We start from the raw sequence: 56200 nt of genomic DNA on the forward strand, positions 1-56200 counted from the left end.
TTCTTCAATTACAAAAGAAATATGGTGACTCCATTTATCAAGATATTGAGCCATATATTGTTGAGAAGCCAAAAGCACAAGCGATTAAATGGGATAACTAGGAGCACACATGGAAAAAGAAAAAATGACTTTTCCAGAACTGCAAAGAGAAATGCAAATTGGGAAAAATAAATCAGTTAAAAATCACAGTGGGCAGACGAACTACTATTACCGAAATGCAGAGCAAATTTACGAGCATTTTAAATCATTGAATAGCGATTGGACGCTAATTGTTAGTGATAAACTATATGAAATTTTAGGACGTCTATTTGTAGAATCAACAGCAATAGTTTCAAATGGAACCGAAAGCTATACTGCCTTAGGATATTCTGAACACGATCAAGTTCCTATTTTTGAAAAGTCAGGGGAACAGCAAATGCAAAAACCGCAATGGACTGGCGCTGTAAGTTCCTACGCTAGAAAATATGCATTACAAGGCTTATTTGCAATTGGTGAGAATGATATAGATGATTTACAAAATACCAATAATAACGAGACTCCTATTTCAAAATCTGACGGGAATAGAAAAGAAGAAAAAGCAAACGAACAACTTGAGCGAGCATTAAAAAAAGCTAATGAATTAAACGCTCCAATGGAAAAAATATTGGAGTGGAATAAACTTGCAAAAATAGAAGCGATTAAACAAATCGCCGCATGGATTGAGGAGAAAAAATGAGCATAATCACAGTAACTACAGAATTAAACGAAAAAAATACCAGAACAATCAATACTAAAAATGGGGAAAAGCAAGTCGTTAGCGTTCCTATTGTAAAAGACTCCACTGGGAAATGAGTATACGCTTCAGCATTTATTAATTTCGCTGTAAAGGTTGGTGACACATTAACCATAAGTGGTCGAGTTGAACAAAAGCAAGATGGGAACTATTTAAATAACAGTTTTGTATTTCCAACAGTTGAACGAATGTATAAACCAGGTGGCAAACCTCAAGCTAAATCTGCACCAATTTCAGGAACAGAGGTAGAAATTGATGATGCTGATCTACCATTCTAAAAAGGAGAGTGGTCATGGCAAGAACTACATTAGTTTGTGTTTATCGTGATGAAGAATTTATCACTTGCGGAACTCCTCGAGAGGTGGCAAACGAGTTTAAAATTTCTATCAACTGTGTTTACAGTAAAATATCACACTTTAAGCAAAGACGAGAAGATGGTATGACACAAAGGAAGAATGCATATCAATGGTATTCATTCTTAGAATAAAAGAAAGGAGCTAAATTGGCAGAAATAAGTTGGATTAAATTGAATGTCAACATCTTTGATGATGAAAAGATGAAGCTTATTGATAAGCTCCCTGAGAATGATGCAATCTTTAGAATTTGGGTTTATCTGTTGAGCCTAGCAGGCAAAACAAATGACTCAGGATTGGTTTATCTTAGCAATCACATTCCATATACAGATGAGATGATAGCAGCTTTATGCAACAGACCTATTAGCATTGTTAGATTGGCTCTGATGACATTTAAAAACTATGGAATGATTGATGTCTATGACAATTCATATATCGCTATCAATAACTGGGAAAAGCACCAAAATATTGATGGAATGGATAAAATCCGTGAGCAAAATCGCTTAAGAAAGCAAAAGCAACGAGAGAAAATTCAAGCGTTAGATAGTCACGTGACGTCACGTGACAGTCACGCAACAGATAAGATAAGAATAGATAAGAATAGAAAAGAAGAAGAAAAGAATACTACTATGTCGGGCAAGCCCAACGATGTTGTTCCTTATACTGAAATTATTGATTATCTGAATGAAAAAACTGGTAAGAAGTTTAGCAATAAAGCAACAGCTAACAAAAAGCTGATTAAAGCTAGATGGAACGAAGGCTATAGAGTAGATGAGTTTAAGAAAGTGATTGATAATATGTGCAAGGAATGGCAAGGGATAGTTTTCAGTAACGGTAAGTCAGCTGAAGCTTACCTAAAGCCAGACACACTATTTGGAAGTAAGTTTGATAAGTATTTGAATACTGAGCCATCAACTAACAAGCCAACAAGTAACAAGCTTGTTAAGCCAGCTCCTGAATGGTCAAATACCAACGAAACAGAGTCAACTGAACTATCAGAAGAACGAAAGAAAGAATTGAAGGTCAAATATGGCATCGAGTGGGATTGATTGGATTATGTCAGAAGATGCAGGAAATGAGTTTATCAAATTCTGTGAGGGTTTTGCAAAGCCAACATTAGATCAATATTTCAGATATGCTAAGTGGTCAATGAAAGAGTACGGTGGAGTTAATCCAGGACACTTTCTTTCAACGCTACTGGGTATTCAGACAAGTGACATCACTGAACTACAAGATGGGAGTGAAACGGTAGAGGGATTGAAGCAGAGGGCATTAAATGAAGTTTAGCTTTGAATTAGATAAAATGCCCACAACGCAACAACAAAAAGGGATTAGCTGGCGGAATGGCAAGCCGATATTCTACAACCGTAAGGGAACGGACAACACAGAACTGCTTCAAAAGTTGGTAGATAACAAGCCTGGTACATCGTTTCTAAAACCAGTACCAATCAAGCTGTCTGTGACCTTTCACTTTGCGATTAAACAAAAGAAAAAGTGGTGGCAATGGAAAACAACACGGCCTGACTTAGACAACCTCATGAAGAATTTACAGGACTTCATGACAAAGCTAAACTACTACGAAGATGACAGCCAAATTGCTTGTTTAGAAGCTAAGAAGTTTCATAGCGAAAAGAATGTGATCACGATTGAAATTGAAGAACTAAAGGAGACGGAATGAAAGAGCTAAATGAAGCTGTCAAATCATTCATCAAGCAACATGGAGACAGTTCAGTAGTAACGATAGACGACAGGCTAATATTTCGCCGTCTAAGAGAGTTAGACGAGATGGACGATAGAATGTTTAAAGAAATCATGAACGAGCTTACGTTTGATTTCTGTAGCGTAGAGAATGGGTATGAGGTGTGGAATTAAATGTTTGAACGATTCGATAACTATTGCATTGTCAGAAACGTTTCACAAGTCAAAAAAACAATGCTCACACGCTTTGAATGTGAAACAGGTAAAGTTATACCGAACGAAGGCAAAACGGCTCTAATGAGCTTAAATCACGTTCAGTTATTTAGAACACTGGCTGAATGGATGGGAGAGTAAATGGCATATTACGATAGACGAAATGAAGCAAGACGGATAAGTATTCTTGCAAGTAGCAATGCACCAAAAGAAATCAAAATGAAAGAACTTGAAAAAGCGAGTGAAAGTCAATTTAATCGAGAATTTCAAGCTGATTTTCATAAGAGAATTACAGAGTTAGGAGCGAAGAAATGACGGCCGAAACAATCGTGCAGGACTATCAAACTCATTTGCTAAAAATCATATTCAAAGAAACTGAAAATCTGATCCTGAAGAAAGAAAAAGCGGATAACAAAGCACATGAGTTAGCTAGCAACGGCCACTCAGTAAAGACATCAGCTCACTGGAAGTCGGTAGGCAATGCAGAATTCTATATCAGTGAAATGTACCGTAGATTAGACACACTCGCTGAAATGGATAGACTGTTTCATTGGTCAAGTAGATTGCACCAGGACGGATTGAGCTTTGTGGATAAGTACCCTAGGACAATGAAGAAGTATGGATTAAGAGGGAAAGTTGAGGACACTGGTGCTAGGCAATAACGTATTAAAAAGTGTAAGCAACAAATGGCTTACGACTAGACTAATTGAAGAAGTTGAAAAACGTGAGAGCGTTGAGAGTATTCGTCAACTAGAAAACGAAATACTTGTACGAATGGAAATGGAGATTAGATGAGCAAACTAATATTTAAATGCTCCAACTGTTCGGACATCAGAACGATTGATGATGAACACATTGGTGAGCGCATGGCCGTGCCACGGAATGTGTTGTGTGATGAGTGCAAGGAGAAGGTGAATGGTTGAGACGGTACTATGGATAGTCGCAGGCATTGCTATTATAGTACTGAATATCGTTATCTATATTGACAGCAGGGAGGACAAGAAGTGAGACGAAGAAACAAGGAGTTAAAGGGTTACTTAAATAATTTTATTGTTTTTATGTTTTTAGGAATGGGGATATATGTTGTTATGGATAAGTTTTTTGAAAATGCGACACCTTCGGAGTGGATAGTTACCATTGCATTGTCAGTATGGTTCGCTTATACATCGAATATTACGGAGGATAAGAAGTGAACGCAATGAAATTTGCATTGGCGATTATATCAGTTGTAATTGCATTCTTATTTATGTGCTTACTACTTGCATTGCCATTATGGATATCTGCTTTGATTGTAGGGATAACTTTAATTTATGTGGTATCGAAAAGGAAGACATGAAAAAAAGCCCACGGCAATGGGCTTCTCCTTAAGTATTCGTTAATACTATTATAACATAAGGAGAGCAGTATTTGTGGGTAAGATTGATAAGTTAGATAGTCTGATACGTGATTATGTTAATGGCAATATGGATAAACAAATCATGTCTATTAAAAACAAACTAAAGTATAATGCTATGGCTTATGGCTTAGATGTTGACAAGTTAATTGCTGAGGATAGAACACTAGCTGAACTCACATTCTACAGGCAACAGATTGATGTTTGGTACTGCGCTTATCCAGAAGCAAAACAGATATGTGAATTGAGGTGGGGCGAGAACATGCAACAATGGGAAATAGAACAGGAAGTCCTATTGAGTAAAGCAACCATCTATCGTAGGTACAGTGAATTCAAAGCAACCATTGCTGAATGGTCAGGTATTAGATGAGGAGTTACGATTGTAGCTCTTTTTGTTTTGACCGAAAACTTGATTGATAGATGAGACATTAATGATTGAAAGATGAGACGTCAGCCCTTGCGATACTTGAGATAATTAATACATGAACACAAGCAGACAAACATTGGTGATTAGTGCTTTGGAGTTCGGCAGCAAGTCTGGTTATTACACATGATTAAGGTTAAGGTTCGATTCCTTAGCTTGCTATATGGAGGTGTTAAATGGAAGTATTCATTTTAGTCTTGGCTTGCGCTGGCGCTTGCTATTTAATGATGTCAATTTTAAAGCTTTCTTTTTGGTTAACTGATTTATATTTTGAACATCAATCGTTAAAGAATACAAATGCTAGCAATCATATAGCAAAGCAAGAAATTTTCCTATTAAAAAAAGAAATAGAAGAATTAAAGAATAAAAAATAATTTCAAAAATTTTTTTAACCCCCCCTATTTTATATTTCAAGAGGGGTATTTAGGCGGTAGGGTGTCCTTCGTAAAAACCTCCCAAAAATACAAAAAGAAGTTTTTGAGACTTTGCATAATCAGTTAGGAATAGCTAAACAATTTCAAACTATGATTAAAAATATCCTTAAAAAAGAGAAAGTTTAGAAAAGGAGGTGATTCAGTTAGCTAGAGAGTCGAAATTAGAAATATTAAATAGCCCTGAGACGACTGAAGAAATCCTCGAACTCGTTTCTGAAGGATATTATGACAAAGACATTTATAAAGAGCTTAAAATATCGAATGCGACTTTCAAAAAGTGGAAAGATGAGCATGCTTTGGATTATAAGAAAGCTAAAGCTAAAAGTGTTGGTGTCGCTCTTAAAAGTGCAGAGAATGGGCTGATGAAGAAACTTCAAGGAGGAGTAAACAGGGAAGAAATCTTTAACTACAATTACGATGAAGATGGAAATGAAACTTTAATCAGTAAGCAAGTTAAAACAAAAGAATTCCCACCAGATACACTCGCTGTGATGTTCACATTGAAAGCTGGTAATCCTGAAAAATGGAACTATGCAGAATTCAAGCGTTTGGAACTTGATAATCAAGGCAACGATGAACTGAAAGATATTGCATTAAGTCTTAAGCAGTATCGACCAGAGAATTTCCAAGGAGGTGGCGATGAAATACCTCAATGAGATGCTTGAATGGGTCAAAAGTGAAGACAAAAAGTTGAACAAATATATTTTAAGAGAGATTGAAAAACAAAATCGAATTCACTCAAAATATATTTATCGTTTGGATCGTATCGAACAGTACATCGCTTTCACAGAAGACAATTTTTATTTAACCAAAGGTGATTTACGAAAAATAACATTGTTGCCGCCTCAAAAATGGTGGGCCGAGTTGATGATTGGCTATGACATGATTGACGAACAAGGCGACCAAGTGCAGCTTACGAATGAGTTCTTTCTTAACATGGGTCGTGGGAGTGGTAAAAGTTCATATATTGCAACTAGACCAACGCATTGGCTATTATGGGGCGGAGTTTATGGCGGTGAAGCCCAAATTATTGCTTACGACAACAAACAAGCGAGACAGGTTTATGACCAGGTTAGAATACAATCGCAAGCAAGCCCCCTATTTCATGCTTTAAATAACGTCAAGCAGTTTAAAAGTACAAAGATTGGCTTAGAATATGCACCAACTCAGGCGAAGTTCTTCAAGCAGACAAATGATGTGAATAGGGCGCAAGGTGGAGATACTAGTTTAAATGTCTTTGATGAAGTTCACACTTATAAAGATGACATCACAGAAGCTGTCAACAAAGGCTCGCGTGCCAAGCAAAAAAATTGGCAGTCCGTTTACATCACTTCAGGTGGAATGACTCGTAATGGCCTGTATGACAAGATGATTGACCGCTTTACTAGTGATGAAGAATTTAACAATGATCGTAGTTTTGGTTTGCTCTATAAGTTAGAGAATATTGAGCAAGTGAAAGACAAAAGCAACTGGAGTATGGCGTTACCACTGCTTGGGCATTTGCCGTTGCTGTCAAACGTTGAGGCTGAATACAATCTAAGCATGGGAGACCCTGCCTTACAAACCAAGTTCTTGGCCTACAACATGGGCATTCAAATGAATGATGTTACACATTATTTCTCTAATGATGAAGCGATTAGAACTCAATTTGATGAAGTGGTGTTTGATAATGCACCAGTATATGTTGGCATTGACCTTTCATTGGTTGGAGACTTGACAGCTGTCGCATTCATGACAGAAAAAGACGGAGTGAGATACTCAAAAACGTTTGCCTTTATGGTCAAGCGCCAATATGAAAACTTGGACAATGACACGAAAGAATTGTACGAGACCTTTATAGACGAAGGCAGTTTGAAAGTATTAGACAGCGAATATATCGATGTGAACGATTTAATACCAGTTATCCAAGACTTTAAGAATAAGCATTCTTGTTACTTCCAAAAAATAGCTTATGACCCAGCACGTTACGAGATGTTGAAGCACTTGATTGATATTTTCTTCTTTGATAAAGATGGAGATAATCAAAAGGCGATTCGTCAAGGTTTCGCAATGTCTGACTATATCAAGTTATTCAAAATGAATATTGATAGTAAGACCCTGGTTCATAATCAAAAGCTCATGGAATGGTCTTTGATGAATGTTGCTGTGAAAATCGGTATTTCAAAGGATATCATGTACACCAAACTATTGGACAAAGAAAAGATTGACCCTGTTGTGGCTCTTACAATGGCATTGGAGGTGTTTGTATTAGATGAACAGGAACGCTGAAACAGTTCGTGAAAGTGGCTTTTACAGTTCTAAGAAATGGTTGAGTTTACGAAATGCTATTCGAGAACGTGACATGATGACTTGCCAAAAATGTGGAGATTATCAAGCTGAACGCTATGAAGTTGACCATATCACGGAGTTAAATTGGCAAAATGTGGACGATTGGGAAGTAGCTTATAATCCTGACAATTTACAGTTACTGTGTCATGAATGCCACGTTAGAAAAACAAGGGAGTACCGAAAAAATGGAAAACGGTTGTTCTATTAGAGGAGACACATGGGAATTTATCAAAACATTGTAAAGATATTTAGAGGTCGAATTGACAAAAAAACACAACGTGTATCATGGCAAAATGCAACTACAAATTTCACATCTAACTTCATTTTAAATATTCAACATCGGATAGCCAATGAGATTTCAAAAAGCTATTTCAATCACGTTGAATACACAGTTAATTCAAATGGATATGACTTTAGCAGAATTTTGACAGGAACTGATATTGATGAAGTTTTGAATTGGGCGCCAAAAGAACATTACAATACGACTGAATTTTGGAATGATGTCGTTGTGAAAATGTTGAATAACAAATACGTTCACTTGAAACCAATTTTTGACACGAAAGGTTCATTTATTAGCCTAATTATTGTCGGAGATGAAGAATACAAGCTAGATGAAACAGTAAATTTGGTTAGTCCTTTCTATAGTGACAATGGCACAAGCTTATTGGATAACATCTTGACCAGTGTTTATGAAAAACTTGCGACCAATAAAACACGTGCATTCTTGAAAATAAACGGTTCATTCGACCAAGGCAAAGAAGCTTTTAAACAAAAGGTAAATCAAACCCTAGAAACTTTTCAAGAAGTTGGAGAATTCAATGGGATTGGCGTTTTAGATGCTAAAACAGATATTTTTGAGCTTAATAACTCTTATAGCGTGATTACCCAAGAAGAAATGGATTTTATCAAGTCTGAAATTCTTTCAGGATATGGTATCAGCGAGAAAGTTTTACTTGGTACAGCTACAGAAGAAGAAAACACAGCCTTTCGTGCGAATACAATAGCAGTCCTTTTAGAGCAGTTGGAACGAGAGCTGACATATAAGCTTATCAGCTCTTATAAGCGCATTAGGCGAGAAGGCAAGCAGACATACCAACGTATTGTAGTCAATACGAATGTCATGAAGTTTGCTAGCTTAGATCAGCTTATTAAATTCTCGCAAGCCAATACCAATACACCAATTGCTCAACAAAATGAGGAACGTGGTTTCTATGGCCTTGCACCTATCGAAGGTGGAGATGAATTCTTTGTTAATTTGAATTCAACCACTGCAAAAAATGTCACAAAAACAGAGGAGACAGATGGAGAAAGTAACTAATACTGCTAAAATTGTCGTCAATTCAAAAAACGATGAAGATATTGGTGAGGTAAAGAATACTTACCATGCGGTTATTGCTCATATAAATGAAGTAAATAGCAACGGATACAACTTAAAAGGCAATGTCATTGAATTTAAACGTGAAGTTTATCCCTTATTGTATCAACACAATGACCAATCTATTGACGGTTTAATTGGTTGGGCAAAGCCTTATTTCAATTCAGAAGAAGAAATTTATGAAGCCGATTTTGGATTTTATAAAGGGGCTGAAAAATTGGAACAGGCCATTGCGGACGGAGCTTTCAAAGAAGTTTCTGTCTCATACTACGTAGATAAAGGCGATTTCAATGACACATTCGTGTTAGATATCGAACAAGCAACATTTGCGGAGCTTTCAATTGTTTCTGTTGGAGCCGATGCAAATACTAGCATCACAAAAAATGGCTTATCTGATGAATTGCAAAACAAAAAAGAAGAAGCGATTAAAAACGCTAGAAAGCTAAAGGAGCTAAAAGAAAAATATGAATGCATTTGATAAAAAAATCAATAATGAAGTACTTGAACTAGCTAAATTGAAGCAAGAAAAAATTGCAGAAATGGCAAAAACAAATAATGCTAAGGCTGGCGAAGAACTTGACAAAGAAATCGAAGAAATCAACAGTAAAATTCAAAAAATCGCTGATGATCTTGGCGTAGATATTTCAGAAGTTGCTGGCAAACTCGATCATTTGGATGAAGACGAAGACGAAGGAAAAGGACAAAACGCAATGAAACAAACTCCATACTTGAACACTAAAAAATCTGAAACTGACTTTTTCAACTTACTCAGAAATTCAAATAAATCGGAAATCGCAAAGAACTGGAAGGATAATCTCGTTAAAAATGGCGTGACAATCGTTGATGAAACGCTCCAACTTCCAAAGAAAATTGTTGAAGATATTCAAACAAATCTCCTCAATACGAATGATGTATTCCCTCTTTTTCGTGTGACTAGCATGGGGGCTCTAATTGTATCTAGCACTTTTGAATCGAATGACGAAGCACAAGTCCATGTCGAAGGGACAGTGAAAGAAGTGCAAGTTGCAACTGTAACAACATCAACTATCGACCCACAACTTATTTATATGGCATCTCAAGTTTCAGAAAAAGCGAAACGATTGACAAATGATTATGCTCAACTCCATGATTTAGTAGTTAAAGAACTCACTCAAATGATTGTGAATAAAGTTGTTGATTTGGCATTAATTGAAGGTAATGGGTCTAATGGATTTAAGGCTATCGCAACAGATGATCGTGAAGGATTTGTAAAACATATTTCCAGTGCAACAACTCTTGTTGACGGGATCGAAGATGCAGCAGATTTTGTTCGAAAACAAGCAGGAGTAAAAAATCTCATTGTTACAACTGAGCAACGGAAAGCTATTCTTAAAGAACTCCGTGCCTTGCCAGGAAACGAGCATACAAGAATTAAGAATGATGATGCTGAGATTGCAAGTGAAGTCGGTGTTGACAAACTCATTATTTACACAGGAACTAAAGCAATTAAACCAACAGTTCTCGTAACTAATGCATACCACGTTGATATGGAAAGCCTCAGTCGTGTTGAAGCGTTTGAATGGAAAACAAATGAAAATGCCATTCTAATTGAGTCACTTTCTGCAGGGCACATCGAAAAAATGTACGGTGCTGCAGATATTACAGTTGCTACAGCTTAAGGAGCAATAAATGGAACTAGATTACATTAAAACTTTTTGTCAAATTCCGCAAGAAGTAACTATTTATAACGAAAATCTGGAACTTTTACGGTCGCAAGCCCTCGGAGTTTTAACAGTTGCTGGTGTTTCTACAGACGAGACTAATAGCACTGTTAAGGGCTTTATATCGACCTATTGCAGACTTTACTACTTACCTGAACCAACGAAAAACTTCACTGAAATCGAACAAAAACGGCTTCAAGTGTTTATCAATTTACTAACTTACGGAGGTACTGACGATGTACAGGGCTAAACAAACATATATTAACGAAAATGGTGCTTACGTGATTGCTGGCACCAAAGTAAATTCGGTGGCTGGCAATCAATTGAAGTTTTATGAAAAAGTAGGAGAGGAAGCGAATGAGGACCACACAACTAAAACTCGTAAACCTCGTGCTAGAAAAACAGCCAAACAAGACTGAAAAAGAAATTGAAAAAACGTATGTATTTGCTGCTAAAAAAGAGCGTGTCTCACAAAGCCGATTAGACAATTTCAGTATGCAAGGCCTATCACGAACATACCGATATACGATTTACAACTTGGGAGAGTTAGCTGATCTTAATTTTACCTATTTCTATGATGAAAAAGGAAAAAAATATCTAGTCCAATCACTTCAAGAAAGCCTAAATCGTAACGAATGGACGATAGAAGGAGTGTTAGCAAATGGAATTTAACGATTATGCCCACTTTTTGAAATTCATTGATACTTTACCCATTAAAGATATTGTCTTTGGTGTAAAACCTACTATTGAAAAAGATACGCTTTATCTTTCACTTCAAAGGACTAAAAATGTTGGAAGTGATGACTTTTCTATGACCGTTGGTTACTGGATCAATCTCGTTCTTTCAGTTGATGCAGTGGATAGCATTGCAGTCAAAAAGTTGTCTGTTGAATTACAAAACGGAATGAATTATCAAAACTGGGACGAGACTACAAAGCTATATGTTTACAGTGGCTTGGTTTATATTCCAGTTGGTGGAGATGTTGACCTATGGACGGAATGAATATTTCAGCTATCACAAAGGAATATAGTGACGAAATCGAAAAGCAAATGTCAGAGTTTATTTACAATGATCTAAAAGCTAATGCGCAAGTCGCATCAGGTCGTGCTAGGAAGGTTCGTATTCGTTCAGGTAAGGTATATCGATACAGAAATACGGGCCAACTCGCTAGAATGATAGCTATCAAAAAAGAAGGTGACCATACAACAGTCGATGCTGGAACACGTGGGAGCTACGGTGGTAAATCATATCACGGTATGTATTTCTTAGTTGAAAAGGCTGGTATCAAAGCGGTAGATCAAACGTTAAAACGTGCGAAAATGTACGTTAATCAAATCAAGATATAGGAGAAAAAATGGGATTAAATGTAAAATACGGCGAACGTTCGATTACATGGGGGAATGAGGCACTAGTAGTTGCTAAATTCAATGAATCAGGACAAGTTGACACTGAATCTATTAAAGTGCTAACTGGATTAGTTTCAGTTGGTGCAATGGAAGACCAAGCAGAAGTACAAAATTATCCAGCTGATGATGTTGCAGACCACGCAACAAAAAAAGGTGCAACACTCTTAAATGGCGAACTTGTGTTTTTACAAACAGATGAGGCACTTAAAGAAGAACTGCTTGGGCAAGTTGAAGCTTCTAATGGTCTTGGTTACGTGCAAACTGGGCAATATCCAAATCGTATCATTCAATATGTGCAACGTACGCAAACGAAAAAAGCAGACGGGACTATTGAAAAGGGTTATAAAATTCAAGTCTTACCAAACGTTCAAGCAACTGCAGAATTAAGTTTTGAAAGTGAAACGGATAGCTCTGACGGTGTAGACCCAATTCAATATACGCTCGCTATTCAAGCAACAGCAACTGATAACTACACAGACAAAGGCTATAAACCAGCACAACAAGAATTTACAATCAATGGCGATAATGTAGACCTATTTGAAAAAAAATTCTCTACAACTCCATTCGTATTCATGCCTGACACGGTATTGACTGCTGGAACCACAGAATAATTAGAAGGTGGGTATTATGAAACAACTATCAACTGCACAGCGTTTTAAACTAGTTACTGGCGTGGATATTTATAAAAAATTTAATGAACTAAAGAAAGCATCAGAAGGCGACTTTGACGGCATGACTGAATTGCAAGATTTTCTTCATTACGGTTTGTATTTGACCTACGAAGAAAAAGATTTGCAAAAAGCACGTTCTTTGTTTGCTGATTTTGATAAATCAAAAGAATTTAACACAGATGGGCAAACTTTGGAAGAACTTATGACACGTTTTGCACCAAATAATGCCTAAGATTAGAAAGCGAGGGCAGTAAGTTCTCGTTTTTTTGGAGGTATTATGAAATTAAGACAGGCAATTCGATATTATGAGCTTACTGGTGCTGACTATTTAACCGACTTGAAAAAGTTTGCCGAATATCAACGTGCTATGTTTGAGTTCAATCATGTGTATGACGATTATACGGAAGTCCTAGCAACGTTTGCGACTCGATTAGGTCAATTATATGTTGATGAAAGTAATGAACTTAAAACTGACGATATGGACTTTGACGATGTTCATTTTTTGATAAAAAAATATACGCAATCAGTGCCAAAAGAAGAAAAGGAAGATAATTCTGTTTTAGAACTTTCAGACAACCATTTAAGAAAAAAAGTTAAAGGCGAAAACATGACACTTAATTTAGTATCGTCAATTATTGGTAGTGATATTGATTTAACTCAATTTCTGGACATGAATATTGAAGTTGTTTCCGAAATATTAGAGCTTTCTAATGAGAAAAAAGAAAAAGCAAGAAAGAAAAATAAAAAGAAAGGACTTTAATATAAATGGCTGATGCTAAATTTAAAATTGATATATATGGTGATACGGCTAAGTTTGAGAACAGCTTAAAGGGTATCAATAGTGCGATGTCCGCTTTAAAAGGCGAAGCAAGTCAGTTGCGTAAAGACTTAAAGTTTGATCCAAGTAACGTGTCTAAAATGACACAGTTGCAAAAGAATTACACGCAACAGTTAGAACAAACAAAAGCCAAGTTAAGTACGCTCAAGAAAGAACTTTCTGGAGTCGATAAGACGACACCTGATGGGCAGAAGAAGTTTATCAAGCTTTCAAAAGATATCCAGGATGCACAACTGAAAGCTGGTTATCTTGAAAAAGATATTCAAAGTGTTGACGGTGCGATTAAAAGTGGCAACTTTAATGTAAAACTACAAACATCGGACTCTGAAAGTAAGTTAAAAAGTTTAAGAAACAATTTCAGCGCTTTGCGTGAAGTTGCGGTCGGTGTGTTCCGTCAAATTGGTTCAAACATAACTAATTCAATCGGAAATGCTTTTAGTGGTTGGATAAGTGATACAAAAGCAACTCAAAAAGCAATGATTTCACTACAAAATGTAATGAAATTCAAGGGAAATGAGAAAGATTTCACTTCGCTTTCTAAACAAATGCAAACTTTGGCTACCGATACGAATGCAAACACTGAAGATACTTTAAAACTAGCTTCAACATTCATTGGATTGGGAAATAATGCAGAAACTGCAAGTGCTAAAGTAAGCAATATCGTTAAGGCAAACCAAGCTTTCGGTGGTACTTCTGAAGACTTAACAGGAGTAGTACAAGCTTATAGTCAAATGAGTGCAGCAGGTAAGGTTACAGCTGAAAATATCAATCAACTGACTGATAACAATACGGCTTTAGGTTCTGCATTGAAATCGACTGTTATGGAAATGAATCCAGCACTTGCTAAGTATGGTTCTTTTGCTGGGGCAAGCGAAAAGGGAGCTATTTCTGTTGATATGCTTGACAAAGCTCTTGCAAAAATGGGGCAATCAAGCGGTGGTGGTGTTGAAACGATTGATGATGCAATGGCTAGCTTGAATGAAACAATTTCAATCGCATTACTTCCTTCACTCGATAAAATAACACCTCTTGTTACAAAAATAATCAATCAAGTCGCTAGTAATTTGCCTAAAATTCTTGATAACATCACAAAAGTGACTGATTTTATTGTCAAAAATGCGGATGCGATAATCGCATTAGTGGCTGCGGTTGTTGCGGTGGTCGCTGCTTTTAAAACATTTAGTATAGTAATGTCAGCATTGACCGCTATAACTGCAGTATTCGGTGTAACGTTCGGTGTAGCTTTTGCGTGGTTAATTGCTATTATCGCAATTATCGCTGCGGTCGTTGCAGTCGGTGTACTATTGTACAAAAATTGGGATAAAGTGACGGCCTTTGCAATTAGTGCATGGGGGAATGTAAAGAAGTTCTTTGCTGGACTCGGCACATGGTTTGGACAGTTATGGGACAACATTGTAAAATCTTGTACAGACGCTTGGACAGCTATTGTCGATAGTGTAAGTGGAGTAGTCGAAAATATCAAATCGTTTTTCAGTGGTATTGGCACTTGGTTTGGTGAACTTTGGGCGAGTATCGTTGAAATGTTTACAAACGCATGGACGTCGGTAACTGAAACTGTTCAAAATGTCGTGAATAGTATTGTAACATTCTTCCAACCATTGACTGATTTAATTAAAGCAATCATTGATTTGGTTGTAGCAGTATTTGATTTAGGTTGGCAGTTGATTTTGGCTGGCGCTAGACTTGTATGGCAAGGAATGACAGCTCTATGGAATGGACTGGTCGCATTTTTTACACCAATTTGGGAAGCAGTAAAGAATGTTGTGAATTCTGTATTTGCAGCCGTAGGTCAATTTGCTAGTAACGCGTGGAATAAGATTGTTTCTATATGGAATATTGTTGCCAGTTGGTTTAGTGGGATATTTAATGCAGTTAAAGACGTAATTTCTAGCGTGTTTAGTACGTTTGGCGGATATGCAAGTAACGCATGGAGTGCTATTTCTAGTGTATTTAATTCGGTTGGACAATTCTTTTCAGGAATTTTCAATGGAGTGAAAACGACTATATCAAACGTATTTAGTGCAGTAGGTGGCTTTGCTAGGAGTGGTTATGATGCCATTACTCGTGTTTTTAATGGAATTGGTGACTTTTTCTCAAGAATATTTAATGGCGTTAAACAAACAATCGATAACGTACTTGGTGGAGTATCAAGTACAATTAGCGGAATTACGGACAAAATTAAGGGTGTTACAGATAAGGTTAAAGGATTGTTTGGTGGTTCTATCATTGTAAGTGGCCCGAGTTTTAATCCTAATGTCATACGTGGCTTAGAACGAAATTCTGTATCTTCTGTTAGCAACAGCAATCAAAATATTTTCAATATCAACGGTGGCAATCAAAGTGCTTTGAGTATCGCACGAGAAGTGACACGTTTGCAAGCCTTGGGCAGAGCATAGAAAGGTAAATATGGTAAGGCAATATATCATTCATACAAACCTTGACGGCGTAGATGATGAACAAATAGATGTTACGAACGGAAAATTAAGATTTTACGAACCAAACAACCTGGGATACGAACGTGAAAATAACATTTGGAGCATGGCTGGAATTGGCGTGCAAGGTTCTTCAAACACTGTTTTGGAGCAAATGACATTCAAAGTTGAAACTTTCGGAGTGGGACTATACGAAAACTACGCTCTTTTGAAAGAATTTGTTGAAAAAATTACACCACGCAAATTCGTAACACTGGAGTACACGACTAGCATTGGCACATACTACGCTGATCTAGCTTTTAATAACATAACCAAAACAGAGGGATATGGTTTTAACGGTACTTTCAGCGAAGAAATAACGTTTGACTTGCTCCAGAAGTGGTATAGCTATGAAGTCTTGGAATTTGATATTGTGGATAATGGAACCTTTGATGAAAAATATAGCAAAATTTATGCAACTAACAAATACGCATACAACGACATACCTAGCTACACCTATTTTGGCGAGTCGGATGTAGAACGTTTTAGCGAATACGAGGTTGAACCAAATGTCTACTCTTTCGTTGCAACTTTCAAACCATTGCCCGATTACACGGGAAACGAATATGGAATCGTGTTGCTTGATGACAACGGAACTGAATACAGTGCTATATTATTTGAATTCAACGAAACAGTGCCAAGTATGTTTGAAATCAACACAGATGTTAATGATGAATATTACCGTGGTAACTTGGCTGGAACGAGTGTCAATCTGTTTTCGAGTATGGTATTTAGTCGATACAGAACACGGATTTTACAAGAAGGTTCAATTCGCTTGATAGGAATTACTGATTTGAATATGTATGTTAAGCGTAGAAAGGATTTTGTCTAATGGAATACAATCTATATGAAAATTTCAATCCTAATATATACGCTTTAAACACATACAATTTTAACGGAACTTTAACCCAACCGCCCCTACCTAAACCCAAAGCACGTGGTTTGTTGATTGATTATGAGTTGTGGACGACTGGTTATGAATATACTTCTAGTGCAATTTTAACAAGTGATTGCGAAGTTGGCGATATCGTCGAAGTTCTTTTAACTAATGATGTTACTTTTGCTTCAAGTGCAACTGAAACCATAAAGCATCAACAGAGCTTGATATATGAAGTGATTGACGTTGACGATGATAACAAAGCGACGCTTAAAAACTATTTTTGGGCGATGATTGACGGTATGTCATTACCAACGGCACTTTTAAAGGGAAATACCGCCACGATTTTCAATAAGTTGGTTGATAATTCTACTTCCTCGCTCGTTCAAAACGGTGTGCAGCTTAATGCTAGCGATCTCGTTCAAAATATATCATGGAATAGGAAAAACGATACAGACGAAGCCGAGGACATAGCCAAAACACTATTTAGGTTTAACAAATATCAACCGATTACATTTTTAAAAGACAGATATATTTCATCTGATAAAGTTGGAATTGGAGTATATGTTGGCATGGTTTCAAGGCAATGGAAAAGAAGCGCAATTGAAACTAGGATTGATGATGTTCAAAACGTTAGCGTTCAAACAGAGGTCATTACAGAACGCTCAAATTATAACTTTGTCACTACTTATGTCAAAAATTCAAGTGGTGTCTATTCAACAAGCCCAACCGCACGTTACACGCTCAACTCCTCGAATACGGTCGTTAATATGACAAATTACACTGGAAACGGTAGCGACCTTCCTATTCAACGCATAAGCAAGACAATGTTCTTTGATGAAGCTCCAACGACTGCGGAGATACGTGCAGAAATCACAGGTGATACAGTCATATCAAAGCTATATTTTAATCAATCCGAACTTTTACCACTTCAAGTTAATGACCTAGTCAAAATTTGGTACAACGGAATGAGTTATTCGGGTCACATTTCCGACAAGTGTTATACCCCCTTTACAGAGCGCTTGCTATTCATAGAGGGGGATAAGTCATGATGAAGTATAAGGCGACGTTAGGTGGCAAATGGTGGACATATACAGATAATGAGAGCATCGATTTAAGGCAAGACCACTTGGGTGTGTTACCTGCGACTGTTAAATTGATTGATAGTGATACAGTTGAGTTCGAAACAGAATTGGACTATCAAATAGGTCAAAAAGTTTCAATCGGTGGTTACCCAACTGGAAAACGTAATTTCAAAATCATGGAAGTTTCGATTACAAATCATCCAGTTTACGAAAACGCAAAAATAATAGAAAAGGAACAAATAGATGGCAATTAAGAAATACACGTTCTTCAGTCCTGACGGAAATAATTTTCCAATTACAGCAAATTCAGATGCAAAACTATATCAAATGTTGGGCGGTATGACTGATTTTAGTACTTTTAAAGCTAAACATTGGACAGATCCAAGCAATACCGCTTTAAACAGGGTATATAACAATACGTCGTTGATCGTTGGTGGACGTTATTTCGAACTGGATACCGAAACTCTCACACTTGCACCTAACGCAACCAACTATATTCATGCGAATATCAATCTTTCTGAAACACTCGATCCAGTGAGCTTGTCTGTGGAAACAGCGGACAACTCTAATACTATTGATATTAACAACAGTAGCGGTATTTTGAAACGGTGCTTTGAGGTCGTATCTACCTCTGCTAGTAGCGTTTCTACCGCCACACTTAGACCTCAAGTTACTAAATTAGACCAGTTACAGCTTTCAAACGACACGAACGATTGGATTAACCTAACTCCAAAGAACGGCTTTAGCGGTAATCTAAAATATCGCATTTTCGGTGGTGTATTGTTCGTTCGTGCTTACGCTTTGACTTGTCCAGCTGTTGCTGCTAACACAGTTGTTACTTTTGCCACAATCCCTGGCGTTAACACATCTTACATCACACATTCGTGGGCGACTGCTGCAAACTTTGGCTCTGGTCTTTACGTTTCCTATCCTTGCATGGTAATAGGCGATTCCAATGGAAATTTAATCTTTGCACGCGATGCTGCACTTCCATCTGGATATAAGTTAAGTGGTAGTGCAAGTTGTCCACTCTAAGAAAGGAAAAATAATGATTAATAAACTTAAAAATATGACAGTAAAAGAAATCTCATCTATTTTAACAACAGTATTGACAGCACTTGGAGCATTTTACTTAGCACTTGCTCAAGTTTGGGGGCTACCGTTCTCGACAGAGGTAGTCGCAACAGTGGGCGCAGTAGTGACTTTTATTTCTGCCATTCTTGGTGGTACAACCGTCGCAAAAGTCGTTAACCGTGAGGATTAGAAAAGAGGGATGAATGGAATTTGAAGAAGCCATCCAACGACATGAAGATAAACTCAAACAGCATGATAAAGAATTACAACGATTGAATGATTTTAATCTGACCATGCAAAACCACATCAATGAAACATTTATTCGTGTTGAAGAAAGTAATAAATTTTTGCAAACACAAAATATCCGCCAAGCAGAACAAAATGAAAAGATTTTAAATGCAGTTTTAGAGCAAAAAGAGAAAAACGAGTCACGAACTTACGACTTGAAAAAAGTCAGCCAAGAGAACATGTGGAAAATGATTTTTGGCATTGGTGGTTCAGCTGCTTTAATTTGGGCAGCGATTCAACAAATTCTTAAAATTATTTAGAAAGGAATAACAATGGCACAAAACGATGCTAAAGTATTGGCTTGGTTTATACAAAATATTGGCAAACTGACCTACTCACAGTTCGGCTCACGCAACGGAAAAGACGGGACAGCAGATTGTTCAGGTTCGATGTCGCAAGCCTTAAACGAAGCCTATGGCGGTGCTACACTGTATAGTACAATCTCAATGGCCACTCGCTTAAAGGAACTTGGCTATGAGAAAGTATGGTCAGGCAAAACGACTGATGCACGTCCTCAGAAATACGATGCGATCATGACAACAAGTTCATCTAGCATGGCAGGTAGCGCAGGAGATAGCGGACATATTGGCATGATGATGACCAATGAAACGTATATCTCGTGTACAGCAGTGGACTGGTTAGGCCGTGGTACATTTATCAAAAACAATGCGATTCAAACTTGTCCGTGGATGGCATATAAAGATGTAACACGGCTTCAAAATTATTGTGAGATTTGGCGAAAAACAAGTCCAGCAATTAAGACTGGTAATACAAACGAAACCACAAAAGTGGAAGAAGGAGAAGAAATGCGAATTATTAAAATTGTAGGTAAAGCAACGCTGTACTTGGTACGAGTGACAGGCGTAACCTCGCTCACTGCTCAAGAATGGATCGGTGTCAAACGTGTCTATGGATTCACAGATAAGTCTATCGATACAGTCAATCAAGCTGAATTTGACGGCATTAAATCTGCACTTAAAAAATAATGTAAGATTGCTCCGAAAGGGGCTTTTTTTTATAAATACTTGAAATACAATAGCAATAATTGTATTTCAAGTAACGTCGCTCCATCGGCGTTAAGTTTTTCATTCCAGAGTGCCATTCTCCAGTGGCGCTTTTTCGATTAATAAATTATTGTAATATTTTATTAATGATTGTATAATAAAATCATAGCCTTTAGCGAGACTATGGTATTTCTCTTAGGTATTACGAAGCTGTCTAGGTGAGTAGGCAGTTTTCGGTTCTTTAGCTTAGCTGGTTAAAGCTCCCCGCTCATAACGGGGCGACCGTTGGTTCGAGTCCAACAAGAACCATAATAGAAATGATACAGTGAATTATTGACACAACTTAGAAATAATGTTATATTTAATTTGTTAATACTTTATGTGATTTTTCATATCTAGCACTGGCCATAACCAGTGCTATTTTATTTTAAAAAAATTAAGGTAATACTTGAAATGCTCTTGTAAAGTGCTATAATATATTCATAGCTTACAGAAGGGCTATAGTCGATTCAACACATTAGAGAATACCGTCTTCCCAGAGGCGGTTTTTTATATTAATTTTAGAAAACGCTTGCAATAAACAATACAATGTGCTATCATATTTATAGGATGTGATGAGGTTCATACTCCACATCAAAGCCCCATTTAAAGGGGTTTTTGTTTTATATTTATTTAGAAAACGCTTGCAAAGTTTTGCATAAGGTGTTATAATAATTGTACACATGAAGGAAACCTAGATTTGGGTAGGGGGAAGTGCAACTAGCGCTAGTAGGTTCGAATCCTGCCTCCTTCTTTAGAATGTGATTCCCACTTTCATACACCGCCTAACAAGGCGGTTTTAAATATCCAATTCACAGAAAACGCTTGCAAAATAACCAGATTATGATAAAATGAAGTTGGAGCTAACCAGACTAGCTCATGAAAGTTTTTCCTTTCTCTTAGACCGTCCATCAGGGCGGTTTTATTATCCAGCGGAATATTATATAGAAGAAAAGCACTTGGTGAGAGTGCTTTTTTTGTGTGTTGAAAAAAATTTTTAAATTGCCCCTTTTCTGCCCCTTATTAAACAAAATACACCAACAACAATTGGTGTATAAGTGTTTATGACTTATTGTCTAGATAAATCGTGATTAGTCCTGTGCCTTTTCGTGTTCGAACAATGGTGAAACTGGACGACCTTCATGAATACGTAAAATGGCATTTGCCATGTATTCAGCAGCAGAAAGATATTTCACGTTTGCTGGTTTACGGTGGTCAGTAACAACAGAATCTGTCACCAAAATTTCTTTGATGTCAGCATTTTCTAAGATTTCAGCAGCGTTCATTGTGAACAAACCGTGACTAGCTACGGCATAAATTTCACTTGCGCCAGCTTCTTTAACGACAGCAGCAGCATTTCCGAAAGTGACACCTGTATTTAAAATGTCATCAATCAAAATGACTCTCTTGCCTTCAACATTACCAATGACATAGCCATTTTCACGTTGTTTGTCATCATCTTCATAGTCAACGATAGCGATTGGAGCTTCCAAATATTCGGCCAAGCTACGTGCGCGTTTGATTCCTGAATTTTTTGGTGCAACAACAACAACGTCGTCACCGAATAAACCATTTTTACGGTAGTAATCTGCAAACAATGGAACAGTAAACAAGTTATCAACAGGAATATCAAAGAAGCCTTGAACTTGAACAGCGTGTAAGTCAAGCGTCAAAAGACGGTCAGCACCAGCTTTTACAATCATATCAGCAACTAATTTGGCGGTGATAGGTTCGCGGCTTGTTGCAGTACGGTCTTGGCGGGCATAACCAAAGTAAGGCATCACGATATTTACAGAATGCGCAGAAGCACGTTTACAAGCATCAATCATGATGAGTAATTCCCACAAATGGTCGTTAACAGGACAGCTTGTCGATTGAACGATAAAGACGTCACGGCTACGAACGGATTCCTCCATGTTAATCATAATTTCTCCGTCAGAGAATTGTTTAGTTGAAACTTTTCCTAAAGGAACTCCAGTAAATTGGCTGATATGTTCAGCAAGTCCAGGATTAGATGTCAAAGCAAAAAGTTTTAAGTGCGAGTCCGAGTAAACCACGATTTATCTCCATTTTCATATTATTCTACTTCAAAGTGTTCAGCAATGAAGTCACATTAGATAAGTCTATTTTACCAAAAAAATGTCATAATTGACAGTCCAACTGGTTATTTGTTTTAAGATTAAAATTTTAAATCTCAGAAAAATAGAAAATAGTACGTCTAAAATTTTGTGAAAATTTATTCAAACTATTGTAAAGCGAAAAAAATAATGCTATAATAACCTTGTAAAGAGTTTAACCAAAAAATCAAGTGATTTGTTTAATAATTTTGGAAGCAAATCCAAATTTAGGAGAGTATTATGCAAAAGAAAAGAATTTTCTCACTTTTAGCAGTGTCAACATTGTCAATCGGTCTTCTAGCTGGTTGTGGAAATAGCAGTGATTCAACGAAATCATCTAACTCGGAAACAAAAACAAGCCAAAAATCCGATAGTACAGATGTTTTTGCTGGAGCAACTCAAGGAACGAATAGTTTCTCAGATCTTCAAAAAGGATTTGACAAAAATGGTGCTTGGCTCAATGCAACTAAAGGAGACATGGAGGCATCAGGCAAAACTTTGACAGTTGATGGCTTATTTATTGGTGATAATACTGTGGCAAGAAAATTGGCAATCTACAGTCAAGATGACAATCACAAGATCACCTCACGTTATACACTTACTGTTGATAAAATTGATGTTAAGTCGCCTGGATTCTACATTTCAAACGGAACTGTTAAAGGGGACGTCAATGTTTATGCAGCTGGTTTCCATGGTCAAACGGGAACAGGAGTGGATGGACAAGCAACAATTGATGGGAACTTGAACTTCGCTAGCCAAGATCTCTTGGACGCCTACAACAAATTACCTGATGCACAAAAAGTTAAAGTGACAGGAAAAGTTTCGGTTGTCAAAGCTGACGTGGTTTCTGTTGAGTCAGGATCCGTAAAAGTTGCTGATCATGGTAATGTGACCTACCTTTTCAAAGGAAAAGGCACAGACACTCAAACAGGTGCAACAACAGGAACAGCAGATGCGTCAGTTCTGACATCAGCTTTAGGTAAAAATGGCTCATGGTTTGTTTCAGGCAATAAAGACATCGACGCTTCTGGAAAAGACATCGAAGTCAATGGAACCTTCCTGAATGAAAAATCCGCAGTACAACGGACATTAGCGTTGATTTCTCAAAATGAATCACATCAAGTAACAAAAGCTTTCACATTAACTGTTAAAAATCTGATTGTTAATTCGCCAGCATTTGATCTTGAAGGTGGAAATATTAAAGGGGATGTTTATGTCGGCGAAAATGGTTCGATCATGGCGCGTGCAATGAAAGACACATCAGGCAAGATACTCCCATCAGAAATTGACGGAAATCTTTATTTTGCAACAGAAAAACAAATGGAAACTTATAAGGCTCTCGCAGCTGAAAATCAATTTAAAGTAACTGGAGAAGTTGCAGTTAAAACATTCAAATAAGTAAAATATGTTGAATAAATAGTACTTTATATTACTTTCATCATATTGGTTATTAACAAATGATTCTAAAAATTTTTAGAATCATTTTTATTTTTCGAATAAATAACTAATCTGATTTTATGAGCATATTCATCGCAAAATAGGTCTCTAAAAGTTATCAATATTGATAAAACTCCTTGAAATTTATGAAAAATAATGAAAATAAAAAAACTTTGTGAAAAACCGAGCTTATACTTGACAAACCGTAATAAATAGCGTACAACTAAAGATGAGAAAGTATTAAGCTCACATAAGCAAAAACAATAATACTTTGCCTTAAAGGAGAACACATGAAACTTAAATCTGTAAAAGCAGGTGTCATCAGTGGTGCAGCTTTAGCAGCCCTCACACTTGGTGGTGTTGTTGTTGCTCACGCAACCATCACTTCTAGTGCTACAGCAGCCACAACAACAGACGTTGAAACTGGCCCAACAGCAGCTAAAGTTAATACTGCCAATCTTTTGTTGACAGCACCTAAAACTGTTACTGTTCCTGTTGGAGCAACTCAAGACCAAGTAAAAGCAGCCATCGGTGCTTTTGCCCAATACGTCAACTCAAAAATGCTTTCATCTGGTGAATACACTCAAGCCCAATTTGATAGCGCAAAAAATGGTGCAGCAACACTTGAAGCACTTGGTGCAGCCAATCCAAAACATTCAACTGACATCATCACTGTAAGTGCTGTTGATACTTCTAAAGCTGGTACAACAGTTGCTACTGTAACTGCTGCAGGAGCTAGCACAAGTACACCTGACGCTACAGTTCCTGTTACAGTTGTAGTCGGTACTGCATCTACCCCACTTTATAGTCTTGCCAAAGGAAACGACCATTTCTTAACAACAGACCTCAACCGTGCATTTGCCCTCCAAGCAGAAGGTTACAATTCACTTAAAGTTGTTGCCTAAGTTCCAACAACAGGAACAGTTGTAAGCAACTGGTATAGTGCTTCTTTGAAGAAACACGTTTTCACTACTGAAACAACACCAGCTTACATCGCTCACTTGAAAGCATTAGGTTATGCTCAACTTCCAAGTACAGTTCACTCAGCAAATGCTACTGATGCTGGAGCCGTTCCTGTATCTGTATCATTCAACAGCTTGGCAAACCACTTCTACACAGCTTATACCCTTCCTGCAGGCTACGGCAATGCAAGAACTGCATTCTACGCAGCAACTAAAGAAGAAGTAACTGGTGTTCCTTCAACTGACACAATGGTTGCAGAAGCGAATGCAGCAATCAAGGCATATCTTGCTACAAATCCAGTTCTTAAAGATGGACAGAACCTCTATCCACTTACATTCCTCCCAACAAGCCCTGTTCAATCTGTTACTTATGATGCAACAACAGGTAAAGCTGTCGTAACTGTTGCTGTTAAGGCTTCAGAAACAAAAGCTTTAGCTTTAGGTATCTCACAATCAAGCATCAATGCAGCAATCCAAATGGCTGAAAATGCAGGAACAGCTTCATTGCTCGGATCAGGTGTCAAATCAGTTTCATACGTTCTTGTTTAATCAACTATAAAAAGAAATAAAAAAATCTTGCTCAAAAGGACAAGATTTTTTTATTTTATGTATGTAGGAGCTGTTGATGAAATTTCCACTTCAAGCCAACAAACGAAGAGCTGGAGTTTAAAGGTTCAAAGAATTTAATTTAATGATATTTATGAAATACAAAAAATACAAAAAAGCAAAAAAAACAGCAAAAAACGGTTTTTTTACTTGACAAACCGTAATAAATAGAGTACAAATATATAGAGAAAGTATTAAGCGATCTTTAAGCTAAAATAAAAAATACTTTCCATCAAAGGAGAAACACATGAAACTCAAATCTGTAAAAGCAGGTGTTCTTGGTGGTGCTGCAGTTGCAGCCCTTACACTTGGCGGTGTTGTCTTTGCTAGTGCAGCTACAACAACAGCGACTACAACAGCTACAACAACTACAGTAGCTTCTACACCACTTTATAGCCTTGCCAAAGGAAACGACCATTTCTTGACAACAGACCTTAATCGTGCATTTGTACTTCAATCAGAAGGTTACAATTCACTTAAAGTTGTTGCCTATGTTCCAACAACAGGAACAGTTGTAAGCAACTGGTATAGTGCTTCTTTGAAGAAACACGTTTTCACTACTGAAACAACACCAGCTTACATCGCTCACTTGAAAGCATTAGGTTATGCTCAACTTCCAAGTACAGTTCACTCAGCAAATGCTACTGATGCTGGAGCCGTTCCTGTATCTGTATCATTCAACAGCTTGGCAAACCACTTCTACACAGCTTATACCCTTCCTGCAGGCTACGGCAATGCAAGAACTGCATTCTACGCAGCAACTAAAGAAGAATCAACTGGTATTCCTTCAACTGACACAATGGTTGCAGAAGCTAACTCAGCTATCCAAAGCTACATCGCTTCAGGTGCAGCAACTGCTGATGGTTCATACACAAACTTCCTCGGTGTAAGCCCAGTTAAATCAGCTACTTATGATGCAACAACAGGTGCTGTCGTTGTTACTGTTGCTGTTAAAGATTTGGAAACAAAAGCTTTAGCAATGGGATACACACAAGCAGAAATTAATGCACAAATCCAAATGGCTGAAAACGCTGGTACAGCTTCATTGCTCGGATCAGGTGTTAAATCAGTATCATACGTTCTTATTTAATCTTAAATAAAAACAGAACATTTAAAAATAGGGAGGTCTTGTTCAGTGATGTCAAGACCTTTCATTCATTTTGAGAAAGGAACATTGATTTGACTCAGATTATACTCATCATTGGAATAGCCCTTTTGATTTTGGCATGTTTTATGCTTGCGATTGGATTATATCGATTGATTCAAAAGCGGAAGCTTAGAAAGAAAAGTAGATTCTTTTTTATCAGTGGAGTTCTCCTTTATTTCTTAGGCTTTCTGCTTATTTTCCTCCAACCTTCTTCTGCTCAAAAAAGTACGGTAAACGCTTCTGGAGCAGGTCAAAGTCAAGCGAAAACAACAGCAAGTCAGTCATCTAACAAAAGTACGACAAATCATTCTTCTGAGGCGACCTCAAATCAATCAACACAAAATGGTTCTGCTTCAGCATCAAAAGGAAGTTCACAAGCAACGACTTCTGGTGCTACAAATTCGGGAAATAGTACATCAGCTACTTCAACAACAAGTGGCAACGCGACTCAATCAGCAGCGTCAAATACGAGTGATCATACGGCTTTTTATAGTGCCATGAGTGCTCAAGTTTCTGCCGTCAATTCAATGGCGGGAAAAAACGTGATTGAATTCATTTCCGCAGGTTCGACTTATCCAAGTCTCGTAGTGACATTGAACCCAGCTGTTGTCAGTGCTGCCAATGCCTCACAGTATGCAAAAGCGCAAGCTTACGGCACCAGTTATTTGATGAGCGTCGCCAAAAGCTATGGGGTTAGCCCTTCTATTTCTTATCGGTAAACTTATATTTTTAAAGGAAGCCAAAAATGAACAAAAAACATCACCATCATCACCATCGTGCAAGAAAATGGTTTATTTTTAAAATCGTTCTAGGCGTTGTAGCCTTTTTACTGATTACGATTGCGGGAATTGCTTATGGGATTTATCGAAATGTCGAAAATTCATATCAAAATTCTTATGTTGCCAGTACGCAAGGTACGCCAACTGTGAACATTTCAAATCTGCATGCCATGTCGATTTTGATTTTGGAAACAGGAGATGCTTCGACAAATGCGAATTGTTATGCCTCTGTTTTAGCTGTCATGAATAAGGACACCAAGCAGATGGCGCTTGTAAGCATTCCAGTTGATACCCAACTTTCAAATCAAACGACAATCAATCAAAGCTTTGTTAAAAATGGTGAAGCTGGCGCTCAGAATTTGGTTCAAAATTTATTTGGACTTCAAGTGACCAAATATGTCCAAGTTGATGTAACAAAAATCGGAAATTTGGTGACAGCAGTAGGCGGAATTACGGTTGAAAACTCGGCTGCATTTACGTCGGGAACTTATCAGTTTGCTCAAGGGCAAGCAACCTTAAACTCAGCCGCCCAAACACAAGCCTTTCTTCAAGCAGGGCAAGGTGAGACGAGTGAACGTGTGATGAAAGTTTCGCTGGCTGTTTATCAAAAAATTAAAGCCAATACCTCTGTAAAATCACTGGCTAATTTGTCTTATTATCAAAATATCATGAATGCTTTCAGCAGCGCGATTCACACCAATATCGCCTTTGATGAATTTCAAGATATTGCGCTTAATTACAATAAAGCATTGGTTAATTCAAAGAAGCTCAGTCTCAATACGACAACCAAAAATTCTGTCAAAACGATTGTTCCAACTGATTTGACGACAGTAAAAACAAGTTTGGCACAAATGTTGAAATAACTTAAAGTACGAGGGACTTCCTCGTATTTTTATTTTGTCTTTTATTAGTTCAGAGTCATTTTGTACTCTTAAGATGTGTTATAATTATTGTATTATAAAGAATAGGAAATGAAGAATGTCAAAAACAGCAATATTAGTTGCGACTTATAACGGAAGAAAAGTGATTGAGCCACAACTAAATTCGTTTAGAAATCAAGAATTACAAGCGGATTATGTGATTTTTAGAGATGATTTATCAACTGATGGGACAGTGGATTACATTAAAGCTTATATTGAAAAATATGATGTGAAAGGTTGGACTGTCCTTTCAAACAAGAAGAACTTGGGTTGGCGGAATAATTTTCGTGAATTATTGGTTGACGGTTTGAAAACAGATGCCGACTATTTCTTTTATTCTGACCAAGATAACATTTGGTTTTCAGACAAAGATAGAAAGCAAGTGGAAATTTTGGATTGCCACCCTGAAATCGAATTGCTGAGTACAGATATTGAAGTCAAGAAAGTTTCTGAAGATGTGGACGATTTGCCAAACTGGTTCTCTATTTTTCAATTTGAAGATAAAGAAAAGCAACTTTCGAAATATCCTGAACGGATTTTTTACAGCTCTTATCGTGTGGGGTGGGTTGATGTCATGCGTCGTGGCTTTGTCAGTGATATGCTGGAGTACTGGAAGGCAGATTATAATATCACACACGATGTTTTAAATTCTGTTCTTGCCAGTCTTTTAGGTACGGGATATAATCTTAATGAAGTTTTGGGAACGCACTTGCTTCACGGGCATAATGCCACAGGAAAACGATTGTTGACCGCTAAATCGCCAAAATCTGCGCATCTTGAAGAACTTTACAAGCTGGTTGGATTTTACGATGTCCTCTATCATGTTTTGAAAAAACGAGGACTGCCTCGTGCGGACGAAATGAAATCCTATTATGATTTTTATGTGAAACGTCATCGACTGGCTCAGGAAAATAAGACCTTTGCTGTCTTTGCTCAAATTTTGACAGACTGGAAATATTATCCTGCGATGAGCGGTCGTGTGCGTGATGTCATTTTTGCATTTAAGCGCTAAAAAGGAGAAAAATGCACGCTTATTTAATATTAGCTCATAAGCAAGATTCAACGCTGAAAAATTTAATTTCTGTCATTGATGACGAGCGAAACGAAATTTTTGTTCATTTAGATAAAAAATCAGGACCAATCCAGCAGGAAATATTCCAGACGCAAAAAAGCAAACTTCATTTTGTTCCACGCATAAGGATTGCTTGGGGCGGTTATAGCCTCATTAAAGCAGAGTTGTCAGTGCTGACAGCTGCTGTCAATACAGGAAAATATGACTATTATCATCTTTTGTCGGGCGAAGATTTGCCCTTGAAGACGCAAAATGAAATCCATGCTTTTTTCGAAGAAAATGCAGGTCAAGAATTTGTCTCTTTCAACGAAACATTTACTTTTGATTATCGGGTCAACTATTATTATCCATTTCAAAAAAAATTGCGTCGAGGAGAGCTTGGGCGGCGGTTAAATGGACTTTGTCAGGAAGTTCAAAAATTGTTGAAAATCAAGCGAAATTCAAAGATTGATTTCTATAGTGGTTCAAATTGGTTCAGTATTACGGACGATTTCGCAAGAGCGCTTGTCAGTGCTGACAAATGGATAAAAAAAGTGTTCAACTTTGGTTTTTGTGTTGATGAACTATTTGTGCAGACCTTCATGATGACCACAGATTATCATGAACGGCGTTATCATTCGCCTTATCAACGTGAATTGATTGCTCCTTTTTTTACCAAAAATGAGGAAGATTGTGCCCGTTTAATAGACTGGAATAGGGGAGACCCTTACACTTTTACATCAGAAAATCTTGATGAATTGCAAAAGACACCCTTGATTTTTGCACGGAAATTTGATGAAAAAGTGGATTCAGAAGTGATTGAAAAAATTGTTCAGCGAGTAAAAAATGAAAAATAATGAAAATCTTTATAGTATTGTGGTTCCGATTTACAATGCAGAAAAATATTTGGAAGACTGTTTAGAATCAATTGTTCAACAGACTTATGTAAACTGGGAATTGATTTTAGTTAATGATGGATCTGTTGATCAGAGCAAGGCCATTTGTGAGCGATTTAAGGAACGTTTTCCTGATTCAATAAAATATATCGAGCAAGAAAACAAAGGACTTCTACAGGCTAGAAGAGTGGGCCTGAGTCAAGTGTCTGGTGACTATATCATGGCTTGTGATGCAGATGACAAATTAGCTCTTTTTGCACTTGAAAATATAGAGGACTTACTGCAAAAAAGTCAGTCCGATTTTTTATTCTTTAATTTTTCTGTTGAAGAAAACATGGCAAAAGCTGCACTCGGAGATTATTTTGTCAATGGTCAAATTTTTGAAGCGGACGAAAAGAAAAAACTTTACGAAGTAATTTGTTGTAAGGTGGATTTCAATCCGATTTGTAATAAGGTCGTAAAAAAAGAACGGATTGATTTTGAGACAGATTATTCTATCTATAATCGAGAAGTTCAAATGGGCGAAGACCTTTTTCAAGTTTTGCCATTACTGACAAAAGCGAAAAAAGCTGTCTTTTTAGACGAAAATCTATATTATTATCGGATTACTCGGAATTCGATGACTAAAAATCGTGTTGACTTTAACGACTATCTTTCAGTCAAACGTGTCCTTGAGCGACTGGATACTTATATTGATTTGTGGGGACTTGAAAATCCCGAGTTTTATAAAACACAAAAAGCCGTTCTCTATATCAAAGAACGACTTGGAGCCATTTCACGTGGTGATTTTAAAAATGACAAGCAGGAATTAACCGCATTTCTGACATCACTCTCTGAAGATGATTTATTTCAAAAGGTTATGAAAAATAGGCGATTGGTCAAGCTTTCAGCAACAGATAAATTTATATTTCGGATGATTGAACAGAAAAAAATAAAATTCCTCTTAAAATGCTATGCGCTAAATCAAAAATTAGTGATGAGATAAACAGATGAAAAATATATTCGTAGGTTATGAAAATGAAAATGGAATAAGTCCTTATTTTGCAGGAGCGGAAAAACGGAAGCTCAGCTTTACCTTGTTTGCTCAAAAAAATATCCCGCACCGCCAAATCACGCTTGCCATTAAACTGTATCAGCTTGGAATTCATAAACCATATCTCAAATTGCTTGGGAGCTGGACAAATGAATTAGATCAGCTGTCCCAAATTATTTTTACAGCAAGTCGTGAGGCAATGCCGGCACTTGATTTTATTCACAAAAAATATCCTAAAATCAAGTGCCATGTCTATTATTTAAACACGCTTGAAACAGAAGTCGCGAGTCTTGAAGAATGGAAAAAATATAACTGCAAAATTTGGACATTTGACCAAAATGATGCAAAAACACACCAGCTCAATCAAATTGCACAACCAATTTGTAAGGAAAGTTTTGATGGCTTAGACCATTCGCCATTGCTTTATGATCTTGTTTTTGTCGGAGAAGATAAAAAAAGACTGGGTCAACTTTTGGCGTTAGAAGCAGAACTCAAGGCACAAGGGCTAAATCCAGTATTTGATATTACCTGCACTTATCTGCCCAATCAATCCGAAGGGTTTGACTATGCGTATGCTCAACCCATGCCATACGAAAAGGTGCTTGAAAAATACAGCCAGTCAGCAGCCGTTTTGGAAATTCTACAAGCAGGCCAAACCAGTGCCACCATGCGTGCAGTTGAAGCAGGCTACCTGCATAAAAAATTGATTACGAATAACCAACAAGTCATTCATGAGGCTTATTATCATCCAGATAACATTTTTGTGTTAAGGGATGAAAATCATGCTGAAATTAAAGGATTTTTGGATAAACCCTATCAAGAATTCTTTGATTTTAACAGCTATGAAATGGAAGAATGGCTTGGACAAATCAACTAAAGGGCTAGAAATTGAGAAAATATGAAGATATCAGTAATTATTCCCATGTTCAATCGCGAAGATACGATTGAGCGTGCCATAAAGAGTGTGCTCAATCAAAAACAGGCAGACGGGACAACTTTTAATCTAGAGCTGATCGTAGTTGATGATTGTTCGAAAGACGAATCAGTAAAAAAAGTTCAAGCACTTAATGACGAACGTATTTGCCTTGTTCAACTCGAAAAAAATAGTGGTGCCAATGTCGCAAGAAATAAAGGTGTAGAGCTTGCGACGGGTGCATTTTTGGCCTTTCATGACTCCGATGACGAATGGCTACCAGGTAAATTAGCCAAACAGCTTACTTTTTTGGCACAAACACAGGCCGATTTAGTGTCATGCGCATTGAGTTGGCGAGGGCCTAAAGGAAATTTTGAGCTTCATCACAAAGAAGGAAAAATCAATAGTTCAGATCTTGTATCAGGAAATTTTTTAAGTACTCAGACCTTGCTGATGAAACGTGCCTGTTTTGAAGAGGTCAAATTTGATGAAGCATTGCCTCGATTGCAAGATTGGGACTTTGTCTTTCGATTTAGTCTGAACTATCAGATTGCCTTTTTAGATGATGTTCTGGTTTATCAATACCCTGCGGAAAATAGTATTTCAAAAAATAGTCAAGCAAAACAAGAAGCGATTGTTCAGATTGAAAAGAAGTTTCCCCTCTTGTATCCAATGGATAAAACTGAAAAAGCGGCCTTTTATTATCATTTGGGAAGCCTCCTTTCATCTCGAAAATACTTTGAAAAGTCCTTCAAGATAAATCCCAGTCTTAAAACATTTAAGGCTGTCCTTTTAGGAAAGTAGGCGAAAAATGGAAACAAAATACCTTGATTCAGTTTATTTGGATGATTTCGTTCTATTTTATGAGAAGAAAATGAGTAACCAAACCCCCTTGAAGTTTGAACAACTCTCAGATGGAGTTCTTATTCCGCTTATCGAAAAACAAGGAATGGCCTATGCTGGCGTCCTCAATGCGTCATCTGAAATTGTTTCATCTGCTAATTTTGAACCGCTCAATCATTTAGACGGCTATGGTTTAAGTGCAGAGATTATGGAGGAAATAAATTTAGATAATCTCTCATTCATGGAAGGTTCTTTTATTTATTTGGGACGCATTCAGAATCACTGGGGGCATTTTCTGATGGATTCAGTTTCAAGGCTTTGGCCAGTCCTTGAGAATGAAAACAAAAATATTGGGAAGGAACAATTTATCTATTTTGGTGAAGAAATTAAAAGCCAATCCATCATCAGATTTTTTGAACTACTCGGCATAAACAAAACGCAACTTCACTATATCAGTCGACCGACTAGATTTAGTCAATTAACCGTGCCACAAGCCGCTTTTATTCCCGGTAAAATGGTTCATGAGAAATTTTTGCTGCCCTTCAATCAAATCATAAAGCAGCTAAAGCTTCCTGAAAATCAGCAACCTACCAAAATTTATCTCTCACGAGCAAAATTAAAAGGCATCAATGAGTGGGGAGAACCTGCAATCGAAAAGTGCTTTGAAAAAAATGGATTTCAGATTATTTACCCAGAAACTTTAAATCTTGATGAACAAATTAAATGGCTTCAGTCTGCCGATACCATTGCTTGCTTATCAGGAACGCTGGCGCATACACTGGTTTTCGCAAAGCAGGCGACTAGGCTTATTGTGATTAACAAGTCTTATAAGCGTGAAAATTATCGTCAATCAGGGATTGATGAGATAAAAAACTTCAAGTTACCTATATTGACAGCCATATTTCGTTAGCGCCAGTTTTTGCAGGCGGACCATTTTGGATAAAGAAAAGTCCCAACTTAACCCGTTTTATCAAGGATAACCACTGGCTTGAGACAGAAGAGTTTCAAGACCATCGCTATCGTATTTTTTTTCAAATGCTTGGAAAAATTATCCTTCTTTATGTTCGGATTTTTAGAGGGACAAGGAAAAATCCCGTCAAGGTCATCAATACCTATAATTTATATCAAGACAAGATAAAACTGAGTCAACTTTTCAACTTTTATTTTCCTTTGATATTTAAAAAGTAATCGCCTAATTGCGATTACTTTTTTTGATTGTATGAAATATTTTGATGAGCCTGAGTTTTTGCTTGAAATCAATCGTTCGCGTTATCAATAAATAGGCATAAGTCTGAACTGAGAAATCGAGTAGGCGCGTGATGTTTTGCTTGAGCATTTGCAAAAGCTTAGGTGATAGTTGTTCATAAACTTCTGGGTGCTGCATTGCATAATGGTGTAGATAAAGATTTTCTGTGATTCTTTTGTTCTTATTCCATCGTTGAATATTGTCAGAAAGCAAATCAGTTTTTTCTTCAATCTGTGCTTGTGCCAAAAGTGCTGAAAATGTTTTGGCGTTGATTTGGTTCATTTGACTGTTCTTTCGACTGACATAATGATAAGTGGGTTGGTCAAGAATAATGGCTTGAGCGTCGGGATTTTCATCTTTGACGGTCAATAGATAATCAAGACAAAACAAACGGTCTTCTCTCTGATGAATTTGTTCATCAAAACGAAGCTGTGCAGTTTTAATCGGCGCTGTCTGGAAAGCCTTATTAAACAGGACACCTAAAAATCCCATCCCATGACTGCAATATTCAAAAGTTTTTTTGAGACCAATCTGCTGATTTTTTTCACTCTTTCCAAAGTGTGTTGCTGTATTGATCCCTTCTTTTTCAAAAAAGAATTCGTTAAAAAGAAAAGAAAATTGATTAGTTTTGAGTGCTTGTGCCAAGTTTAGAAGATGATTTTGATCCACATAGTCATCTGGGTCAATGAAAATCACATACTTTCTGGTCATCTGCTCAAGCCCTAAATTGCGGGCAGCAGAGACGCCCTTATTTGCTTGAGTCAAGAGTTTAATTCTAGGGTCATGATAGCTCTGGCAAATGGAAAGTGAGTCATCGGTAGAGCCGTCATTGATCAAGAGAAGTTCGAAATCTTCAAACGTTTGATTTAAGATGGATTGAATACATTGATTAAGATAATCTTGCATATTATAGATAGGTACGATAATTGAAAACATCTCATCTCCTTATGAAATTTAAGAGGAGACCTCTAAAATATTTTAATTCTTTTGTTTTTCTAAAAATTAAGAAGAAAATTAAATTCGGCACGACGAGGCTGATGATAAGATTGATCAAAAATGACAGCCAGCTATTAAGTCCCGCTGTTGCAGAAGCACTGATCAACTGAGAAATTTCCAACGTGAAGAGGAATAAAAGAAGATAGCGGGCTTGTTCACGAACATATTTTGAATTTTTTTCTTTAAAAACAGGATGATAAATATATTTAGGGAAACTGTAGGCATATAAAATCATTGTCGAAATCAAAGTCCCAAATAATATCCCTTCAAGTCCGAAGAATTGAACAAAGATAAGGGACAAGACTAGATTAACAATCATTTCAATGACAGGGATATGGCGATTTTCATAGAAAATCCCTGAAGCACTTTGGAAAACTTGGATTGGTTTTCGCATGCCTTGGACATAAAAATTGAGGACAATGAAGAGAAGAACAAGCTGAGAAAGAAGAAATTTCTGTCCCACCCAAAGTTTCATAAAGGGTTGCATGACGATATAAATTCCGATAGAAGCGAAAGAATAAAGCCAAAAATTCATAAACGAAATATTTTTATAAACTTCGAACGATTTTTTCGGATTTTTTTCAGTCAATAAATCTCCTACGGAAGCAGTTAAACCAGAAATAATGGCATTTAAAAGACTTCCGATACTGTTGGTGATGAGTAAGTAATTGGAATAAATCCCCATTGTTTTGAGACCTAAAAATTTGGTAATAATCATGCTATCTGTTCCAAAAACAACAAAATTTCCAATGTTATGATAGAGCATACCATAGATTTGCTTTTGGAATTTTTTTAAAAGGCTGCGATCAATCGGTTTTGCATCCTTATCTTTCAAATAAGGATAACGTTTGTTGATGAAATGATTGAGACAAAGGTTTTCTAAAATGTTAAAAATAAGTGTGGTCAGCAAGTAAAAAACAAAACTGTGGAACACCAGTAAGACGATCAAATAGACCAGGTTCATCAGGATATTGGTGATCATGTCTGCCATGTTGAGCAGATAATTCTTTTGATCGGCAAATAAAATCGAACGTTTATAACTAAATAAATAGGTGGCAACAGTACTGGATAAATACAGCAGATAGAGCAGATAGACATTCTCAGATATGCCATGGAAATTGCTGAAGAAATGCAAGAAAGGAAGAATGATCAAACCAATCGCAGTTACAATACCAGCAACGGCGAGATAGCATTTGCGGTAAAAGTTCATCAAGGACTTGATAGCTTCGGTATCTTTGGCTGTAATGAATGGATACATGTTAAAGATAATGGCAGAGCCAATCCCTAATTCCGCAATGGAAAGCATGAATAAGATACTAGAAAATAGTCCGTTTAGTCCTTGATAGTCAATTCCAAGTGACTTGATAAAGACACTTCGGACAATAAATCCAAGAAGTGTCGTCAGAATGACTTGCACAAATGAAGAAGTCATATTTTTAAGAGAATTGATTAAACGCATAATATCCTTCCTCGCTGAGTTTAGCTCATTTAGAGTTGGTAAATTTGATCTAAAGCCTGTCCATATTTGGCAGGTGAATGTATTTCGTCAATATAGCACAAGGCACGAGTGGCTTTTTCAGTGATTTCTTCTGGATGATTTAGAAGATTTAAGAGCACGGCTTCAAGTTGCACTTGCAAGCTTTCTGACCATTGGAGTTGTTCTGTTTTTGTTTCATTTAGCGCATGTCGGAGCCTTGTTTGTGGCATGTTGATGAGCCAACCACGACGATTATCATTGATTTCAGAAAGGGCTTGGATGTCGGTTGTGATGACAGGACAGCCACTTGCCTGCATTTCTAGAACAGAGTAACCAAAAGTATCTTTTGATGTGGGAAGAAGCCCGACTTGACTCGCCTTAAATAGTGCTAATAATTGTGCATTTTCAAGCTGAGTATCATGTTTTATCCACTCATTTTCTTTAATCAACTGTCTTATTTCATCTTCGTGCCTGTTGTTATATGCTGACGTTTCGTCATTTGATAGGGATAAATCACCGACAAGATGGAGTGTGAATGGCAGCTTATCTGGATAGTGTTCAGTCAGTTTGACAAAAGCTTTTACTGTTTCGTAGCCTCCCTTGCGGTAGAAATTACGCCCAGCAAAGACAAAATTGATTGAAGCAGATGTGGTTTTTTCACTCAAATCTTGGATTAAAAGTTTTTGAGGAGGATAAAGCACAGTCATTTTATTTAAAATGGCTTCCTTTCTTTCAGGAAATTGATTTAGAAGTTCTTCTTGAAGCTGGTAGGCATAATTTGAAATGGCAATGATTTTATGACAAGAGGGTGAAGCAAGATATTTCAATGCCTTATCAACCTTTTTGAAATTGCTTATGTTGATTTTTTTAGGATCATCTATGACATGATAAATGGGAAGTGTCCCCTCAAAGCTAATTACTGATGGGGTCTTCCCAAGATTGATGGTATTGAAAAAATGAATGAGGTCAACTTGTTTAAAATGTTGATTGAGATTGAAGTCACAAAAAAGATAAAAATATTTTCTCATTTTGTACCATGAAAAAGAAATTTTAAATTTTCTAGCTATAATAAAGAAGCCTTTAAAAAAGTCATTAAGGCTACGAACTTGCTTATAGCGATAGTGTTCAGAGCAATTAATGATGTTTCTTTTATTAGGATAAGATTTGTCAAGATAGCCGATAATGTTTACTTTTTTCATCATTCTTTCCAGTACCAATGATAATAACTATGGTTTCTTATTTTATTCGATTTTGGGAGTGATTTCCAATTTCCGTAGAGCTCGACCAAAAAAGGCTCGTGATCGACGATTTTTCTTAAGACAAGTTCTTCAAACTGAATGTCTTCATAATGTGCAAAAATGCTTTTATCAAAGTAGGCCATATGTTTTGGTGGTGAAAAAACGTAGTTGCAATAAATACCATCGGAACCGTTGTATTTTTGCATGTGCAAATCAACTTTTTCGGCCAACATGCTGTTTTTTCCCAGATAGCGCAGATGAGAGGGCAGCCAAAGTACTGATTTGATGATGGCATAGAGAAGTTTTTCAGAACTGGCATAGGCAAGTCCATGTCTTGAAGCTGTTAAATGAGTGACTTCGCGACGAATCTCTTTTTTGAAACGTTCGCCCTCTCGTTGGTCGTTTGGAAGCTGGTCAACAGGGAAAATATCAATAAATACACCTGTTCCACTATTGAGGTTATCCAATGTACTTGTGAAAAAGGTTTGATTATTATAAAGTTTTGCCATCGGTAAATAGGTGGGACGTTCTTTATAATGTAAAAGTGAAAATTTTTCGGGCTTTTGTGCCAATAATAGTGTGATGAGCTTTTCATAATTGGATCGTGTCAGCATGATGTCAATATCATCATCCCAAGGGATATATCCTTGATATTTTACAGCACCCAGCAAAGTTCCAGCACTGATTGAGTATTCAATCTTGTTTTTACGACAAACTTGATCAATATAATGAATCATTTCTAGTTGGATTGATTTAAGTTCTTCGTTTTTAATTTGTTTCATTTTCTTAGTCCTTAGACGCAAAATAAAAAATACGCATTTTTTACAAAAAGTAATAGCTATTCATCTGAAAAGCTATTTTTTCTTGTTTTTACTTTTACTATATCAAAATTTAAAGATTTATTCAATAGAATACACTAAGGTAAACCGAACATTTTTTAATATTTTTTTTTAATCTTTGGCAAATTGTAGTATAATATGGGGGTATGCCGTTCTAGACAAAAATGAGTTTTTATATCATAAGGCGATTGTTTTAGAGCTGAAAACTGATTTTTGTATAGAATCATACTGCGATAAACTGAGTTAAAAAAAAGCCATTTTTATGGCCTCACAAAAAAACAAAAGTTTGGAGAAAAAATGTCAAAAGAAACATTTTCAATGGAATTTGCTGGTCGTACTTTGACAGTGGAAACAGGTCAAGTTGCCAAGCAAGCAAATGGTGCTGTCGTTGTCCGTTATGGAGATACGACTGTCTTGACCGCAGCGACTATGGGTGGACTTGCTAAGGGAGATTTCTTTCCTTTAACGGTCAATTATACTGAAAAAATGTATGCTGCGGGTAAATTCCCTGGCGGCTTTATGAAGCGTGAAAGTCGTCCTTCAACAGATGAAACGTTGACGGCTCGTTTGATTGACCGTCCAATTCGTCCCATGTTTGCAGAGGGCTTCCGCAACGAAGTTCAAGTCATCAATACGGTTTTATCCTATGATGAAGATGCAACACCTCGGATGTCAGCAATGCTAGGTTCATCACTGAGTATTGCCATCTCTGACATTCCTTTTGATGGGCCAATCGCTGGTGTTGAGGTGGCTTATCTTGATGGGCAATATATCATCAATCCAACGAAGGAACAAAAAGCATTATCAGCACTTGAACTGTCCGTTGCTGGTACTGAAAAAGCCATTAATATGGTGGAATCGGGTGCTAAAGAATTATCAGAAGAAGTTATGTTAGGTGCCCTTTTGGCTGGACATGAAGCGGTGAAACAACTGATTGAATTCCAAAAGCGGATTGTACTTGCTGTTGGAAAACAAAAAACAGAGGTCGAATTGCTTCAAGTTGATGCTTCCTTGGCTGTTGTTGTGCGTGCGCGTTATAATTCTGACTTGAAAATTGCGGTTAAAAATGCTGACAAAGTCGTTCGTGAAGCTGAAACGAAAGCTGTGAAAGAACGTGCCTTGGCTGAGTTTGAAGAAAGCTATGCTGATGCAGAAAACTTGGAAACAATTTTACGTGATGTGGCTGAGATTTTGGAACAAATGGAACATGCCGAAGTCCGTCGTTTGATTATTGAAGAAAAGGTTCGTCCTGATGGCCGTCAAATCGATGAAATTCGTCAGTTGGAAGCTGAAGTGGACTTTACGCCAAATACGATTACGCATGGTTCTGGCTTGTTTACGCGTGGGCAAACGCAAGCCTTGTCAACACTGACACTTGCACCAATGGGAGATGCTCAGATTGTTGATGGACTTGATTTTGAATATAAGAAACGGTTCATGCACCATTATAATTTCCCTCAATATTCGGTCGGCGAAACAGGACGCTACGGTGCACCAGGTCGTCGCGAAATTGGACATGGTGCGCTTGGCGAACGTGCCTTGGCACAAGTTTTACCAAGTCTTGAAGAATTTCCTTATGCCATTCGTTTGGTAGCCGAAGTTTTGGAATCAAATGGATCAAGTTCACAGGCGTCAATTTGTGCAGGGACACTTGCATTGATGGCGGGGGGCGTGCCAATCAAGGCACCCGTTGCTGGGATTGCAATGGGTTTGATTTCCGATGGCTCTGATTATACAATTTTGACCGATATTCAAGGGCTTGAAGACCACTTTGGCGACATGGACTTTAAAGTGGCTGGGACACGTGAGGGAATTACCGCACTTCAAATGGACATTAAAATCCAAGGGATTACGCCTGAGATTTTAACGGAAGCTTTGGCGCAAGCGAAAGTGGCTCGCATGCAAATTTTGGATGTGATTGAGGCTACAATTCCTGCACCACGTTTGGAATTGGCACCATCTGCTCCTAAAATTGAAGCAATGAAAATTGATGTGGATAAAATCAAAGTGGTTATCGGTAAAGGTGGCGAAAATATTAATGCCATCATTGACGAAACACATGTTCAAATTGATATTGATGAAGAAGGAAATGTTGCCATTTTCTCAAATAATTTGGATGCGATTAACCGTGCGAAAGCTTTGATCAATGAATTGATTCGTGAAGCAAAAGTTGGTGAAGTTTATGATGCGAAAGTGGTTCGCATTGAAAACTTTGGCGCCTTTGTCAATTTGTTTGGCAAACAAGATGCCATGGTTCATATTTCGGAGCTGGCTTGGAGCAGAACAAATAAGGTTGAAGATGTTGTCAAATTGGGCGATCTTGTCAAGGTTAAAGTCATGAAAATTGATGACAAGGGCCGTGTTGATGCCTCAATGCGTGCTTTGATTGAAAAACCAGAAGGTTATGTCGAACCTGAACGCAAGCCGCGTGAACGTAGAGATAACGGCGACAAACGAAATGGCGCTAGAACTGACCGTAAATTTAACAACGACCGTCGTGAGCCAAGAAAAAATCAAGCGCCACAGCAAAAATTTGAACGTCGTGAACGTCCAGCAGAAACGAAAGCTGCTGTTTATGATGAAGAATTCCCAGAACTTTCAACAACAAAACCTGAATAATTAGAAAAGCGGCACAAAAAGATATGAGTAAATACGATATTAACCCAGAGCTAAATGATAAATTGGTGCTTTCATTAGAAAATCAAGGTCAATTTTTGGAGGACATTTCATTTGTCTATGCCATGCAGGCATTTCCGATTTTAGTGCCAACGAAAATTTTCTATTTTGAAATTGATGAGCATAAAACCTTGCCAATGTTTACGACAGAAGCTGATTTGGCGGTGTTTGAAAAAGCATTGACCAATGTGGAAACGGAGTGGGAACTGCGTCCCATGCGTGATGTTTTAACGGCTCTGATGGCGACAGATATTGAATCTGTAGCCTTTAATCCAAAGCTCTCGTCAGATCCTTCAAATGGAAATACGGCTTACTTTGACAAGAAAGCCTTGCTTGAATTTTTAGGTTATTATACTGAGATTTTGAATGTCATTCTGGATCCTAAAAATGTCAGTGCTGACAGAATGGATAGGACTTATCTTGTGCCAATGTTTCTTCGTCAAAATGCCGAAGGCCATATTAAACGTGCCTTTGCTAGCTTGACATCAGCGGACGGCAGAGATTTTATTCCTGTATTTGATAACCTCAATAGCTTTGCAACCTGGTACAATGAAGCTTATTTCAGAGACCCATTTAGAGAAAACGGGGGACAGGTTTTTGCGATTGGTTTAGATGAACTTCGCCATCCAAAAGATGGCAATTCAATCTTTGCCAATAGCTTGGGTGTGACTATCAATCCGTTGGATAGCTCGATTGATGAATACGAAAAAACCTTGATGACTTGGGAAGAAATCGACTAAGCCCTAAGGATTTAACTCAGAAAGATACTTATGGTATAATTGACTATAAGTATTTTTTGTCTGAAAATGTACGGATGTGCATTGAAGAAAATTATAAAATAAAGTTAGGTAAAAATGAAAAAAGAACAGAAGGGTTTTTGGCGTGAAGGCATTCGTGTGACACGTGAAAATGACCCGGCCGCTCGGACAGCGATTGAAATAATTTTGACTTATCCAGGGCTGAAGGCACTTGCGGCTCATCGCGTTTCCCATTGGCTTTGGCTACATAATTTTAAATTGCTGGCAAGAATGCACTCACAATTTTGGCGTTTTTTGACGCAGATTGAAATTCATCCAGGGGCAAAAATTGCCAACGGTGTTTTTATTGACCATGGCTCAGGCTTAGTGATTGGCGAAACAGCTGAAGTTGAAACCGATGTGAAATTGTATCATGGAGTTACGCTAGGTGGGACAGGAAAAGATGTCGGTAAACGCCATCCCACCGTTCGCAAGGGCGCATTGATTTCGGCTCATTCACAGCTTTTAGGGCCAATCGTCATTGGCGAAAATGCAAAAGTTGGAGCCAGTGCCGTTGTCGTAACGGATGTTCCTGCTGATGTAACGGTTGTCGGCATTCCAGCCAAAGTCGTTCGGATTAATGGAAAAAAAGACGAAGAAAAGATACTGACCCTTGAGGAAAAACGTGAGGCCAGCTATCACTCGTCACACTTGTGACATTGCGTGTCGTCTTATACGAAAGCAATGCAATTCGTCAGCGCTGACAGAGCCTGAACAGAGGTTATTTGCACTGACAGTCTAAAATGACAGAAAGTGAAGAACAATGATAAAAATTTATAATACCATGTCACGCCAACTGGAAGAATTCAAACCACTTCAGGCAGGAAAAATTGGCATGTATGTTTGTGGGCCAACGGTTTACAATTATATTCATATCGGCAATGCACGCAGTGTTGTCGCTTTTGATGTGATTCGGCGTTATCTCGAATACCGTGGTTTTGATGTGAATTACGTTTCGAATTTTACAGATGTGGATGACAAAATTATCAAGGGTGCAAATGCTGAACATTTGTCAACCAAGGAATTTTCGGAACGCTATATTGCTGCTTTTTTTGAAGACATTGATGCGCTTGGCGTCAAACATGCCACAACCAATCCGAAAGCCAGTCAATATATTGATGCAATGATTGATTTTATTGCTGTACTTATTGATACGGGCTATGCCTATGAAGCTTCAGGCGATGTTTATTTTCGCGTGGCAAAAGCTCACGATTATGCTAAATTGGCAAATAAAAATTTGGAAGAATTGATTGAGGGAGCTTCTGGCAGAACTGACGAAGAAACGCAGCGTAAAGAATCGTCAGCAGATTTTGCCCTTTGGAAATCTGCTAAAACAGGAGAAGTGTCATGGCGTTCGCCTTGGGGCGAGGGACGTCCAGGCTGGCATATTGAATGTTCAGTGATGTCCACCAGCCTGCTTGGAGACACCATTGATATTCATGGTGGAGGGGCTGATTTAGAATTCCCTCATCATACCAACGAAATTGCACAATCTGAAGCGAAGACAGGACAAAAATTTGCCAATTACTGGATGCACAATGGTTTTGTCAATGTTGACGGCGAAAAAATGTCTAAATCATTGGGCAATTTTACAACCGTGCATGACCTATTGAAGCTGGTACCAGCCAATCATTTACGCTTTTTCCTTGCTACAACGCATTATCGCAGACCACTCAATTTCACAGACGAGGCTCTCCTTGATGCTGAAAATAACGTTAAAAAGCTTGAAAATGCTTATCGTAACCTTGTCAGCACGGACGAAATGACAGACGAAGCTTTGTCAGAACTGATGACTTATAAAACAAGTTTCATGGAAGCCATGGACGATGATTTTAATGTTGCCAATGCTTTGACAGTCTTTTATGATTTCATCAGTTGGGTCAATAAAGGCAATGGTGGTAGCCAAGTAAGGCAATTTTTCGATGATGTTTTAGAAATTTTGGGACTTCACTTTGCAGATGAAGCTGATTTAGATGGTGAAATCGAAGGATTGATTGAAGAAAGACAAGCGGCGCGTGCAGCGCGTGATTTTGCCAAATCAGACCAAATTCGTGACGCATTGAAGGCGAAGGGAATTGTTCTTGAAGATACGAAAGATGGGGTAAGATGGCATCGTGAATGAAAGCCAAGCTAAATTATTAAACGGCATTGCATTAGCCTATATCGGCGACGCAGTATATGAGGTATTTGTCAGAGATTATCTCTTGTCAACTGGGATTACGAAACCGGCTCAGTTGCAACGAACAGCAACAAAATTTGTGTCTGCCAAGGCACAAGCAGCAATTATTACTGCCATGGATGAGCAGTCATTTCTGACAGAAGATGAACTGCTTTATTTCAAGCGTGGACGAAATGCACACAGTAAGACAACGGCAAAAAATACGGATGTCGTTACTTATCGTATTTCGACAGGATTTGAAGCTGTTGTTGGTATTCTTCATCTGACGCACCAAACTGAAAGATTGGAAAAATTCTGGCAATTTTGTCTTTCTCAAGTTGAAGCGTGAGCAGATTAGTTTCAAAAGCTGGATTTTTTCGCTAGAATATAGAGAAAAGGCTAGTGAAAAGAGAAAATATGTATAGAGTAATAAGTATGGAAGGAACCGAGGAACCTTGGTGGTTCTTTGAAGGATGGCAAGATGACATCATCTCCATCGAGGTTTTTGAAAGTTTTTCAAAAGCGCTTAGCGCTTATAAAAGTCGATGGTTGGAAATGGCCGCTTCATTTCCCGAATTCAAGAGTCAAGCAGATTTACTTTCCGCATTTTGGGAGCCAAAAGACCAAATCTGGTGTGAAGAATGCGATGATTTTCAACAAAAATATCACGGACTCGCACTTTTAGAGGACTGGCATCAACTTCCTAACGACAAGAAAAATAAAGCCTATCAACTTGCATCAGGCAACTTACCTGACAAATATTGTCACAACAAATTTGAAGAATTTCCCGACGAGCTATTATTCTGACTGAAAAAGACATCGCGTGATGCTTTTTTTGTTGTCTAAAATATGGCAAAGCTAATAAATTGAAAAGAATTTCTTGAAAAATGACTTCAAATGAGTTAAAATAACAATATCATAAAAACTCGATGGTCAAAGCTCGGGAAAATATGTGCTTTTTTGACGTATAAAAAATGTCAGAGTACGTATTTTTCACTGGCTTGGCTTTTTTGTTTGCCAAAAACTGGTGAACATGATTTATAAAAATAATGTTATTGGAGAAAAAATGCAATTTCAAGATGAATTTGACGTCATTGTCATAGGTGCAGGTCATGCCGGTGTCGAAGCAGCTTTGGCAGCAGCACGTATGGGAACAAAGACGCTTCTGCTTACAATCAATTTGAATATGGTTGCCTTTATGCCTTGTAATCCATCAGTAGGTGGTTCTGCAAAGGGCGTTGTCGTTCGTGAAATCGATGCCTTAGGTGGCGAAATGGGACGCAACATTGACAAAACTTATATTCAAATGAAAATGTTGAATACAGGAAAAGGCCCAGCCGTTCGTGCCTTGCGTGCGCAAGCTGACAAGCAACTTTATTCTGATGAGATGAAACGGACAGTTGAACGCCAAGAAAATTTGACCCTCCGTCAAGGAATGGTTGAAGAAATTTTGACTGACGATGAAAAAACAAAAGTCATCGGTGTCAGAACTCAAACAGGTACTTTTTACGGGGCGAAAGCCATCATTGTAACGACAGGGACCGCCTTACGTGGTGAAATTATCATCGGGGACTTGAAATACAGCTCAGGCCCAAATAATTCGATTCCATCAATCGGTTTGGCAGATAATTTGCGTAATCTTGGTTTTGAAATCGGACGTTTCAAAACAGGAACACCACCTCGCGTATTGAAAAGTTCTATTGATTATTCAAAAACAGAAATTCAACCTGGCGATGAAAAACCAAATCATTTTAGCTATTTGTCTAAAGATGAAGATTATCTCAAAGACCAAGTGCCATGTTATTTGACCTACACGGCAGCAGAAACCCACGAAATTTTGCGTGATAATCTTTACCGCGCCCCTTTGTTCTCAGGAATTGTGAAGGGCGTTGGTCCTCGTTATTGCCCATCGATTGAAGATAAAATCACACGTTTTGCTGATAAACCTCGTCATCAACTTTTCCTTGAACCAGAAGGAAGAAATACGGAAGAAATTTATGTGGGTGGTTTCTCAACTTCAATGCCAGAAGATGTTCAATTTGCAGCATTAAAAACGATTCCAGGACTTGAAAATGTCCAAATGATGAGAACAGGCTATGCCATTGAATATGATATGATTTTCCCACATCAACTTCGACCAACCTTGGAAACAAAATTGATTTCAGGATTATTTACAGCCGGTCAAACCAACGGGACATCTGGTTATGAAGAAGCTGCGGGTCAAGGACTCGTTGCAGGAATGAACGCCGCGCTTAAAGTTTTGGGTAAACCTGAAATGATTTTGAAGCGCAGTGAAGCATACATCGGCGTGATGATTGACGATTTGGTGACAAAAGGAACAGTTGAACCTTATCGCTTACTGACTTCTCGTGCGGAATACCGCTTGATTTTGCGTCATGACAACGCTGATGTTCGTCTGACAGCGATTGGCCGTGAAAAAGGCTTGGTTGATGATGAACGTTGGGCTGTTTTCCAAGCTAAAATGGATGAATTCCATACAGAAATGGATCGTTTGAAAACTGAGAAAATCAAACCCATTCCTGAAACACAAGAAAAATTAGGCATGATGGGCTTTAGTCCAATTAAAGACGCCTTTACGGCTGCTGATTTCTTGAAACGTCCAGAAGTACATTATCAAGATATTGTTGATTTTATCGGGCCAGCACCTAAGGAAATCGACCGCACAGTGATTGAACTGATCGAAACAGAAGTGACCTATGCGGGCTATATCAAGAAGGCAATGGAACAAGTGGAAAAAATGCACCGCTTGGAAGAAAAGAAAATCCCTAAAAATATGGATTGGGATCTTTTGGATTCGATTGCGACAGAAGCACGTCAAAAATTCAAGAAGATCAATCCAGAAACGCTTGGGCAAGCCAGTCGTATTTCGGGGGTTAATCCTGCTGACATCAGCATTTTGATGGTTTACCTTGAAGCACATTAAGAATATAAAGCCTTGCGTCTTGCAGGGCTTTTTGGTTTGAAAAAATGAAATAATATTGATAGAATAAAATTAGAAAAAAATTAGAAAGTGAAGGGAACATGATTAAAAACATCATTTTTGATTGGGACAACACCTTGTTCCCTTTGAAAAAATATTGGGAAAGTGCGCACCGACGGATTTTCCTTGAATTACTCGCATTTGATGACCTTTCCATCGATGATTTTATGGCGCAATACATCATATTTGACCATGAGATTTGGGAAGAAATTCATGATGGTAAAATTTCTGTTGCATTTGGCCGTGAAGAACGTGTTCGGTTAGTGCTAGATTATTTTAAAATTCCATACAAAGAATTATTTATCAAGAATTTTTTTGACATTTATTTGACGGCGTTGATTGAAGAAATCAAAACAGACGAGCGATTAGTTGAACGAATAAAAAAACTTTCGAAGCATTATTCTATTGCGATTTTAAGCAACGGGGACAGTTGGGAACAACGTGAAAAAATCCGCCAATTTGGTTTTGAAAATCTTTTTCCCGTTTATATTTCAGAAGAAATGGGCATTCAAAAACCAGATCTAGCGGCATTCACCATGTTGTTAGAGGCAGAGCAATTTGAAGCAGAAGAAACAATGATGGTAGGTGATACTGTCATCAATGACATTAGGCCAGCCAATCGCTTGGGCATGACAACGGTTTTTATTGGGGAAGCTTATCATACAGAGGCTGATTATGAATTCGAAAGTCTGGATGCTTTTCTGGACGCCCTAGAAGCAAGAAGATAAAAAGACCCGAGGGCCTTTTTTTATAGTTTTAATGCCAATGTTGGTAGATAAAGTGAAGCATTTTGTAGAAAACTAAGGTCAAAAATGCCAACATTATTAAAATTCAAACGATGAAGTTTCAAACCGTCTGCGTCTTGACTAAAAAATGAAAATTCGCCAGCGAGTTGACCAGTGACTACAAGAACGATGTTTTGATAGTCATTGTCAAGTCTTTCTAGCCAACAATTTTCATGTAAAATATGAAAAATCCCTGCATTTTCTTTTCCTTTTATCAACAATTTTTGAGGAATGCGTGTTTGAAAGGCAACTGTTTTACTAATGATTTCAGTTTTTTGAACAGTTAAATTTTCGAGATAGATGAGTTGCTCAATAACCTGTGTAACTAGAGGAATAAAGCGGATGCGAGAACTTCGATGATGGGCTTTAGGCAAGTGGAAACTGTGCAGTATTTTTTGGCCGTACATATTTTTTCGATGGGGAGACCAGTTTTTACTTTTAGAGATATTGCTTGAAAGAGATTCAAGTTCGTAATAGTTCATAAGTTTCCTTTCTGGTTTTCTGGCTGATGAGCTGGGAGTGGCGTTAGCGTTTTGTCTTGATTGACCTCAAAAAGAGAATAAGTGGCGCAAGAAATTTGGCGGGAGCTGTTGCAGAGAATAAGCGTGTGTGTCTTCATAGTGTGTCCTTAATTATTATTTTTTAATTATTTTATCATTTAATTCTCATTTTAAAGAATGAAATACAAATGAAGAGCTAAAAAATTAAAATCGTGATTTTAAAAAGGTGAATGCTTGACAAGCGGGTTGAAATTGTGATATACTGGTAAAGTTGAAAAGCAGAGGCACCCGCTTCTCGCCTTAGAGGTTATAGCCCTGGGCAAACGAATGGAATTATTCACAAAAACGAATGTTTTCATGAGCGGGGCGAGATTGTCGTTCCGCTTTTGTTTTTCTTAAATATTATTTATAGAAGGAGAACGAACATAGCTAAACAAGACAATAGAAAACCTATGATGAACGGTGCAATCCGTGCTCGTGAGGTACGTCTCATTGGTGCTGAGGGTGAACAACTTGGTGTTACACCAACTGGTGAAGCTCTCGCACAAGCAGAAGCTCTTAACATGGATTTGGTCTTGATTTCAAATCAAGAACCACCTGTTGCGAAAATCATGGATTATACAAAATTCATGTTCCAACAAAAGAAGAAGTTGAAAGAACAAAAGGCTAAACAAGCCGTTGTTGAAGTTAAAGAAGTTCGTCTATCACCAGTGATTGACCAAAACGACTTTGACACAAAACTTCGTCAAGCCATTAAGTTCCTTGAAAAAGGAAATAAGGTTAAGGTTTCAATCCGATTTAAAGGTCGGATGATTACTCACCAAGATGTGGGTCGTCAAGTCATGGACAAGTTCGCACAAGCAACAAAAGATGTTGCTGTTGTTGAACAACGTGCCAAAATGGATGGTCGTCAAATGTTCTTGCAACTCGCTCCTATTAAAAAATAAGAGCAAAAAGTAAGCTTAAGGCAATGAACTGGCAATTGACGCCAATCAAAAAGGGTGTTAACCCTAACTTTTAATTAAGGAGAAAATAAAATGCCAAAACAAAAAACTCACCGCGCGTCTGCTAAACGTTTCAAACGCACAGGTTCAGGCGGACTTAAACGCTTCCGCGCTTACACTTCTCACCGTATGCACGGTAAGACTGTAAAACAACGTCGTCAATTGCGTAAAGCTTCAATGGTTTCTAAATCAGACTTCAAACGCATCAAACGTATGCTTGTAGGAATGAAATAATCTTTCTGTTAGATTAACTTTCATTTTCAACAATCAGACAAACTGAAAAATAAGCTGTCAGTACTGACAGAATAAGAATTTCTAAGAAATAAAGGAGAAACACAAATGGCTCGTGTTAAAGGTAGCGTTGCAACTCGTGCGCGTCGTAAACGCGTTTTAAAACTCGCTAAAGGATATTATGGAGCAAAACATAAGCTCTTCAAGACAGCTCATGAACAAGTCATGAACTCATACTACTACGCATTCCGCGATCGTCGTCAAAAGAAACGCGACTTCCGTAAATTGTGGATTGCTCGTATCAATGCAGCTGCTCGTATGAATGGTCTTTCATACAGCAAAATGATGCACGGTTTGAAATTAGCTGAAATCGACATCAACCGTAAAATGCTTGCAGAATTGGCTGTTTCAGATGCTGCTGCATTTACAGTTCTTGCAGATGCTGCTAAAGCTGCGCTTGCTAAATAAGAAAAAAAAGCCCTCGGGCTTTTTTTTTATAAAAAATATCTTCAGACACTAGGTATTTTTAAAATAATATGTTAAGATTATTTTATGAAAAATGAAAAAATTATGATAAATGACAAAATGAAGCGAATTAAGTCTATTTTGCAAAACATTGCAATGACTTTGATGTTTTTGCTGAGTTTGAGTAATATGATTGGACTTTATATCTGGCGTGTTCATCCTTTTGGTTATACACGGACTATGAGCTATTATAAATTTGTGGCACCCTTTGGTTTGGATACCCATTTTATTTTGGCTTTTGTTCTTGGATTTATTGGGATTTTAGTCAGTTTCAATCTTTTTAGATATGTAAGATCAGCTTGGATTATTGCCATGATGACCCAATCTGTCTTGTTCGGCCTTCATCTGGTAACGACAGGACGGCTCTTTTCACTCGGCTCAATCGTGTCAGCCTTTATTTTGATTGTTTTGGGATCAACATACAAGGATTACAGTCGTTCGTCTGAACGTTTGAGCTTGAAACGTGGCTTGATTGTTGCTATTGTTCCAATAGGAGTTGCTCTGTTCAATACTATTTTATCGCTGAGTATCTTGAGTGACGATTATCAAGGTTCGCACAATGCGGTTATGAGTTTTAACGACTCTTTGAAATTCCTCTTTTTGATGGATACGCATCTTTATAAATATAATACGGACATTCATCTCTTTGCGCTTTCCTTGATTGTTGTCAGTTGGGTTTGTATCGTCATTGCAGCAATCATGGTTCTAAAACCTTTGGTTTATAATCCATTTGTAAGCTCGCTTGAACGGAAAAAAACGCTTGATATGGTCAATCGCTTGGGGAAAAATCCGATGGATTACATGATGATGATGCCAGACAAACATTATTATTATGGCGAAATGGTCGAAGGTGTGGTGGCTTATGTCATGGTTAATAACATCATGGTAATCTGTGGTGACTTCGTATGTGCCAAAGAAGATGCGGTGGCATTTTTATCAGAAATTCGTCGCTTTGCTTATAAAAACAACTGGAAAATGATGTTTGTGGACATCACAGACAATTATCAAACTGCTTATGAAACGCTTGATTTTGGGATGATTAAGATTGGTGAAGATGCTTGTATTGATTTGTCAAATGGCTTTAGCATGGCAGGAAAAGCCAGAGCGAAAACCCGCTCAAACGTGAATCATGCTAAAAAAGCAGGACTGGTTGTCAAAGAATATGAACCAACAGTCAAACGAGATTTGGACATTGAACGCGAGATTACATCGATTTCTAACGAATGGATGAAAGGAAAAGGCGCTGAAATGGGCTTCATGCTCGGTGGTTTGTCACTTGATAATCCGATGGAGCGTCGTTATTTCTATTCTGAAAATGCAGAAGGTCAGATGCAAGCATTCATTATCTTTGTGCCTTATGCACAAGGAACGGGCTACATGGCAGACGTTACCCGTCGTCGCGATGCTGCACAAAATGGTGCAATGGAAATTATCTTTGCTCATGCCTTTGAAAAAATGGCAGATGAAGGCGCACATTGGGGCAATCTCGGTCTCTGTCCTTTGGCAAATATTGATACAGATGATAAGAGTATCACCAATCAACTTTTCCAATTTGTTTATGAAAATCTCAATGGCATGTATGGCTTCAAAGGGCTTTATCAAGCCAAGAAAAAATGGGCACCAACAGATTGGCAACCCAGATACATTGCTATTTCACCCAAGACCTTTGGTCCAAATTATGCTTACGCCATGATTAAAGCCCAAAATCCAAAAGGGATCAATAAGATGATTCTTGAAAAATTGAAAATTCGTGGTGAAGGTTAAAATAAAACTTCTGTCAGTACTGACAGAAGTTTTTTTAATACTTATTTTATTATTTACGGACAACAAGGACGTCACATGGTGCGTTTTTGATGATATAATCAGCAACTGAACCAATGAAAATCCGTTCAATGTAAGAGAGACCAGTTGCACCAAGAACAAGAAGGTCAACGTTTTCTTCTTTAGGAAGGGTTTGACCAAGCATTACTTTTGGTGAACCAAATTCAACGCGTGTTTTGATTTTTGTGACACCAGCTGCGCGAGCTTCATCAGCGAAATCGCGAATGAGGTTTTCGGCACCTTTGTGAGTGTCATCAGCCACGACAGTATCGTAAGCTGAGATAGATTGAAAAGCACGTAAATCAATGACATTGGCAATGACCAATTCTGCATCATTGCGGAGTGCTGTTGCGACAGCTTTATCAAATGCTTTTGTAGATTCTACTGAACCATCAAGTCCAACAAGGATTTTTTTATAATTATCTAACATAAGCGACTCCTTTGTGAGAATTTATTCTTTTTATAATTTAATTTTACTCTAATTTTCATGATTTGTAAAATGAAAACTGTTTCATTTCTGTATTATGGTATAATTAAATTGGAGTTCCATACATGAAAAATATCTTTTATGTTGGAAAAAATACTAGAGGAAATTCACTTTCCTAAGAAATAAGGTAAAAAGAAATGACTCGATATGCTGTGGTCGATTTGGAAGCAACCGATGCTCATAGTTCTGAGAATAAAATAATACAGATTGGAATTGCTTTTGTTGAGCAGGGAGAAATTGTCGATACCTACACGACCGACGTCAACCCGCACGAGCCTTTGCTGCCCCGCATTCATGAGTTGACCGGTTTATCGGATAAACGCTTGAAAAAAGCACCTGATTTTGAGCAGGTAGCGGATGAAGTAGCAGCTTTATTGTCTGGCTGTGTTTTTGTCGCACACAATGCCAAGTTTGATTACAGTTTATTGGAAAAAAGTTTTCAACAGTTGGAAATGGATTTTTCAATGCCTCGGATTGATACGGTCGAATTGGCACGTATCTTTTTCCCGACCTTTGAAAAATACGGCATGGAAGCCTTAGGCGAAAAATTGAAATTAACGCATGACCACCCTCATGCAGCCATGTCTGACGCTTACGCAACTGCAGAGCTCTTGCTAAAAATTCAAGAACGCGTGCGCAGATTGCCAAGACGTGTCCTTGTGGAAATCGTCCAACATTCAGAAGATTTGCTATATGAAACGTCTGATTTTTTATTGGAACAGGTTGAATTCACCCGTTATAAACCGGGTGGTTTCGTACTTATCCACAATATTGCGACAAAAAAATTGCGTTCCATGAAAGTCAGAAAGAAGAAATCAACAGTACTTTCAACAGATTTTGTGGAAAACATGGCAGTTATCGGATTAAATGCACGTGAAAAGCAGCAAGAATTGGCTCGATACATGACACAATCACTGACTTATCCACAAACGGACTTTATTGAAGCACCAACGGGCATGGGGAAAACTTTTGGTTATCTCTTGCCATTGCTGGCAGAAGGCAAAAAATTGATTGTGTCCACACCGACAAAAATTTTGCAAAATCAGTTGATGCGTGATGTTGCACCAGTTTTGGCAAAAAAATTCGGGATCAAATTGGCAAAAATTGTAGGCAATCACAATTATATTTCCATTGAAAAATTTTCACAGCTCTTGCTTGAAACAGACGGGGGGAAAAATTTTGAATTATTCAAAATGAAAGTTTTGGTTTGGTTGACCGAAACGGTCACCGGCGAGCTAGACGAGCTGTCAAAAGTGATGACCAGCGAGGATTATTTGGCTGCCATTGCTTACGATGGAAATTTGCGTGAAAGCCAGATGCATTATGAGCAGGAATTTTGGCCAAAAGCCCAAGAAAAAGCGAAACATGCGCATGTAAAAGTGGTCAATCATGCCTATTTGATTGAACGTTTGGCGGATTATCCAGAAGATTTTATTGAAAATCGAACCTTGGTAGTGGATGAGGCACAACAACTTTTCCAAATCATGGAAAAAATGAATCAAAAATCCCTTCGCATTACAGATGAATTGGTCAAAATTGACAGCTCAGAATCGCAACTCGTCAAACGACTTCAAGAAAGTTTACTCTTCCAACTGAATAAAAAAGAACTTGATGTGGAAAAAATCAAATTGGACGCTCAAGAATTAGGCCTGTCAGCACTGACAGAACTTTTAGATGTGGAAAATCCAATCGTGTGGAAAGAAAATGACCAGCTTTTTGTTAGTCATCATGATTTCTATAATTTTGCACAACTTATCCCCAGTCAAACCAAGATTTACATGATTGGTGCCACTTTGTCGCTCAGTAAAAGCAATCCTTCTTTCCCAGAATTACTTGGCTTTTCGGATTATCGTTTTTACAAAATCGAGGGGCAACAGGCTAAAAATCAAGAAATGATTGCTGTTTCAGATGCTCCAAATGTGAAAAATACTTCGGTTATTGATTATGCACATTTTACGGCTGAAGCCATTTCAGAAATGGCCGAATTGGGCTTTCCCATCGTCGTTTTATTCACATCGAAAATGTCATTGACCTTTACAGCTGAAAAATTGTCAGCGGATGGCTGGCGAATTTTGGCGCAAGATATCAACGGAACGGCCGCTCAGATTAAGAAAAAATTTGATCGAGGAGAGAGTAAGATTTTACTTGGTCTGGGGTCTTTCTGGGAAGGTGTCGATTTTGAAAAACAGAAAAAGATGATTTTGGTCTTACCGAGATTGCCATTTTCAACTCCTGATGACATTTTGACCAAAAAATATGCCTCAAAATTTGACAATCCGTTTTATGAATTTAATGTGCCAATGGCGACGCTCAAAATGAAACAAGCCTTTGGACGCGTCAATCGGAAAGCCAAACAAAAATCAGTGGTTGTCGTTTTAGACAATCGGATTGCAGGAAAAAGTTACGCCAGCAAAATGCGGCGCAATTTATCTGAAGCAGTTCCATTAAAAATGCTGAATTTCAGCGAAACAATCAGCGAAATTCTGGAATTTTTGATATAATTGAGAATGATAAATTTATCCTTTGCGCACGATTATTTGCAAGAAAAGGATGAAATGATAAGCAGCCAAATGTGCGGCAAAATAAAATCTTGAAGATATAAAGAACGAAGAAAAGAGGAAAGGCAAATGAGAAAGCGGAGAATGAGTGTGACGGCACAAGTCACAATCGGCATTCTTTCTGTAGTCCTCGCCATTTATTTGGCAACGGCATTCTATTTTGGATCTGCCATTCATCCATTTACCTATTCACGTCAACAGGCGATTTCGATTGCTAAAGCAAATACCGACCTGAAAACGCCAGAAGCCTATGGCATGGCGACGACAAATCAAACCACTTATTCTGTCATTGGGCTGGATAAAAGTGGCAAAGAAATTGGCGTCATTATTCCCAAAGACAATAAAGACCTCGTTGTTGTCGATTTGGCAAAAGGAATTTCGCCAGAACGCTTGAAAGAAAGTACCACAACATCGATTGTTTTAGGATTGTATAAAAACAAACCCATTTGGCAAGTCAATAACCAAACAGGTTACAAAGTTTATGACTTTACAAGTGGAAAAAAATTGATGTAAACAGCGAAGATGGAGAATAAAAAATGAAAAAAATTTCAGATTTTGTACTTGGTATGGATGAATCGGTGACTTTGGCGGCTGCCAATCGCGCGAAACAACTTAAAAGTGAAGGACGCGACATCATTGATTTGACTTTGGGACAACCTGATTTTAAAACACCTGAAAATATTGGAAATGCA

The 56200-nt window shown here is 37.8% G+C and carries 68 protein-coding genes, 1 tRNA gene, 1 pseudogene and 1 other annotated feature (1 of these 71 cut by a window edge); of the genes and pseudogenes, 62 read left to right on the forward strand and 8 right to left on the reverse strand.

The window, feature by feature from the left end; translation table 11 throughout:
- Positions 1 to 109 precede the first annotated feature (109 nt).
- From GHI45_RS00005 to GHI45_RS00045, 10 genes and pseudogenes are all read left to right on the forward strand, one after another.
- On the forward strand, positions 110 to 715 hold the full coding sequence (locus GHI45_RS00005) for an ERF family protein (RefSeq protein WP_228385973.1): 606 nt from the start codon (positions 110 to 112) through the stop codon (positions 713 to 715).
- A pseudogene (locus tag GHI45_RS11340) lies at positions 712 to 1050 on the forward strand (single-stranded DNA-binding protein). Before GHI45_RS00005 ends, GHI45_RS11340 begins: the two are co-directional and overlap by 4 nt.
- A gap of 14 nt (positions 1051 to 1064) precedes the next feature.
- Positions 1065 to 1259, forward strand: coding sequence for a hypothetical protein (locus tag GHI45_RS00010; protein WP_147780809.1), 195 nt, complete (start codon positions 1065 to 1067; stop codon positions 1257 to 1259).
- A gap of 15 nt (positions 1260 to 1274) precedes the next feature.
- Positions 1275 to 2174, forward strand: coding sequence for a phage replisome organizer N-terminal domain-containing protein (locus tag GHI45_RS00015; RefSeq protein WP_147780808.1), 900 nt, complete (start codon positions 1275 to 1277; stop codon positions 2172 to 2174).
- Positions 2155 to 2412 carry a hypothetical protein gene (locus tag GHI45_RS00020; protein WP_147780807.1) on the forward strand — a complete coding sequence of 86 codons (258 nt, stop codon included), beginning with the start codon at positions 2155 to 2157 and terminating at the stop codon, positions 2410 to 2412. The genes GHI45_RS00015 and GHI45_RS00020 overlap by 20 nt, the downstream gene beginning before the upstream one ends.
- Entirely contained in the window at positions 2402 to 2803 is a 402-nt protein-coding gene (locus GHI45_RS00025) for a RusA family crossover junction endodeoxyribonuclease (RefSeq protein ID WP_147780806.1), read from the forward strand. The genes GHI45_RS00020 and GHI45_RS00025 overlap by 11 nt, the downstream gene beginning before the upstream one ends.
- A complete protein-coding gene (locus GHI45_RS00030) occupies positions 2800 to 2997 on the forward strand; it encodes a hypothetical protein (protein ID WP_147780805.1) in 198 nt (65 codons plus the stop codon). The genes GHI45_RS00025 and GHI45_RS00030 overlap by 4 nt, the downstream gene beginning before the upstream one ends.
- On the forward strand, positions 2998 to 3177 hold the full coding sequence (locus tag GHI45_RS00035; protein WP_147780804.1) for a hypothetical protein: 180 nt from the start codon (positions 2998 to 3000) through the stop codon (positions 3175 to 3177).
- Positions 3178 to 3351 carry a DUF1497 domain-containing protein gene (locus GHI45_RS00040; RefSeq protein ID WP_147780803.1) on the forward strand — a complete coding sequence of 58 codons (174 nt, stop codon included), beginning with the start codon at positions 3178 to 3180 and terminating at the stop codon, positions 3349 to 3351.
- The gene (locus GHI45_RS00045) at positions 3348 to 3698 is read left to right on the forward strand and encodes a DUF1140 family protein (protein WP_147780802.1); all 351 of its coding nucleotides are present in this window, start codon (positions 3348 to 3350) and stop codon (positions 3696 to 3698) included. Before GHI45_RS00040 ends, GHI45_RS00045 begins: the two co-directional genes overlap by 4 nt.
- A gap of 138 nt (positions 3699 to 3836) precedes the next feature.
- On the opposite strand, the gene GHI45_RS00050 is transcribed toward GHI45_RS00045, so the two are convergent.
- Positions 3837 to 3986, reverse strand: coding sequence for a hypothetical protein (locus tag GHI45_RS00050; RefSeq protein WP_153497369.1), 150 nt, complete (start codon positions 3984 to 3986; stop codon positions 3837 to 3839).
- Between the two features lie 459 nt (positions 3987 to 4445).
- On the opposite strand from GHI45_RS00050, the gene GHI45_RS00055 reads away from it, so the two are divergent.
- The 25 genes from GHI45_RS00055 to GHI45_RS00175 all read left to right on the forward strand — a co-directional run bounded on the left by GHI45_RS00055 (position 4446) and on the right by GHI45_RS00175 (position 20735).
- Positions 4446 to 4799, forward strand: a complete 354-nt coding sequence (locus tag GHI45_RS00055; protein WP_147780800.1) for a hypothetical protein — start codon at positions 4446 to 4448, stop codon at positions 4797 to 4799.
- 230 nt (positions 4800 to 5029) lie between these two features.
- The gene (locus GHI45_RS00060) at positions 5030 to 5227 is read left to right on the forward strand and encodes a hypothetical protein (protein WP_147780799.1); all 198 of its coding nucleotides are present in this window, start codon (positions 5030 to 5032) and stop codon (positions 5225 to 5227) included.
- A gap of 194 nt (positions 5228 to 5421) precedes the next feature.
- Positions 5422 to 5943: a bacteriophage terminase small subunit gene (locus GHI45_RS00065; RefSeq protein WP_147780798.1), complete on the forward strand. Its 522-nt coding sequence runs from the start codon at positions 5422 to 5424 to the stop codon at positions 5941 to 5943.
- Positions 5927 to 7555 carry a terminase TerL endonuclease subunit gene (locus GHI45_RS00070; RefSeq protein WP_147780797.1) on the forward strand — a complete coding sequence of 543 codons (1629 nt, stop codon included), beginning with the start codon at positions 5927 to 5929 and terminating at the stop codon, positions 7553 to 7555. Before GHI45_RS00065 ends, GHI45_RS00070 begins: the two co-directional genes overlap by 17 nt.
- Positions 7539 to 7823 (forward strand): HNH endonuclease, encoded by a 285-nt coding sequence (locus GHI45_RS00075; protein ID WP_147780796.1) that lies wholly within the window; start codon positions 7539 to 7541, stop codon positions 7821 to 7823. Before GHI45_RS00070 ends, GHI45_RS00075 begins: the two co-directional genes overlap by 17 nt.
- Positions 7824 to 7832: 9 nt before the next feature.
- A complete protein-coding gene (locus tag GHI45_RS00080) occupies positions 7833 to 8933 on the forward strand; it encodes a phage portal protein (RefSeq protein WP_147780795.1) in 1101 nt (366 codons plus the stop codon).
- Positions 8917 to 9468 (forward strand): hypothetical protein, encoded by a 552-nt coding sequence (locus GHI45_RS00085; RefSeq protein ID WP_147780794.1) that lies wholly within the window; start codon positions 8917 to 8919, stop codon positions 9466 to 9468. The genes GHI45_RS00080 and GHI45_RS00085 overlap by 17 nt, the downstream gene beginning before the upstream one ends.
- Positions 9455 to 10648, forward strand: coding sequence for a phage major capsid protein (locus tag GHI45_RS00090; RefSeq protein WP_147780793.1), 1194 nt, complete (start codon positions 9455 to 9457; stop codon positions 10646 to 10648). The genes GHI45_RS00085 and GHI45_RS00090 overlap by 14 nt, the downstream gene beginning before the upstream one ends.
- Positions 10649 to 10658: 10 nt before the next feature.
- Positions 10659 to 10940: a hypothetical protein gene (locus GHI45_RS00095; RefSeq protein ID WP_147780792.1), complete on the forward strand. Its 282-nt coding sequence runs from the start codon at positions 10659 to 10661 to the stop codon at positions 10938 to 10940.
- Positions 10927 to 11109, forward strand: coding sequence for a hypothetical protein (locus GHI45_RS00100; protein WP_147780791.1), 183 nt, complete (start codon positions 10927 to 10929; stop codon positions 11107 to 11109). The genes GHI45_RS00095 and GHI45_RS00100 overlap by 14 nt, the downstream gene beginning before the upstream one ends.
- A complete protein-coding gene (locus GHI45_RS00105) occupies positions 11048 to 11362 on the forward strand; it encodes a hypothetical protein (protein WP_147806231.1) in 315 nt (104 codons plus the stop codon). The genes GHI45_RS00100 and GHI45_RS00105 overlap by 62 nt, the downstream gene beginning before the upstream one ends.
- Positions 11352 to 11693 carry a hypothetical protein gene (locus tag GHI45_RS00110; protein WP_147780790.1) on the forward strand — a complete coding sequence of 114 codons (342 nt, stop codon included), beginning with the start codon at positions 11352 to 11354 and terminating at the stop codon, positions 11691 to 11693. Before GHI45_RS00105 ends, GHI45_RS00110 begins: the two co-directional genes overlap by 11 nt.
- Complete coding sequence (locus GHI45_RS00115) at positions 11681 to 12037, forward strand: hypothetical protein (protein WP_147780789.1); 357 nt, start codon at positions 11681 to 11683, stop codon at positions 12035 to 12037. Before GHI45_RS00110 ends, GHI45_RS00115 begins: the two co-directional genes overlap by 13 nt.
- 8 nt (positions 12038 to 12045) lie before the next feature.
- A complete protein-coding gene (locus GHI45_RS00120) occupies positions 12046 to 12708 on the forward strand; it encodes a capsid protein (protein ID WP_147780788.1) in 663 nt (220 codons plus the stop codon).
- 16 nt (positions 12709 to 12724) lie between these two features.
- The gene (locus tag GHI45_RS00125) at positions 12725 to 13000 is read left to right on the forward strand and encodes a hypothetical protein (protein ID WP_147780787.1); all 276 of its coding nucleotides are present in this window, start codon (positions 12725 to 12727) and stop codon (positions 12998 to 13000) included.
- A 45-nt stretch (positions 13001 to 13045) separates the two neighbouring features.
- Positions 13046 to 13528 (forward strand): hypothetical protein, encoded by a 483-nt coding sequence (locus GHI45_RS00130; protein ID WP_147780786.1) that lies wholly within the window; start codon positions 13046 to 13048, stop codon positions 13526 to 13528.
- Positions 13529 to 13533: 5 nt separating this feature from the next.
- Positions 13534 to 16023 carry a tape measure protein gene (locus GHI45_RS00135; RefSeq protein WP_147780785.1) on the forward strand — a complete coding sequence of 830 codons (2490 nt, stop codon included), beginning with the start codon at positions 13534 to 13536 and terminating at the stop codon, positions 16021 to 16023.
- Between the two features lie 10 nt (positions 16024 to 16033).
- A complete protein-coding gene (locus GHI45_RS00140) occupies positions 16034 to 16930 on the forward strand; it encodes a phage distal tail protein domain-containing protein (RefSeq protein WP_147780784.1) in 897 nt (298 codons plus the stop codon).
- On the forward strand, positions 16930 to 18027 hold the full coding sequence (locus GHI45_RS00145) for a hypothetical protein (protein ID WP_147780783.1): 1098 nt from the start codon (positions 16930 to 16932) through the stop codon (positions 18025 to 18027). Before GHI45_RS00140 ends, GHI45_RS00145 begins: the two co-directional genes overlap by 1 nt.
- On the forward strand, positions 18024 to 18314 hold the full coding sequence (locus GHI45_RS00150) for a hypothetical protein (protein WP_147780782.1): 291 nt from the start codon (positions 18024 to 18026) through the stop codon (positions 18312 to 18314). The genes GHI45_RS00145 and GHI45_RS00150 overlap by 4 nt, the downstream gene beginning before the upstream one ends.
- Complete coding sequence (locus GHI45_RS00155; RefSeq protein ID WP_147780781.1) at positions 18304 to 19095, forward strand: hypothetical protein; 792 nt, start codon at positions 18304 to 18306, stop codon at positions 19093 to 19095. Before GHI45_RS00150 ends, GHI45_RS00155 begins: the two co-directional genes overlap by 11 nt.
- 13 nt (positions 19096 to 19108) lie before the next feature.
- Positions 19109 to 19324 carry a phage holin gene (locus tag GHI45_RS00160; protein ID WP_222705842.1) on the forward strand — a complete coding sequence of 72 codons (216 nt, stop codon included), beginning with the start codon at positions 19109 to 19111 and terminating at the stop codon, positions 19322 to 19324.
- A 13-nt stretch (positions 19325 to 19337) separates the two neighbouring features.
- Complete coding sequence (locus GHI45_RS00165) at positions 19338 to 19682, forward strand: plasmid segregation protein ParM domain-containing protein (protein ID WP_147780780.1); 345 nt, start codon at positions 19338 to 19340, stop codon at positions 19680 to 19682.
- Positions 19683 to 19694: 12 nt separating this feature from the next.
- The gene (locus GHI45_RS00170; RefSeq protein ID WP_147780779.1) at positions 19695 to 20408 is read left to right on the forward strand and encodes a peptidoglycan amidohydrolase family protein; all 714 of its coding nucleotides are present in this window, start codon (positions 19695 to 19697) and stop codon (positions 20406 to 20408) included.
- A gap of 253 nt (positions 20409 to 20661) precedes the next feature.
- Positions 20662 to 20735: transfer RNA gene (locus tag GHI45_RS00175), tRNA-Ile, on the forward strand.
- Between the two features lie 821 nt (positions 20736 to 21556).
- On the opposite strand, the gene GHI45_RS00180 is transcribed toward GHI45_RS00175, so the two are convergent.
- A complete protein-coding gene (locus GHI45_RS00180) occupies positions 21557 to 22522 on the reverse strand; it encodes a ribose-phosphate diphosphokinase (RefSeq protein WP_147779140.1) in 966 nt (321 codons plus the stop codon).
- 300 nt (positions 22523 to 22822) lie between these two features.
- Here GHI45_RS00180 and GHI45_RS00185 point away from each other — a divergent pair, with 300 nt between their 5' ends.
- From GHI45_RS00185 to GHI45_RS00240, 12 genes are all read left to right on the forward strand, one after another.
- Positions 22823 to 23980, forward strand: a complete 1158-nt coding sequence (locus GHI45_RS00185) for a hypothetical protein (RefSeq protein ID WP_147779141.1) — start codon at positions 22823 to 22825, stop codon at positions 23978 to 23980.
- A gap of 329 nt (positions 23981 to 24309) precedes the next feature.
- Positions 24310 to 24924 (forward strand): hypothetical protein, encoded by a 615-nt coding sequence (locus GHI45_RS00190; RefSeq protein WP_147779142.1) that lies wholly within the window; start codon positions 24310 to 24312, stop codon positions 24922 to 24924.
- A 45-nt stretch (positions 24925 to 24969) separates the two neighbouring features.
- Positions 24970 to 25530: a hypothetical protein gene (locus GHI45_RS00195; RefSeq protein ID WP_147779143.1), complete on the forward strand. Its 561-nt coding sequence runs from the start codon at positions 24970 to 24972 to the stop codon at positions 25528 to 25530.
- Between the two features lie 304 nt (positions 25531 to 25834).
- The gene (locus tag GHI45_RS00200; protein ID WP_147779144.1) at positions 25835 to 26677 is read left to right on the forward strand and encodes a hypothetical protein; all 843 of its coding nucleotides are present in this window, start codon (positions 25835 to 25837) and stop codon (positions 26675 to 26677) included.
- A gap of 89 nt (positions 26678 to 26766) precedes the next feature.
- Positions 26767 to 27453 carry a hypothetical protein gene (locus GHI45_RS00205; protein ID WP_147779145.1) on the forward strand — a complete coding sequence of 229 codons (687 nt, stop codon included), beginning with the start codon at positions 26767 to 26769 and terminating at the stop codon, positions 27451 to 27453.
- Positions 27454 to 27479: 26 nt separating this feature from the next.
- Entirely contained in the window at positions 27480 to 28376 is an 897-nt protein-coding gene (locus GHI45_RS00210; RefSeq protein WP_147779146.1) for an LCP family protein, read from the forward strand.
- Positions 28377 to 28491: 115 nt separating this feature from the next.
- The gene (locus GHI45_RS00215) at positions 28492 to 29445 is read left to right on the forward strand and encodes a glycosyltransferase (protein WP_147779147.1); all 954 of its coding nucleotides are present in this window, start codon (positions 28492 to 28494) and stop codon (positions 29443 to 29445) included.
- An 11-nt stretch (positions 29446 to 29456) separates the two neighbouring features.
- Positions 29457 to 30341, forward strand: a complete 885-nt coding sequence (locus GHI45_RS00220) for a beta-1,6-N-acetylglucosaminyltransferase (protein ID WP_147779148.1) — start codon at positions 29457 to 29459, stop codon at positions 30339 to 30341.
- Complete coding sequence (locus GHI45_RS00225; protein ID WP_147779149.1) at positions 30331 to 31365, forward strand: glycosyltransferase family A protein; 1035 nt, start codon at positions 30331 to 30333, stop codon at positions 31363 to 31365. Before GHI45_RS00220 ends, GHI45_RS00225 begins: the two co-directional genes overlap by 11 nt.
- 4 nt (positions 31366 to 31369) lie before the next feature.
- Entirely contained in the window at positions 31370 to 32290 is a 921-nt protein-coding gene (locus tag GHI45_RS00230) for a hypothetical protein (protein ID WP_147779150.1), read from the forward strand.
- 21 nt (positions 32291 to 32311) lie between these two features.
- The gene (locus tag GHI45_RS00235; RefSeq protein WP_147779151.1) at positions 32312 to 33130 is read left to right on the forward strand and encodes a glycosyltransferase; all 819 of its coding nucleotides are present in this window, start codon (positions 32312 to 32314) and stop codon (positions 33128 to 33130) included.
- A gap of 88 nt (positions 33131 to 33218) precedes the next feature.
- A complete protein-coding gene (locus GHI45_RS00240; RefSeq protein WP_187230061.1) occupies positions 33219 to 34079 on the forward strand; it encodes a DUF563 domain-containing protein in 861 nt (286 codons plus the stop codon).
- Positions 34080 to 34361: 282 nt separating this feature from the next.
- Here the strand turns inward: GHI45_RS00240 and GHI45_RS00245 are convergent, their stop codons facing one another.
- From GHI45_RS00245 to GHI45_RS00260, 4 genes are all read right to left on the reverse strand, one after another.
- Positions 34362 to 35351, reverse strand: coding sequence for a glycosyltransferase family A protein (locus GHI45_RS00245; RefSeq protein ID WP_147779153.1), 990 nt, complete (start codon positions 35349 to 35351; stop codon positions 34362 to 34364).
- Between the two features lies 1 nt (position 35352).
- Positions 35353 to 36870 carry a lipopolysaccharide biosynthesis protein gene (locus GHI45_RS00250; RefSeq protein ID WP_147779154.1) on the reverse strand — a complete coding sequence of 506 codons (1518 nt, stop codon included), beginning with the start codon at positions 36868 to 36870 and terminating at the stop codon, positions 35353 to 35355.
- Positions 36871 to 36899: 29 nt separating this feature from the next.
- A complete protein-coding gene (locus tag GHI45_RS00255) occupies positions 36900 to 37916 on the reverse strand; it encodes a glycosyltransferase family 4 protein (RefSeq protein ID WP_187231671.1) in 1017 nt (338 codons plus the stop codon).
- Between the two features lie 170 nt (positions 37917 to 38086).
- Positions 38087 to 38908: a phosphorylcholine transferase LicD gene (locus GHI45_RS00260; RefSeq protein ID WP_147779156.1), complete on the reverse strand. Its 822-nt coding sequence runs from the start codon at positions 38906 to 38908 to the stop codon at positions 38087 to 38089.
- 354 nt (positions 38909 to 39262) lie between these two features.
- On the opposite strand from GHI45_RS00260, the gene pnp reads away from it, so the two are divergent.
- From pnp to GHI45_RS00300, 8 genes are all read left to right on the forward strand, one after another.
- Complete coding sequence (pnp, locus tag GHI45_RS00265) at positions 39263 to 41584, forward strand: polyribonucleotide nucleotidyltransferase (protein ID WP_147779157.1); 2322 nt, start codon at positions 39263 to 39265, stop codon at positions 41582 to 41584.
- A 23-nt stretch (positions 41585 to 41607) separates the two neighbouring features.
- A complete protein-coding gene (locus GHI45_RS00270) occupies positions 41608 to 42381 on the forward strand; it encodes a hypothetical protein (protein WP_147779158.1) in 774 nt (257 codons plus the stop codon).
- A 114-nt stretch (positions 42382 to 42495) separates the two neighbouring features.
- Positions 42496 to 43095, forward strand: coding sequence for a serine O-acetyltransferase (gene cysE / locus GHI45_RS00275; RefSeq protein WP_147779159.1), 600 nt, complete (start codon positions 42496 to 42498; stop codon positions 43093 to 43095).
- 106 nt (positions 43096 to 43201) lie between these two features.
- Complete coding sequence (gene cysS / locus GHI45_RS00280) at positions 43202 to 44560, forward strand: cysteine--tRNA ligase (RefSeq protein WP_147779160.1); 1359 nt, start codon at positions 43202 to 43204, stop codon at positions 44558 to 44560.
- Positions 44553 to 44945, forward strand: a complete 393-nt coding sequence (locus tag GHI45_RS00285; protein WP_147779161.1) for a Mini-ribonuclease 3 — start codon at positions 44553 to 44555, stop codon at positions 44943 to 44945. The genes cysS and GHI45_RS00285 overlap by 8 nt, the downstream gene beginning before the upstream one ends.
- Positions 44946 to 45013: 68 nt before the next feature.
- Positions 45014 to 45403, forward strand: coding sequence for a DUF1033 family protein (locus GHI45_RS00290; RefSeq protein ID WP_147779162.1), 390 nt, complete (start codon positions 45014 to 45016; stop codon positions 45401 to 45403).
- Positions 45404 to 45662: 259 nt separating this feature from the next.
- A complete protein-coding gene (gene mnmG / locus GHI45_RS00295) occupies positions 45663 to 47540 on the forward strand; it encodes a tRNA uridine-5-carboxymethylaminomethyl(34) synthesis enzyme MnmG (protein WP_147779163.1) in 1878 nt (625 codons plus the stop codon).
- Between the two features lie 98 nt (positions 47541 to 47638).
- The gene (locus GHI45_RS00300) at positions 47639 to 48325 is read left to right on the forward strand and encodes an HAD family hydrolase (RefSeq protein WP_147779164.1); all 687 of its coding nucleotides are present in this window, start codon (positions 47639 to 47641) and stop codon (positions 48323 to 48325) included.
- 20 nt (positions 48326 to 48345) lie between these two features.
- On the opposite strand, the gene GHI45_RS00305 is transcribed toward GHI45_RS00300, so the two are convergent.
- On the reverse strand, positions 48346 to 48864 hold the full coding sequence (locus GHI45_RS00305) for a hypothetical protein (protein WP_147779165.1): 519 nt from the start codon (positions 48862 to 48864) through the stop codon (positions 48346 to 48348).
- Between the two features lie 288 nt (positions 48865 to 49152).
- Positions 49153 to 49280, forward strand: a sequence feature (ribosomal protein L20 leader region).
- 54 nt (positions 49281 to 49334) lie between these two features.
- On the opposite strand from GHI45_RS00305, the gene infC reads away from it, so the two are divergent.
- The 4 genes from infC to GHI45_RS00325 all read left to right on the forward strand — a co-directional run bounded on the left by infC (position 49335) and on the right by GHI45_RS00325 (position 52406).
- A complete protein-coding gene (infC, locus tag GHI45_RS00310; protein WP_222705830.1) occupies positions 49335 to 49829 on the forward strand; it encodes a translation initiation factor IF-3 in 495 nt (164 codons plus the stop codon).
- A gap of 90 nt (positions 49830 to 49919) precedes the next feature.
- The gene (rpmI, locus tag GHI45_RS00315; RefSeq protein WP_147779167.1) at positions 49920 to 50120 is read left to right on the forward strand and encodes a 50S ribosomal protein L35; all 201 of its coding nucleotides are present in this window, start codon (positions 49920 to 49922) and stop codon (positions 50118 to 50120) included.
- A 105-nt stretch (positions 50121 to 50225) separates the two neighbouring features.
- Complete coding sequence (gene rplT, locus GHI45_RS00320; protein WP_147779168.1) at positions 50226 to 50585, forward strand: 50S ribosomal protein L20; 360 nt, start codon at positions 50226 to 50228, stop codon at positions 50583 to 50585.
- Positions 50586 to 50669: 84 nt separating this feature from the next.
- Positions 50670 to 52406: a bifunctional lysylphosphatidylglycerol flippase/synthetase MprF gene (locus GHI45_RS00325; protein ID WP_147779169.1), complete on the forward strand. Its 1737-nt coding sequence runs from the start codon at positions 50670 to 50672 to the stop codon at positions 52404 to 52406.
- 49 nt (positions 52407 to 52455) lie between these two features.
- Here GHI45_RS00325 and GHI45_RS00330 read toward each other — a convergent pair whose 3' ends face one another.
- Positions 52456 to 52893, reverse strand: a complete 438-nt coding sequence (locus GHI45_RS00330) for a universal stress protein (RefSeq protein ID WP_147779170.1) — start codon at positions 52891 to 52893, stop codon at positions 52456 to 52458.
- A gap of 194 nt (positions 52894 to 53087) precedes the next feature.
- Between GHI45_RS00330 and GHI45_RS00335 the strand changes: the two genes are divergently transcribed.
- The 3 genes from GHI45_RS00335 to GHI45_RS00345 all read left to right on the forward strand — a co-directional run.
- On the forward strand, positions 53088 to 55451 hold the full coding sequence (locus GHI45_RS00335) for a helicase C-terminal domain-containing protein (protein WP_147779171.1): 2364 nt from the start codon (positions 53088 to 53090) through the stop codon (positions 55449 to 55451).
- Positions 55452 to 55577: 126 nt separating this feature from the next.
- Positions 55578 to 56021 carry a DUF5590 domain-containing protein gene (locus GHI45_RS00340; RefSeq protein WP_147779172.1) on the forward strand — a complete coding sequence of 148 codons (444 nt, stop codon included), beginning with the start codon at positions 55578 to 55580 and terminating at the stop codon, positions 56019 to 56021.
- 23 nt (positions 56022 to 56044) lie between these two features.
- Positions 56045 to 56200, forward strand: the beginning of a protein-coding gene (locus tag GHI45_RS00345; RefSeq protein WP_147779173.1) for a pyridoxal phosphate-dependent aminotransferase. It continues 1053 nt past the right edge of the window; only the first 156 of its 1209 coding nucleotides appear in the window; it begins with the start codon at positions 56045 to 56047; its stop codon lies off the right edge, out of view.

The organism is Lactococcus sp. dk101, from assembly GCF_009601055.1.
In the GTDB taxonomy this organism is placed as follows: Bacteria; Bacillota; Bacilli; order Lactobacillales; family Streptococcaceae; genus Lactococcus.

What these genes read in the sequence shown, in the direction of transcription:
- GHI45_RS00005 (WP_228385973.1), top strand. Translation starts at nt 110, where the DNA reads ATGGAAAAAGAAAAAATGACTTTTCCAGAACTGCAAAGAGAAATGCAA.
- GHI45_RS00010 (WP_147780809.1), top strand. Translation starts at nt 1,065, where the DNA reads ATGGCAAGAACTACATTAGTTTGTGTTTATCGTGATGAAGAATTTATC.
- GHI45_RS00020 (WP_147780807.1), top strand. Translation starts at nt 2,155, where the DNA reads ATGGCATCGAGTGGGATTGATTGGATTATGTCAGAAGATGCAGGAAAT.
- GHI45_RS00025 (WP_147780806.1), top strand. Translation starts at nt 2,402, where the DNA reads ATGAAGTTTAGCTTTGAATTAGATAAAATGCCCACAACGCAACAACAA.
- GHI45_RS00030 (WP_147780805.1), top strand. Translation starts at nt 2,800, where the DNA reads ATGAAAGAGCTAAATGAAGCTGTCAAATCATTCATCAAGCAACATGGA.
- GHI45_RS00035 (WP_147780804.1), top strand. Translation starts at nt 2,998, where the DNA reads ATGTTTGAACGATTCGATAACTATTGCATTGTCAGAAACGTTTCACAA.
- GHI45_RS00040 (WP_147780803.1), top strand. Translation starts at nt 3,178, where the DNA reads ATGGCATATTACGATAGACGAAATGAAGCAAGACGGATAAGTATTCTT.
- GHI45_RS00045 (WP_147780802.1), top strand. Translation starts at nt 3,348, where the DNA reads ATGACGGCCGAAACAATCGTGCAGGACTATCAAACTCATTTGCTAAAA.
- GHI45_RS00050 (WP_153497369.1), bottom strand. Translation starts at nt 3,986, where the DNA reads ATGCCTGCGACTATCCATAGTACCGTCTCAACCATTCACCTTCTCCTT.
- GHI45_RS00060 (WP_147780799.1), top strand. Translation starts at nt 5,030, where the DNA reads ATGGAAGTATTCATTTTAGTCTTGGCTTGCGCTGGCGCTTGCTATTTA.
- GHI45_RS00070 (WP_147780797.1), top strand. Translation starts at nt 5,927, where the DNA reads ATGAAATACCTCAATGAGATGCTTGAATGGGTCAAAAGTGAAGACAAA.
- GHI45_RS00075 (WP_147780796.1), top strand. Translation starts at nt 7,539, where the DNA reads ATGAACAGGAACGCTGAAACAGTTCGTGAAAGTGGCTTTTACAGTTCT.
- GHI45_RS00080 (WP_147780795.1), top strand. Translation starts at nt 7,833, where the DNA reads ATGGGAATTTATCAAAACATTGTAAAGATATTTAGAGGTCGAATTGAC.
- GHI45_RS00085 (WP_147780794.1), top strand. Translation starts at nt 8,917, where the DNA reads ATGGAGAAAGTAACTAATACTGCTAAAATTGTCGTCAATTCAAAAAAC.
- GHI45_RS00090 (WP_147780793.1), top strand. Translation starts at nt 9,455, where the DNA reads ATGAATGCATTTGATAAAAAAATCAATAATGAAGTACTTGAACTAGCT.
- GHI45_RS00095 (WP_147780792.1), top strand. Translation starts at nt 10,659, where the DNA reads ATGGAACTAGATTACATTAAAACTTTTTGTCAAATTCCGCAAGAAGTA.
- GHI45_RS00100 (WP_147780791.1), top strand. Translation starts at nt 10,927, where the DNA reads ATGTACAGGGCTAAACAAACATATATTAACGAAAATGGTGCTTACGTG.
- GHI45_RS00105 (WP_147806231.1), top strand. Translation starts at nt 11,048, where the DNA reads ATGAGGACCACACAACTAAAACTCGTAAACCTCGTGCTAGAAAAACAG.
- GHI45_RS00110 (WP_147780790.1), top strand. Translation starts at nt 11,352, where the DNA reads ATGGAATTTAACGATTATGCCCACTTTTTGAAATTCATTGATACTTTA.
- GHI45_RS00115 (WP_147780789.1), top strand. Translation starts at nt 11,681, where the DNA reads ATGGACGGAATGAATATTTCAGCTATCACAAAGGAATATAGTGACGAA.
- GHI45_RS00120 (WP_147780788.1), top strand. Translation starts at nt 12,046, where the DNA reads ATGGGATTAAATGTAAAATACGGCGAACGTTCGATTACATGGGGGAAT.
- GHI45_RS00125 (WP_147780787.1), top strand. Translation starts at nt 12,725, where the DNA reads ATGAAACAACTATCAACTGCACAGCGTTTTAAACTAGTTACTGGCGTG.
- GHI45_RS00130 (WP_147780786.1), top strand. Translation starts at nt 13,046, where the DNA reads ATGAAATTAAGACAGGCAATTCGATATTATGAGCTTACTGGTGCTGAC.
- GHI45_RS00135 (WP_147780785.1), top strand. Translation starts at nt 13,534, where the DNA reads ATGGCTGATGCTAAATTTAAAATTGATATATATGGTGATACGGCTAAG.
- GHI45_RS00140 (WP_147780784.1), top strand. Translation starts at nt 16,034, where the DNA reads ATGGTAAGGCAATATATCATTCATACAAACCTTGACGGCGTAGATGAT.
- GHI45_RS00145 (WP_147780783.1), top strand. Translation starts at nt 16,930, where the DNA reads ATGGAATACAATCTATATGAAAATTTCAATCCTAATATATACGCTTTA.
- GHI45_RS00150 (WP_147780782.1), top strand. Translation starts at nt 18,024, where the DNA reads ATGATGAAGTATAAGGCGACGTTAGGTGGCAAATGGTGGACATATACA.
- GHI45_RS00155 (WP_147780781.1), top strand. Translation starts at nt 18,304, where the DNA reads ATGGCAATTAAGAAATACACGTTCTTCAGTCCTGACGGAAATAATTTT.
- GHI45_RS00160 (WP_222705842.1), top strand. Translation starts at nt 19,109, where the DNA reads ATGATTAATAAACTTAAAAATATGACAGTAAAAGAAATCTCATCTATT.
- GHI45_RS00165 (WP_147780780.1), top strand. Translation starts at nt 19,338, where the DNA reads ATGGAATTTGAAGAAGCCATCCAACGACATGAAGATAAACTCAAACAG.
- GHI45_RS00170 (WP_147780779.1), top strand. Translation starts at nt 19,695, where the DNA reads ATGGCACAAAACGATGCTAAAGTATTGGCTTGGTTTATACAAAATATT.
- GHI45_RS00185 (WP_147779141.1), top strand. Translation starts at nt 22,823, where the DNA reads ATGCAAAAGAAAAGAATTTTCTCACTTTTAGCAGTGTCAACATTGTCA.
- GHI45_RS00190 (WP_147779142.1), top strand. Translation starts at nt 24,310, where the DNA reads ATGAAACTTAAATCTGTAAAAGCAGGTGTCATCAGTGGTGCAGCTTTA.
- GHI45_RS00200 (WP_147779144.1), top strand. Translation starts at nt 25,835, where the DNA reads ATGAAACTCAAATCTGTAAAAGCAGGTGTTCTTGGTGGTGCTGCAGTT.
- GHI45_RS00210 (WP_147779146.1), top strand. Translation starts at nt 27,480, where the DNA reads ATGAACAAAAAACATCACCATCATCACCATCGTGCAAGAAAATGGTTT.
- GHI45_RS00215 (WP_147779147.1), top strand. Translation starts at nt 28,492, where the DNA reads ATGTCAAAAACAGCAATATTAGTTGCGACTTATAACGGAAGAAAAGTG.
- GHI45_RS00220 (WP_147779148.1), top strand. Translation starts at nt 29,457, where the DNA reads ATGCACGCTTATTTAATATTAGCTCATAAGCAAGATTCAACGCTGAAA.
- GHI45_RS00225 (WP_147779149.1), top strand. Translation starts at nt 30,331, where the DNA reads ATGAAAAATAATGAAAATCTTTATAGTATTGTGGTTCCGATTTACAAT.
- GHI45_RS00230 (WP_147779150.1), top strand. Translation starts at nt 31,370, where the DNA reads ATGAAAAATATATTCGTAGGTTATGAAAATGAAAATGGAATAAGTCCT.
- GHI45_RS00235 (WP_147779151.1), top strand. Translation starts at nt 32,312, where the DNA reads ATGAAGATATCAGTAATTATTCCCATGTTCAATCGCGAAGATACGATT.
- GHI45_RS00245 (WP_147779153.1), bottom strand. Translation starts at nt 35,351, where the DNA reads ATGTTTTCAATTATCGTACCTATCTATAATATGCAAGATTATCTTAAT.
- GHI45_RS00250 (WP_147779154.1), bottom strand. Translation starts at nt 36,870, where the DNA reads ATGCGTTTAATCAATTCTCTTAAAAATATGACTTCTTCATTTGTGCAA.
- GHI45_RS00255 (WP_187231671.1), bottom strand. Translation starts at nt 37,916, where the DNA reads ATGAGAAAATATTTTTATCTTTTTTGTGACTTCAATCTCAATCAACAT.
- GHI45_RS00260 (WP_147779156.1), bottom strand. Translation starts at nt 38,908, where the DNA reads ATGAAACAAATTAAAAACGAAGAACTTAAATCAATCCAACTAGAAATG.
- pnp (WP_147779157.1), top strand. Translation starts at nt 39,263, where the DNA reads ATGTCAAAAGAAACATTTTCAATGGAATTTGCTGGTCGTACTTTGACA.
- GHI45_RS00270 (WP_147779158.1), top strand. Translation starts at nt 41,608, where the DNA reads ATGAGTAAATACGATATTAACCCAGAGCTAAATGATAAATTGGTGCTT.
- cysE (WP_147779159.1), top strand. Translation starts at nt 42,496, where the DNA reads ATGAAAAAAGAACAGAAGGGTTTTTGGCGTGAAGGCATTCGTGTGACA.
- cysS (WP_147779160.1), top strand. Translation starts at nt 43,202, where the DNA reads ATGATAAAAATTTATAATACCATGTCACGCCAACTGGAAGAATTCAAA.
- GHI45_RS00290 (WP_147779162.1), top strand. Translation starts at nt 45,014, where the DNA reads ATGTATAGAGTAATAAGTATGGAAGGAACCGAGGAACCTTGGTGGTTC.
- mnmG (WP_147779163.1), top strand. Translation starts at nt 45,663, where the DNA reads ATGCAATTTCAAGATGAATTTGACGTCATTGTCATAGGTGCAGGTCAT.
- GHI45_RS00300 (WP_147779164.1), top strand. Translation starts at nt 47,639, where the DNA reads ATGATTAAAAACATCATTTTTGATTGGGACAACACCTTGTTCCCTTTG.
- GHI45_RS00305 (WP_147779165.1), bottom strand. Translation starts at nt 48,864, where the DNA reads ATGAACTATTACGAACTTGAATCTCTTTCAAGCAATATCTCTAAAAGT.
- infC (WP_222705830.1), top strand. Translation starts at nt 49,335, where the DNA reads ATGATGAACGGTGCAATCCGTGCTCGTGAGGTACGTCTCATTGGTGCT.
- rpmI (WP_147779167.1), top strand. Translation starts at nt 49,920, where the DNA reads ATGCCAAAACAAAAAACTCACCGCGCGTCTGCTAAACGTTTCAAACGC.
- rplT (WP_147779168.1), top strand. Translation starts at nt 50,226, where the DNA reads ATGGCTCGTGTTAAAGGTAGCGTTGCAACTCGTGCGCGTCGTAAACGC.
- GHI45_RS00325 (WP_147779169.1), top strand. Translation starts at nt 50,670, where the DNA reads ATGAAAAATGAAAAAATTATGATAAATGACAAAATGAAGCGAATTAAG.
- GHI45_RS00330 (WP_147779170.1), bottom strand. Translation starts at nt 52,893, where the DNA reads ATGTTAGATAATTATAAAAAAATCCTTGTTGGACTTGATGGTTCAGTA.
- GHI45_RS00335 (WP_147779171.1), top strand. Translation starts at nt 53,088, where the DNA reads ATGACTCGATATGCTGTGGTCGATTTGGAAGCAACCGATGCTCATAGT.
- GHI45_RS00340 (WP_147779172.1), top strand. Translation starts at nt 55,578, where the DNA reads ATGAGAAAGCGGAGAATGAGTGTGACGGCACAAGTCACAATCGGCATT.